The organism is Candidatus Thiodiazotropha sp. AKAK2, from assembly GCF_058244685.1.
Map to the genome: position 1 here is coordinate 57672 of NZ_JBSYOP010000033.1, position 57671 is coordinate 115342.

Annotated in this window: 55 protein-coding genes and 2 tRNA genes (1 of these 57 only partly in view); 32 read left to right on the forward strand and 25 right to left on the reverse strand. The window is 53.2% G+C overall.

Annotated elements, in window-relative coordinates; all coding sequences use genetic code 11:
• Positions 1-73 precede the first annotated feature (73 nt).
• On the reverse strand, positions 74-1111 hold the full coding sequence (locus tag AC4IE8_RS15530; RefSeq protein ID WP_490791412.1) for a thioredoxin family protein: 1038 nt from the start codon (positions 1109-1111) through the stop codon (positions 74-76).
• 311 nt (positions 1112-1422) lie between these two features.
• Between AC4IE8_RS15530 and AC4IE8_RS15535 the strand changes: the two genes are divergently transcribed.
• A complete protein-coding gene (locus AC4IE8_RS15535) occupies positions 1423-2352 on the forward strand; it encodes a GGDEF domain-containing protein (RefSeq protein ID WP_490791413.1) in 930 nt (309 codons plus the stop codon).
• 17 nt (positions 2353-2369) lie between these two features.
• Here the strand turns inward: AC4IE8_RS15535 and AC4IE8_RS15540 are convergent, their stop codons facing one another.
• The 8 genes from AC4IE8_RS15540 to AC4IE8_RS15575 are packed head-to-tail and all read right to left on the reverse strand — an operon-like array spanning position 2370 to position 9205.
• Positions 2370-3014 (reverse strand): endonuclease III domain-containing protein, encoded by a 645-nt coding sequence (locus AC4IE8_RS15540; RefSeq protein ID WP_068995267.1) that lies wholly within the window; start codon positions 3012-3014, stop codon positions 2370-2372.
• Complete coding sequence (gene rluB, locus AC4IE8_RS15545; protein WP_490791510.1) at positions 3011-3922, reverse strand: 23S rRNA pseudouridine(2605) synthase RluB; 912 nt, start codon at positions 3920-3922, stop codon at positions 3011-3013. Before rluB ends, AC4IE8_RS15540 begins: the two co-directional genes overlap by 4 nt.
• Positions 3923-3935: 13 nt before the next feature.
• The gene (gene scpB, locus AC4IE8_RS15550) at positions 3936-4916 is read right to left on the reverse strand and encodes an SMC-Scp complex subunit ScpB (RefSeq protein ID WP_083226278.1); all 981 of its coding nucleotides are present in this window, start codon (positions 4914-4916) and stop codon (positions 3936-3938) included.
• A gap of 1 nt (position 4917) precedes the next feature.
• Complete coding sequence (locus tag AC4IE8_RS15555) at positions 4918-5736, reverse strand: segregation and condensation protein A (RefSeq protein WP_490791414.1); 819 nt, start codon at positions 5734-5736, stop codon at positions 4918-4920.
• A gap of 43 nt (positions 5737-5779) precedes the next feature.
• Complete coding sequence (locus AC4IE8_RS15560; RefSeq protein ID WP_071892873.1) at positions 5780-6997, reverse strand: tryptophan--tRNA ligase; 1218 nt, start codon at positions 6995-6997, stop codon at positions 5780-5782.
• 2 nt (positions 6998-6999) lie between these two features.
• Positions 7000-7692, reverse strand: coding sequence for a site-2 protease family protein (locus AC4IE8_RS15565; protein ID WP_068995264.1), 693 nt, complete (start codon positions 7690-7692; stop codon positions 7000-7002).
• Positions 7693-7699: 7 nt separating this feature from the next.
• Positions 7700-8323, reverse strand: coding sequence for an L-threonylcarbamoyladenylate synthase (locus AC4IE8_RS15570; RefSeq protein WP_068995263.1), 624 nt, complete (start codon positions 8321-8323; stop codon positions 7700-7702).
• A 12-nt stretch (positions 8324-8335) separates the two neighbouring features.
• Positions 8336-9205, reverse strand: a complete 870-nt coding sequence (locus tag AC4IE8_RS15575; protein WP_490791415.1) for a PHP domain-containing protein — start codon at positions 9203-9205, stop codon at positions 8336-8338.
• Between the two features lie 148 nt (positions 9206-9353).
• Between AC4IE8_RS15575 and AC4IE8_RS15580 the strand changes: the two genes are divergently transcribed.
• Genes AC4IE8_RS15580 through AC4IE8_RS15595 form a run of 4 tightly spaced genes read left to right on the forward strand, consistent with a single transcriptional unit; the run spans position 9354 to position 12197 of the window.
• Complete coding sequence (locus AC4IE8_RS15580; protein WP_490791416.1) at positions 9354-10106, forward strand: hypothetical protein; 753 nt, start codon at positions 9354-9356, stop codon at positions 10104-10106.
• Between the two features lie 58 nt (positions 10107-10164).
• Entirely contained in the window at positions 10165-10830 is a 666-nt protein-coding gene (locus AC4IE8_RS15585; protein WP_490791417.1) for a septation protein A, read from the forward strand.
• The gene (locus tag AC4IE8_RS15590) at positions 10831-11133 is read left to right on the forward strand and encodes a YciI family protein (protein ID WP_068995260.1); all 303 of its coding nucleotides are present in this window, start codon (positions 10831-10833) and stop codon (positions 11131-11133) included.
• A 47-nt stretch (positions 11134-11180) separates the two neighbouring features.
• Positions 11181-12197 carry a peptidylprolyl isomerase gene (locus AC4IE8_RS15595; RefSeq protein WP_068995259.1) on the forward strand — a complete coding sequence of 339 codons (1017 nt, stop codon included), beginning with the start codon at positions 11181-11183 and terminating at the stop codon, positions 12195-12197.
• Between the two features lie 58 nt (positions 12198-12255).
• Here the strand turns inward: AC4IE8_RS15595 and AC4IE8_RS15600 are convergent, their stop codons facing one another.
• From AC4IE8_RS15600 to smc, 4 genes are all read right to left on the reverse strand, one after another.
• Positions 12256-12552 (reverse strand): segregation and condensation protein A, encoded by a 297-nt coding sequence (locus tag AC4IE8_RS15600; protein WP_490791418.1) that lies wholly within the window; start codon positions 12550-12552, stop codon positions 12256-12258.
• Positions 12553-12752: 200 nt separating this feature from the next.
• Positions 12753-14780: an NAD-dependent DNA ligase LigA gene (ligA, locus tag AC4IE8_RS15605; RefSeq protein WP_068995257.1), complete on the reverse strand. Its 2028-nt coding sequence runs from the start codon at positions 14778-14780 to the stop codon at positions 12753-12755.
• Positions 14777-15622, reverse strand: coding sequence for a cell division protein ZipA (zipA, locus tag AC4IE8_RS15610; protein WP_068995256.1), 846 nt, complete (start codon positions 15620-15622; stop codon positions 14777-14779). The genes ligA and zipA overlap by 4 nt, the downstream gene beginning before the upstream one ends.
• A gap of 4 nt (positions 15623-15626) precedes the next feature.
• The gene (smc, locus tag AC4IE8_RS15615; RefSeq protein ID WP_490791419.1) at positions 15627-19130 is read right to left on the reverse strand and encodes a chromosome segregation protein SMC; all 3504 of its coding nucleotides are present in this window, start codon (positions 19128-19130) and stop codon (positions 15627-15629) included.
• Positions 19131-19304: 174 nt separating this feature from the next.
• Between smc and queF the strand changes: the two genes are divergently transcribed.
• A complete protein-coding gene (queF, locus tag AC4IE8_RS15620; RefSeq protein WP_068995254.1) occupies positions 19305-19694 on the forward strand; it encodes a preQ(1) synthase in 390 nt (129 codons plus the stop codon).
• Between the two features lie 28 nt (positions 19695-19722).
• Positions 19723-20994, forward strand: coding sequence for an FGGY-family carbohydrate kinase (locus AC4IE8_RS15625; protein ID WP_490791420.1), 1272 nt, complete (start codon positions 19723-19725; stop codon positions 20992-20994).
• A gap of 394 nt (positions 20995-21388) precedes the next feature.
• On the opposite strand, the gene AC4IE8_RS15630 is transcribed toward AC4IE8_RS15625, so the two are convergent.
• From AC4IE8_RS15630 to AC4IE8_RS15645, 4 genes are all read right to left on the reverse strand, one after another.
• The gene (locus AC4IE8_RS15630) at positions 21389-24079 is read right to left on the reverse strand and encodes an MGH1-like glycoside hydrolase domain-containing protein (protein ID WP_490791421.1); all 2691 of its coding nucleotides are present in this window, start codon (positions 24077-24079) and stop codon (positions 21389-21391) included.
• Positions 24080-24114: 35 nt separating this feature from the next.
• Positions 24115-26103, reverse strand: coding sequence for an amylo-alpha-1,6-glucosidase (locus tag AC4IE8_RS15635; protein WP_490791422.1), 1989 nt, complete (start codon positions 26101-26103; stop codon positions 24115-24117).
• A gap of 1 nt (position 26104) precedes the next feature.
• Positions 26105-26920 carry an SDR family oxidoreductase gene (locus tag AC4IE8_RS15640; RefSeq protein WP_490791423.1) on the reverse strand — a complete coding sequence of 272 codons (816 nt, stop codon included), beginning with the start codon at positions 26918-26920 and terminating at the stop codon, positions 26105-26107.
• A 334-nt stretch (positions 26921-27254) separates the two neighbouring features.
• On the reverse strand, positions 27255-27590 hold the full coding sequence (locus tag AC4IE8_RS15645; protein WP_068995240.1) for a nitrous oxide-stimulated promoter family protein: 336 nt from the start codon (positions 27588-27590) through the stop codon (positions 27255-27257).
• Positions 27591-28518: 928 nt separating this feature from the next.
• On the opposite strand from AC4IE8_RS15645, the gene AC4IE8_RS15650 reads away from it, so the two are divergent.
• Positions 28519-30576, forward strand: coding sequence for a S8 family serine peptidase (locus AC4IE8_RS15650; protein ID WP_490791424.1), 2058 nt, complete (start codon positions 28519-28521; stop codon positions 30574-30576).
• An 86-nt stretch (positions 30577-30662) separates the two neighbouring features.
• Here the strand turns inward: AC4IE8_RS15650 and AC4IE8_RS15655 are convergent, their stop codons facing one another.
• From AC4IE8_RS15655 to uvrB, 4 genes are all read right to left on the reverse strand, one after another.
• The gene (locus AC4IE8_RS15655) at positions 30663-31304 is read right to left on the reverse strand and encodes a PEP-CTERM sorting domain-containing protein (RefSeq protein ID WP_068995234.1); all 642 of its coding nucleotides are present in this window, start codon (positions 31302-31304) and stop codon (positions 30663-30665) included.
• Between the two features lie 435 nt (positions 31305-31739).
• Positions 31740-31816: transfer RNA gene (locus AC4IE8_RS15660), tRNA-Val, on the reverse strand.
• 72 nt (positions 31817-31888) lie between these two features.
• Positions 31889-32542, reverse strand: coding sequence for a protein-L-isoaspartate(D-aspartate) O-methyltransferase (locus tag AC4IE8_RS15665; RefSeq protein ID WP_068995232.1), 654 nt, complete (start codon positions 32540-32542; stop codon positions 31889-31891).
• A 251-nt stretch (positions 32543-32793) separates the two neighbouring features.
• Positions 32794-34800 carry an excinuclease ABC subunit UvrB gene (uvrB, locus tag AC4IE8_RS15670; protein WP_068995230.1) on the reverse strand — a complete coding sequence of 669 codons (2007 nt, stop codon included), beginning with the start codon at positions 34798-34800 and terminating at the stop codon, positions 32794-32796.
• Between the two features lie 163 nt (positions 34801-34963).
• Between uvrB and AC4IE8_RS15675 the strand changes: the two genes are divergently transcribed.
• From AC4IE8_RS15675 to AC4IE8_RS15690, 4 genes are all read left to right on the forward strand, one after another.
• A complete protein-coding gene (locus AC4IE8_RS15675) occupies positions 34964-36151 on the forward strand; it encodes a pyridoxal phosphate-dependent aminotransferase (RefSeq protein ID WP_068995467.1) in 1188 nt (395 codons plus the stop codon).
• An 88-nt stretch (positions 36152-36239) separates the two neighbouring features.
• Positions 36240-36803 carry a GspH/FimT family pseudopilin gene (locus AC4IE8_RS15680; RefSeq protein WP_490791425.1) on the forward strand — a complete coding sequence of 188 codons (564 nt, stop codon included), beginning with the start codon at positions 36240-36242 and terminating at the stop codon, positions 36801-36803.
• 70 nt (positions 36804-36873) lie between these two features.
• A tRNA-Asn gene (locus AC4IE8_RS15685) sits at positions 36874-36949 on the forward strand.
• 621 nt (positions 36950-37570) lie between these two features.
• On the forward strand, positions 37571-38263 hold the full coding sequence (locus AC4IE8_RS15690; protein WP_490791426.1) for a hypothetical protein: 693 nt from the start codon (positions 37571-37573) through the stop codon (positions 38261-38263).
• A gap of 144 nt (positions 38264-38407) precedes the next feature.
• On the opposite strand, the gene AC4IE8_RS15695 is transcribed toward AC4IE8_RS15690, so the two are convergent.
• Entirely contained in the window at positions 38408-38749 is a 342-nt protein-coding gene (locus tag AC4IE8_RS15695) for a PilZ domain-containing protein (RefSeq protein ID WP_490791511.1), read from the reverse strand.
• Positions 38750-39069: 320 nt separating this feature from the next.
• Here AC4IE8_RS15695 and AC4IE8_RS15700 point away from each other — a divergent pair, with 320 nt between their 5' ends.
• From AC4IE8_RS15700 to AC4IE8_RS15710, 3 genes are all read left to right on the forward strand, one after another.
• The gene (locus AC4IE8_RS15700; RefSeq protein WP_490791427.1) at positions 39070-39417 is read left to right on the forward strand and encodes a hypothetical protein; all 348 of its coding nucleotides are present in this window, start codon (positions 39070-39072) and stop codon (positions 39415-39417) included.
• A 718-nt stretch (positions 39418-40135) separates the two neighbouring features.
• Positions 40136-40945 carry an alpha/beta hydrolase gene (locus AC4IE8_RS15705; RefSeq protein WP_068995193.1) on the forward strand — a complete coding sequence of 270 codons (810 nt, stop codon included), beginning with the start codon at positions 40136-40138 and terminating at the stop codon, positions 40943-40945.
• Between the two features lie 391 nt (positions 40946-41336).
• Positions 41337-41585 carry a hypothetical protein gene (locus AC4IE8_RS15710; RefSeq protein ID WP_490791428.1) on the forward strand — a complete coding sequence of 83 codons (249 nt, stop codon included), beginning with the start codon at positions 41337-41339 and terminating at the stop codon, positions 41583-41585.
• A gap of 74 nt (positions 41586-41659) precedes the next feature.
• Here AC4IE8_RS15710 and AC4IE8_RS15715 read toward each other — a convergent pair whose 3' ends face one another.
• Entirely contained in the window at positions 41660-41839 is a 180-nt protein-coding gene (locus tag AC4IE8_RS15715; protein WP_490791429.1) for a hypothetical protein, read from the reverse strand.
• A gap of 19 nt (positions 41840-41858) precedes the next feature.
• Here AC4IE8_RS15715 and AC4IE8_RS15720 point away from each other — a divergent pair, with 19 nt between their 5' ends.
• From AC4IE8_RS15720 to AC4IE8_RS15790, 15 genes are all read left to right on the forward strand, one after another.
• Positions 41859-41981, forward strand: coding sequence for a hypothetical protein (locus AC4IE8_RS15720; protein ID WP_490791430.1), 123 nt, complete (start codon positions 41859-41861; stop codon positions 41979-41981).
• A gap of 112 nt (positions 41982-42093) precedes the next feature.
• Positions 42094-42621, forward strand: coding sequence for a Na+/H+ antiporter subunit E (locus tag AC4IE8_RS15725; RefSeq protein ID WP_490791431.1), 528 nt, complete (start codon positions 42094-42096; stop codon positions 42619-42621).
• Complete coding sequence (locus AC4IE8_RS15730; protein WP_068995179.1) at positions 42618-42881, forward strand: monovalent cation/H+ antiporter complex subunit F; 264 nt, start codon at positions 42618-42620, stop codon at positions 42879-42881. Before AC4IE8_RS15725 ends, AC4IE8_RS15730 begins: the two co-directional genes overlap by 4 nt.
• Positions 42881-43198 (forward strand): monovalent cation/H(+) antiporter subunit G, encoded by a 318-nt coding sequence (gene mnhG, locus AC4IE8_RS15735; protein ID WP_490791432.1) that lies wholly within the window; start codon positions 42881-42883, stop codon positions 43196-43198. Before AC4IE8_RS15730 ends, mnhG begins: the two co-directional genes overlap by 1 nt.
• Positions 43195-43506, forward strand: coding sequence for a Na(+)/H(+) antiporter subunit B (locus AC4IE8_RS15740; protein WP_068995174.1), 312 nt, complete (start codon positions 43195-43197; stop codon positions 43504-43506). Before mnhG ends, AC4IE8_RS15740 begins: the two co-directional genes overlap by 4 nt.
• Positions 43499-44185, forward strand: coding sequence for an MnhB domain-containing protein (locus AC4IE8_RS15745; protein ID WP_490791433.1), 687 nt, complete (start codon positions 43499-43501; stop codon positions 44183-44185). Before AC4IE8_RS15740 ends, AC4IE8_RS15745 begins: the two co-directional genes overlap by 8 nt.
• Positions 44182-44661 (forward strand): sodium:proton antiporter, encoded by a 480-nt coding sequence (locus AC4IE8_RS15750; RefSeq protein WP_068995170.1) that lies wholly within the window; start codon positions 44182-44184, stop codon positions 44659-44661. Before AC4IE8_RS15745 ends, AC4IE8_RS15750 begins: the two co-directional genes overlap by 4 nt.
• A complete protein-coding gene (locus tag AC4IE8_RS15755; protein WP_068995168.1) occupies positions 44658-46130 on the forward strand; it encodes a complex I subunit 5 family protein in 1473 nt (490 codons plus the stop codon). The genes AC4IE8_RS15750 and AC4IE8_RS15755 overlap by 4 nt, the downstream gene beginning before the upstream one ends.
• Complete coding sequence (locus AC4IE8_RS15760; RefSeq protein WP_490791434.1) at positions 46127-48004, forward strand: proton-conducting transporter transmembrane domain-containing protein; 1878 nt, start codon at positions 46127-46129, stop codon at positions 48002-48004. The genes AC4IE8_RS15755 and AC4IE8_RS15760 overlap by 4 nt, the downstream gene beginning before the upstream one ends.
• Positions 48004-48900, forward strand: a complete 897-nt coding sequence (locus tag AC4IE8_RS15765) for a respiratory chain complex I subunit 1 family protein (protein WP_068995164.1) — start codon at positions 48004-48006, stop codon at positions 48898-48900. Before AC4IE8_RS15760 ends, AC4IE8_RS15765 begins: the two co-directional genes overlap by 1 nt.
• Positions 48901-49045: 145 nt before the next feature.
• Complete coding sequence (locus tag AC4IE8_RS15770; protein WP_068995162.1) at positions 49046-49759, forward strand: NADH-quinone oxidoreductase subunit B; 714 nt, start codon at positions 49046-49048, stop codon at positions 49757-49759.
• On the forward strand, positions 49756-50325 hold the full coding sequence (locus AC4IE8_RS15775) for an NADH-quinone oxidoreductase subunit C (protein ID WP_490791435.1): 570 nt from the start codon (positions 49756-49758) through the stop codon (positions 50323-50325). Before AC4IE8_RS15770 ends, AC4IE8_RS15775 begins: the two co-directional genes overlap by 4 nt.
• A gap of 191 nt (positions 50326-50516) precedes the next feature.
• Positions 50517-51659 (forward strand): NADH-quinone oxidoreductase subunit D, encoded by a 1143-nt coding sequence (locus tag AC4IE8_RS15780; protein WP_068995157.1) that lies wholly within the window; start codon positions 50517-50519, stop codon positions 51657-51659.
• Between the two features lie 19 nt (positions 51660-51678).
• Complete coding sequence (locus AC4IE8_RS15785; RefSeq protein ID WP_490791436.1) at positions 51679-53535, forward strand: FAD-dependent oxidoreductase; 1857 nt, start codon at positions 51679-51681, stop codon at positions 53533-53535.
• A 19-nt stretch (positions 53536-53554) separates the two neighbouring features.
• The gene (locus AC4IE8_RS15790; RefSeq protein ID WP_068995153.1) at positions 53555-54058 is read left to right on the forward strand and encodes a ferritin family protein; all 504 of its coding nucleotides are present in this window, start codon (positions 53555-53557) and stop codon (positions 54056-54058) included.
• 8 nt (positions 54059-54066) lie between these two features.
• On the opposite strand, the gene AC4IE8_RS15795 is transcribed toward AC4IE8_RS15790, so the two are convergent.
• Together AC4IE8_RS15795 and AC4IE8_RS15800 are read right to left on the reverse strand one after the other, a co-directional pair.
• Positions 54067-54189: a hypothetical protein gene (locus AC4IE8_RS15795; RefSeq protein WP_490791437.1), complete on the reverse strand. Its 123-nt coding sequence runs from the start codon at positions 54187-54189 to the stop codon at positions 54067-54069.
• A gap of 50 nt (positions 54190-54239) precedes the next feature.
• Positions 54240-54428, reverse strand: a complete 189-nt coding sequence (locus AC4IE8_RS15800) for a hypothetical protein (RefSeq protein ID WP_490791438.1) — start codon at positions 54426-54428, stop codon at positions 54240-54242.
• Positions 54429-55041: 613 nt separating this feature from the next.
• On the opposite strand from AC4IE8_RS15800, the gene AC4IE8_RS15805 reads away from it, so the two are divergent.
• A complete protein-coding gene (locus tag AC4IE8_RS15805; protein WP_490791439.1) occupies positions 55042-57207 on the forward strand; it encodes a TonB-dependent receptor in 2166 nt (721 codons plus the stop codon).
• Positions 57208-57219: 12 nt separating this feature from the next.
• Positions 57220-57671, forward strand: the 5' portion of a protein-coding gene (locus AC4IE8_RS15810) for a hypothetical protein (RefSeq protein WP_068995631.1). 346 nt of this gene lie beyond the right edge of the window; 452 of the gene's 798 nt are visible here — the first part of the coding sequence; its start codon is at positions 57220-57222; the stop codon falls past the right edge of the window.

A 57671-nucleotide genomic window follows, 5' to 3' on the forward strand; every position in this document is an offset into this window, starting at 1 on the left:
CGCAATACTACCCTAGAAACCGCTCCGAGTGAAGCCCCATTTTAAAACAATTTCAGCTTTATTGCTGTGTGCCCTATTCCATCAAATCCACAGAATCTCCGCGAGCCCTCATATCAGCGGCTCTGGCCTGCACATAGCGTTGAAAATTGGCCTGCTTCAGATAGCTGCCACTCAAAATATAATCCAGTATGGCATGGGTGTGGAAAGACCTCAGATAGCCCTCTGATCGGAAGATCTCCTCACCCTTCGCATCGAACAGCACCATACTGGGAGTATATTGAATCCCCAGTTGCTCTGCCCACTTGGTGGATTCCAGTGTTTTCCCTCCAGGTGTAATCAGTTGTTCGGATGACCAGACATCCACGACAGCGACATCAAAGTCCTGTAGGGTTTTACTCAACTCCGGTCTTTTCAGGATATCCTGATGAAGTTCGTCACAGGGCGGACACTGCTTCATCTCCATCAACACCAATAGGGGCTTATTCCCACTGCGAGCCGATGCCCTCAGATCAAATGGCGGTTGCAGATAGTCCGCCTGCCGGTGTAATTTGCCGCTGGCGGCCACCGGCTGATGCTCTTTCAGATAGTCTCTGTAGGACTGCCTCTTCTCCTCATGCTTGGCCACATAGTCGAGGGCCTGCTCAAATTTGTGGGGAGGATAGTAGCCATTGAGTCTCAATACCCGCCTACCCTGCTCATCGAGGAACAGAAGGGTTGGGGTGTATTTCACTTTCAGGGATTCAGCCAAAGCCTTTTCAGTCGTCTCACTGCCATCGATTCCAGTGACGCTGCGATCACCCCAAATATTGATTCCAATCAGTTGAAAACCGGCCGTGGTCTTGTCCACGATCTTTTTGATGGTGAAGTTCTCATTCAGCAGCTTGGCGCAGTAGGGGCATCCATCCTGGTGAAAATAGAGAATGATCCGCTTTCCCTCTTCGCTAGCCTCCTCAATATCCTCACCCAGATCGAGGAATGAGTTTTTGAACCAGGCCGGCTTCTCATGAAACCCTGGATTGACCATACCCGCTTCCAATCCGGCCCGATTGTCTGCTGCCTGGGATGGGCTGAGCGAAAACAGCAGCATTGTGATAACGATTGTTCTTAACATGGAGATCCACTCAATCAGTTGTTTATTATCCTATTCAGATTCAGACAATCCCGAACTGAAATCCTCCCATCAATTCAGCCACACCAAGTTTATTTTACCTCGCGATATTTGAGGCGATATTGCACGCTGGGATAGAGCTTTTGTGGTGACATTTTTTTGTCTCTTCTCAAATTCAAGCGAAATTCCGGGCGATCGAAATGTGTCGCCATTTTGACGCCACCCCTAATTAACAATCTTATCTTATTGTTTTCTTTACTTTTTTATATTTTGGCACGTTATTCGCAAAATAAAACTCGAATTTCAGAAGTTTTGTGAGCAATACAATGACCGGTATCCACAGCATACATCATGACCGCTTCACTCCCACCAACGGCCCTATCCTCGGTCGTTTAGCCGACGTCGTCAATGATGACGGTACCCTCGGCCTGATCATGGAGCTGAGTGGTAAACTGCAGACCACCCTCGAAGTGGATACCCTGATCGAACTGTTCGCACAGGTGATGGGAAACCAGGCACTCTACGACAGCCTCGACTACTGCGCCCCAACCAATGGACTGGAGTTGCACTTTGGCCAGGATGAGCAGAGAAACAAGCTCGGCTACAACCTGAAGGTACTGGATACCGATCTCGGTCAGGTCGTCGTGAGTCGTAACAAGCGCTATAACAAATCTGAAATTGCCCAGGTAGAGAATTTTCTCGCTGCCCTGCTCTATCCCCTGCGTAATGCACTGCTCTATCAGGCTGCCATCGAGAGTGCGTTTCTCGACTCCCTGACAGGCATTAAAAACCGCACCGCATTCGATTCCAACTTCAGTCGGGAAATCGAGCTCAATCGACGCAAAAACAGCGAACTCTCCGTGATCGTCATGGATATCGATTTCTTCAAGCGGATTAACGATCAATTTGGTCATGCCGTGGGTGATCTGGTATTGAAACAGGTTGCGAAGGCAGCAGAACAAACCATTCGCAGCAGTGACGCACTCTATCGCTACGGTGGTGAAGAGTTTGTGGTGGTGCTTAACGGTACCGATCAGACCGGCGCCAGACTGTTGGCTGAAAGAATCCGGGAAAACATCGAAAACCTGCGTGTTGAATCCTTGAAGGATCTGCAGGTTACCCTGAGTCTGGGCGTCAGCATGATGAATGAAGGTGACACCACTGAATCACTCTTCAAGCGTGCCGACGAGGCGCTCTATGTCGCCAAGAACCAGGGTCGCAATCGGGTCGTGATGAGCGAATAAGAGCGCTAGGGCCTCTGTTAACACGAATAGTTACAGAGTCCGCTCAGATGACAAACGTTGCAACGGGGCTGTTTACAACAGACCGATTTGGCATGAATCACGATCAGGGCGTGAAACTCGTTATAGTAGGCCGCTTCTCCAACCAGGGCCTTCTCAATAGTCTGGCGTAACGCCTCATAAGAGACACTACCATCTACCCAGCCAATCCGCCCAAGCAGTCTGCGGGTATAAGCATCGATGACAAAAACCGGCCGATGAAAGGCATAGAGCAAGATGTCATCCGCCGTCTCCGGACCAATCCCGGTTACACCCAGCAGCTGCTCACGTAGCTGTGGATCCTCCAGTCTGTGTAACGCCGGATTGTCCACCAGCAATCCACAGAGATTCTGCAAACGCTCCGCCTTCAGATTGTAATAGCCGGATGGCCGGATGGCCTGGGCAAGCGACTCGCGGGGCATAGCAAGTAACGCTTGCGGGTTGAGTTCACTTAGGTTTTTTAAATTATGGATCGCCTTTTCGACATTGGTCCAGGCCGTATTCTGAGTCAGTACCGCACCCAGCATAACTTCAAACGGGCTGTCTGCCGGCCACCAGTTCTGTGCACCGTAGTGTGCAGAGAGTTGCTCAAACAGCTCTTCCAGTCGAGCCTTGAGTGATCTCAACGAGAGCGTCCACCAGAGGATTTTTTACCCTTCCATGGACTGTTCTTGGGGACAGATTTTGTCTGTTGGGAAGCTTGACGAGTATTACTTCGTTTACTGTTTTGGCGAGGTTTTGAACCTTTTGGCGGGTAGCCTTTGGCTTTGGCTTTCGGTCTGCTTTTCGGTCGTTCGGTTTTCACACCGGATACATTGGCCAGCTCTTCGATCTCTTTCTCTTTGAGGAAGCGCCAGCGTCCGATCTTAAGTGCGCTTTCGAGTATCACACTGCCATAGCGCACCCGCTTGAGTCGACTGACCTGACAGCCAACCGCTTCCCACATGCGCCGAACCTCCCGTTGCCTTCCCTCCATGATGACTACGTGAAACCAGCGGTTGAATCCCTCGCCACCGGACTCAACAATCTCTTCAAAACGGGCTGGACCATCATCCAGCTCGACCCCATGAGTCAGTTGGTGAAGTTGCTCCTCGGTAACTTCCCCCATCACCCGCACGGCATACTCCCGCTCCACCTGCTGACTTGGGTGCATCAATTGATTGGCCAGCTCACCATCCGTCGTCAATAGCAGCAGGCCCGAAGTGTTGATATCGAGCCGACCTACCGGAATCCATCGCCCACGCTCCAGCCTGGGCAAGCGTTGAAAAACCGTACGACGGTTCTCCGGATCATTGCGGGTGACCAGCTCCCCTTCCGGCTTGTTGTAGACCAGCACTTGCCGTTCCGGCGCTTCGAGCTTGCGCTTGGAAACCGGTCGGCCATCCACCCGGATGCTGTCTTCCGGCAGGACCCGGAGACCCAGTTCAGCCAGCTTACCGTTGACTTCCACCCGGCCCGCAGCGATCCAGCCTTCGATTTCGCGCCGTGAACCCAGACCCGCGTTGGCCAGCACTTTCTGCAGGCGATCTCCGATAGGCTGTTTGTCCCTACTCATCGATCTTGGTCTTCAATGGAGTTTGCTCCTCATCGGACAGGGCCACCACAGGCGGTTCTGTTTCTGGTTGTTCAACGTCGTCCATTGGCTCCGTATCAACATCAATCTGCTGATCTGAGCCATCATCCCCGGTAGTCGTCTCAGCGCTATCCAGAACATCAAAAGAATCTGCTTCATCGGATGCTTCAGTGAAAACCTCTGTCTCAGCTTCAGCATCCACCTCAACTTCTGCCTCCGAGCCAACTTCTGGTTCACCGACAGACTCCGCCTCTGATTCCTGCACGGCAGATTCCGTTTCAATCTCATCGGTTAGGGTTGCGTCATCACCATCCTGTTGTGACTCCGGATCTTCCTCACTAACCTCTGACGCCTTCGCTTCACCTTCGGCATGCTCATCAGTCACCTTGTCCGGATCCTGCAACTCCAGTTCTCGATTAATCGAATCGAGATCGCGGATCTCCGCCAGAGTTGGCAGCTCATTGAGACTCTTCAGGTTGAAATAGTCGAGAAACTCTTTGGTGGTGGCATAGAGGGCCGGCTTGCCCGGTACATCCCGATGCCCCACCACCCGGACCCACTCTCTTTCGGTCAGGGTCTTGATGATGTTGGTGCTCACGGAGACACCACGGATATCTTCAATCTCTCCACGGGTGATCGGTTGACGGTAGGCAATCAGCGCCAGGGTTTCCAACAGGGCTCTGGAGTATTTTGGCGGACGCTCGGCCCACAGCTTGGAGACCCAAGGTGAAAACTCTGCACGCACCTGGATACGAAATCCGCTGCCAATCTCGGTAACCTCGATGCCGCGCCCTTGGTAGTCTTCAGCAAGCTCGGCCAGAACCTCTCTGAGGCTCTTTTTCTCCGGCTGCTCAGACTCAGCAAAGAGCCCGATCAGCTCATCCAGGCTCAAAGGTTTGCCAGCAGCCAGCAGTGCTGCCTCTACGATCTGTTTCAGTCTGTTCTGTTCAGTCATCTTATGAAATCTTCGCTTTGACATGAATCGGGGCAAAGGCTTCCGCCTGCACCAACTCGATCAGCGATCCTTTGATCAATTCCAACACCGCCAGAAAAGTCACCACCACGCCCAATCGGCCCTCGGTGATATCAAACAGTTCGGTGAAGCTGACAAACTGCTGACCATCAATACTCTGCAGTACGTGAGACATCTTCTCACGCACTGACAACGGCTCTTTCTCCACCCGGTGGCTGGTGAACATATCGGCGCGATGCATGACATCGGCAAGCGCCAGCATAATCTCGCGCAACGCCACATCGGGCTCAGTGACCTCAACATGACGTTCAACCAGCTCTGCATGCCCCTGGAAGGTATCCCGGGTCATGTGCTCCAGACCATCCAGATCCTCAGCGGCCTGCTTGTAGCGCTCATACTCCTGCAAACGGCGGATCAGCTCGGCTCTGGGATCATCCACATCCTCATCCTCGCTGACCGGTCGCGGCAGTAACATGCGGGATTTGATCTCCGCCAGCATGGCAGCCATGACCAGATACTCAGCCGCCAGCTCAAGCCGCATCTCACTCATCATATCGATGTAGCTGACATACTGGTCGGTGATTTCAGAAATCGGGATATCGAGGATATCCAGATTCTGACGTCTGATCAGATAGAGCAGCAGATCCAACGGCCCCTCGAAGGCGTCCAGAAACACCTCCAGAGCATCCGGCGGAATATAGAGATCGGTGGGCGGGGTGGCCAGAGGCTCGCCCATCACCATGGCAAATGGCATCTCCTCCTGCTCCGGATGGTGGTGGGGATGGTTTTCGGTCGGTTCCATGGCTGACGATTATCTTCTGTTGATTGATTGGATTCCGGGTGGATTATCCCAGAATCTGCAATGACATGGCTTCACGGACTTCCCGCATGGTCTCCCGGGCCACCGCCCTGGCCTTCTCGGAGCCCATTTCGATGATACTCCTAACCCGCTCCGGTTGCGCCTCCAATTCGGCCGCCCTGGCCTGTATCGGCTTGAGCTCATCCAGAACCGCTTCTATTACCGGGGCTTTGCACTCGAGACAACCGATTCCGGCACTTGTACAGCCTGCCTGAACCCACTCCCGGGTCTTCACGTCCGAGTAGACCTCATGAAACTGCCAAACAGGACACTTGCGAGGATCGCCCGGATCGGTTCTGCGCACCCGATTGGTGTCAGTGGGCATGCGTTTCAGCTTATGCTCCACCTGGTCAGGGGTCTCCCGCAGAGAGATGGTATTTGCGTAGGACTTGGACATCTTCTGCCCGTCGAGACCCGGCATTTTCGAGGCCTTGGTCAGCAGCGGTTGAGGCTCAGCCAAAATCACCCGACCGCTCCCCTCCAGATAGCCCAGCAGTCGCTCCCGCTCTTCCATATTGATATTCTGTTGCGCGCCCAGCAGTTCCTGCCCTCGCAACAGAGCTTCCGCATCACCCTGTTCCTGGTAAGCCTTTCTCAATTGGGCATACTGCTTGGCCGCCTTTTTACCCATCTTCTTGCGGGCGGCCTCTGCCTCCGATTCGTAGTTGGCGCCACGCCCATAGATGTGGTTGAAACGGCGCGCCACTTCACGGGTCAGCTCCACATGGGCAACCTGATCCTCTCCCACCGGCACCTGGGCGGCCCGATAGATCAGAATATCCGCCGATTGCAGCAATGGGTAACCGAGAAATCCGTAGGTCGCCAGATCCTTCTCTTTCAGCTTCTCCTGCTGGTCCTTGTAACTGGGCACCCGTTCGAGCCAACCCAGAGGGGTAATCATGGAGAGCAGCAGATGCAGCTCGGCATGTTCTGGCACCAGAGACTGCACAAACAGGGTTGCAGAGTCACTGTCCACACCGGCCGCAAGCCAGTCGATCACCATATCCCAGATGCTCTCCGGAATCACACTCGGATCATCGTAATGGGTTGTCAGCGCATGCCAATCAGCCACAAAAAAGTAGCAGTCGTACTCCTCTTGCAGGGTAACCCAGTTCTTTAACACCCCATGATAGTGACCAAGATGCAGCTGCCCTGTGGGACGCATGCCGGAGAGCACCCGGTTTGCACTTAATGGCTGATTCAAATCTAACTCCTTGCGGGACTGAGAATGACAGGAATAAGTTGTGTAACCAGATCGGTTGCCGGCAGGATCTTGATCGTCAGGCCAACCAGTGGCCAGAGCAGAAAACCCAGAATACCGGTAACCAGGAGTATCAATACGATGAACAGGCCATAGGCCTCAAGCCGGGAGTAGATCTGAGCCTGTTTGGGGGGCAACAGGGAGTAGACAACGCGGCCCCCATCCAGCGGGGGTATCGGCATCAGATTCAGCGCCATCAGTACGGCGTTAATCAACACGCCTGCCACACCCATGAGCATCAACGGCAGACCCAGCCAATCAAAATGCTCAAGTGAGAGGGCCCCGACGTAGACCATCACGGCCCAGATCAGCGCCATCAATAGATTGGCGCCCGGACCGGCCAATGCCACCAGCCCCATATCCCGTTTCGGGTGACGCAGATTGTTCCAGTTGACCGGCACCGGCTTTGCCCAACCGAACATGAAGCCGGTCAGCAGATAGGCGCCCAGTGGAACCAGGATAGTACCCACCGGATCGATATGCTTGATGGGATTGAGGGTTACCCGCCCCAGCATCTCCGCGGTCTTGTCACCCAGCCGCTTGGCCATCCAGCCGTGCGCCGCTTCGTGCACCGTGATGGCGAATATCATCGGCAACACAAAGATTGCCAGTTTTTGAATCAGACTAAGACCTTCCATTGGAAAATTATACCTCGAACAGGGATGTGTCGCCTTTCCCGGCGCGCACAACCTCAGGCTGATGATCGGTCATCACCACCACTGTGGTGGCTTCGTAGCCGCAATACCCACCATCGATGATCAGATCCACCTGGTGATCCAACAGATCGCGCATCTCATAGGGATCGGTCAGCGGCATCTCCTCTCCGGGCAGGATCAGGGTGGTGCTCATGATCGGTTCACCCAGCTCCTGCAGCAGCGACCGCACAATCTCGTTGTCCGGCACCCGAATACCGATGGTTTTACGCTTTGGGTGCATCAGCCGCCGGGGAACCTGTTTGGTTGCCTTGTGGATGAAGGTATAAGGGCCAGGGGTCAGGTTTTTCAGTAACCGGTAGTCCTGATTGTCGATCTTCGCGTAGTTCGATATCTCGGTCAGATCCCGGCAGACCAGGGTGAAGTTGTGGGCGTCATCCACCTTACGGATTCGGCGGATCCGCTCCATCGCCCCCTTGTCGCCGATATGACATCCCAATGCATAGCTGGAATCGGTGGGATAGATCACCAGGCCACCAGCCTGAATGATGCTGACCGCCTGCCGGATCAGTCGGACCTGGGGGTTTTCCGGGTGGATCTGAAAAAACTGCGCCATGATAGTTCCCGATCAGCCCAGCTGGCTCCGTAGTTCGGTCTGCGCAGACAGATTCCAATTCTGCCACACTGGCTTGCAACCCTCCGGCAAGCCGGGCAATCGACCCAGCTCGATCCAGGGATTCTGCGGGCAGTGAAAATCGGATCCGGCAGAGGCCATCAGATCAAAATCCTTGGCATGCTTTGCCATATTGATGTAGTCATCGCGGCTATGACTGCCGGATACCACTTCCAGGCCATCGCCATGCAAAGCGACAAATGTCTTCAACAACTGGCGCAATTTGCTGCGGGTCATCTTGTAGCGGGCCGGATGGGCGATTACAGCCTGCCCGCCAGCAGCATGAATCCAACCTACCGCCTCTTCCAGACTGGCCCACGCTCCCGGCACATGACCCGGCTTGCCGCTGACCAGAAAACGCTTGAAGACCTTGCGCTCATCTTCAACGATACCGGATCGGACCAGAAACCTTGCAAAATGGGTGCGACTCACCAGCCCCCCTTCCGCCAGGGACCGCGCTCCCTCATAGGCACCGGAAATCCCTGCTTTATCGAGCCTTCTGCCGATCTCTTCGGCACGCCACTCTCGGAAATCCCGCAGCCGCTGCAGTCCACCATTCAGGTTGGGATCGTGGGGATCGACATTCAGTCCGACCAGGTGCACGGTCTGCCGGTTCCAGCTGACCGACACCTCAACCCCGGGAATCAGAACCAAACCACAGCTCTGTGCGGCTTCGCTGGCCTCATCGATACCCGCTGTGGTGTCGTGATCGGTCAGGGCCAGCACTTCGACCCCTGCCTCAGCGGCACGCTGTACCAAAGCACGGGGGGAGAGGGTCCCATCGGAGGCGGTTGAGTGGCTGTGTAGGTCGTATACGCTAAACATGGGGGCGGATTGTACCCATTGTCCTGCGTTACGGATACAAAAATCGCCAGTTCAGGAATTTCCATCAATTTGCCTCGACCCGGCGTTGAAAAAACATCCAGCAGAGTTCAGCCACATCTCACAGACGATACTCCGGCAGCCTGATACAATGACCGCCATGTTATTTGATAACCTGAACATCAACACGATCAGCAGCCGCTTTGATGAACTCGCCAATGAGCTCATCAAATCGGAGCGTATGCGGGCATCGGCCGATCCTGAGCGCTCTCCCACCGCACTGCGTGAAACCATGTTACGTCTGATCGATATCCTGCAACTGGTTGACCAGCAGACAGAGAACGAACCGGACAATACCCTGTCTGAAGATGAATTGAATGAACTGGGCGACTACGGAATCAACCTGTTGATGGATTTTTCCGCACTGGCGACGGAGCTGCAGCTCAACGAAGAGAGCCGAGAGTTTGAAGATCTTGCCCTGCCTCTTGCGCTGTGGCTGGGCAGACACCTGGGGCATATCAAAACCCTGGAGCCGATCGTCAATGCACTGGCCAGGCTTGCCAACACCTATCAGGATAACGCCGAATTGGAACAACTTTATGAGGTGGCCCAGGAGTTGCTGAATACGGTTGCACCTGAACTGAAAACCAGAAAAAAACAGGAATCAACTTCAGAACCATGGCGTATCCTACTGATTAACCAAGCTATTATTGCAACCAGAAGTCACCGACCAGGACTTATCGAACGGGCCTTTGAGATACTCGTTGAGTACATACCGGAAGAGGCCCCGGCATTTTTCAAAGAGGGCATGAGCCAGATGGACGCCCTGAATTATCCACAACAGGTACGCGAAGTCGTTGAAAAGTATTACAATCTCTGGAGTTCACCCAGAACCTTACATTAAATCGTTATACAATCCCTGACAAAACCTTTGCGATCCTGAATTTACCCACTGATTCCATATGAAACTGCTTGCCGATTTTTTTCCAGTCATTCTGTTTTTTGTCGCCTATAAACTCTACGGCATCTATATCGCTACCGGTGTTGCGATTGCCGCCTCTGTGATTCAGGTCGGCTACGGCTGGCTGCGCAAAGGGCATGTGGAGCGGATGCATCTGATCACCCTGGCGATCTTGGTGGTGTTCGGCGGGTTGACCATCCTGCTGCAGGACCGGACCTTCATCATGTGGAAACCGACTGTGATCAACTGGCTATTCGGCCTGGTGTTTCTCGGCAGCATGTTTATCGGTAACAAACCCCTGGTACAGCGCATGATGGAGAGTGCCATCGATGTACCTGACCCCATCTGGAATAAGCTCAACCTGGCGTGGGGGGTGTTCTTCATCCTATTGGGTTTTCTGAACCTCTATGTGGCGAACGATTTTTTTGTCGTTGAACGTCAACTGATGGAACTGAGTGGCTTGCAACAAATCGATTTCGATAACTGTCACACACAGTTTCAAGGCATTGAATTACAGATGTGTCATGATGCCCATTCCCTGGAAGAGAGCTGGGTAAACTTCAAACTGTTTGGCATGATGGGGCTGACACTGGGCTTTGTGATTCTGCAAGCCTTCTATCTGGCACGCCATATGCGCGAACCTGAACCTGAAACCGAGGAGAATTGAGTGCTCTACGCGATCATCGCTGAAGACAGGGAAGACAGTCTGGAACAGCGTCTGAAAATCCGTCCGGATCATGTACAACGACTGCAACAGTTACAGAACGAGGGAAGACTCATACTGGCAGGCCCCCACCCTTCGGTGGATGCGGAAGACCCAGGCCCGGCCGGATTTACCGGCAGCCTGATCGTAGCTGAATTCGACAGCCTGGAGAGCGCCAAGTCCTGGGCGGATGATGACCCCTATATAAAATCAGGTGTCTATGCCCGGGTAACCGTTAAACCCTTTAAGAAAGTGTTGCCTAACTAGACTCAACCAACACACCAAAAAGTACTAATCACCATAAGGTAAGATCAATGATGAACAAACAGATCATTCTGGCTGCACTGTGCAGCGCTGGACTTATTAGCGGCTGTAATCAGTCTACGGAACAGACAACCGCAGTTGTTGCCAACGACAACCAACGTTCAGCCACCTTGCCGGCGAAGCCAGAAACCGATGCTGCGGATATGGACGTCAACACCCTGTTGACAGTGAATGGCAGACCGGTAACCCGGGCCATGTACAGCCTCTACTTCCAGGATCGCATGCGTGGTGTGCCCGATGCCAAGACCTCGGCGGAAATGCAGATGGGCGTACTCAACGAGCTGGCCAATATTCTGATCGTCTCTCAGGCAGCGGAAGAGGCCGGCCTGGCTGAACGCGAGGATGTTTCAGCTTCTCTTGAATTGCTGAAAGCCAAATTGCTGACCCAGGTAGCAATCCAGGAGCACGCCACCAAACATCAGCCCTCCGACGAAGAGATTCAGCAGATCTACGACGCCGAGTATGCCAGTCAGTCGAATACCGAGTATAAGGCGAGACACATCCTGGTGAAGGAGGAAGAGGAAGCCAAGAAGCTGATCACCGAGTTGGATGGTGGCAGTGATTTCGCCGAACTGGCCAAGCAACACTCAACCGGACCGACCGGTAAAGATGGCGGCGACCTGGGCTGGTTCGATGCCGCACAGATGGTGGAGCCTTTTGCCAAAGCTCTGACCGGGATGGAGAAGGGTAAATACTCCGCCGCACCGGTACAGACCCAGTTCGGCTGGCATGTGATCCTGCTGGAGGACAGCCGCCAGAGCCCGGCGCCCACCCTGGAAAGCGTCAAGGGTAAAATCCAAACCGCCCTGCAGCAGAAGGCCCTCACCGATTATATGCAGGGATTGCGTGATTCCGCTAGTTTGATCTTCAATGAGAAGAACGCCAAGCAAGCACCGGATGCCCAACAGGATGCCTCAATGGCGTCATCACAGCAGTCTGAGAGTGCCACTGAGGCTACCGCTGAAAAAGAGAGCGGAGACACCACTGCACCAGCAGAACAGAAGTAGATCTTTCTGAACCATCATCCCCGGCCATCAGGCTGGGGATGAGATCTCCCTCCACAGACTACTCCTCCTCAGGCTCCTTGCCGGCTTTACCGATGTTGGCAATCGGTACAACCTTGGTCTGTGGGGGTTCATCAACAAAATAGGGGCGCTCCTGGGCGGTACGGCCACCTTCATCGGCAAGCTCCTTCTCCCGTGCGGTGATCAACCCGAGACAATAGCGAATATCCTGGATCGTCTTCTCGGACAACGGGTGTTTGAGGCTCTTCGACTCCGGGGTGACTTCACGCACAATGGTGGTGAGCAGTTTCCGCATCACCATCATGATCTCCCGTTCCTGATTCGATTGTTCATTCATAAGACATACCACTAAAACTTTTGATACTTAAGCATCCCCTGATTGATTATCTTTTGTCACCCCGGGGATTGCCGGGGTCCAGGAAAATCAAACCGATGGATTACTCACTTCGCCCACCCTTTAGGTCGGCACTCGCCGGATAGACGGAGTATTGCAAACTAACACGTGGGAGCATCCAATAAAACGCTCGGCCAGAGACGTTATTCAGCCTGTTTCAACAGAGCTTCCAAGGCCGCTTCATCGAGTACAGTGACTCCCAGCTTTTCTGCCTTGGTCAGTTTGGAGCCCGCCGCTTCACCGGCCAACAGATAATCGGTCTTGCTCGAGACACTGCCGGTGACTTTCGCCCCGTGGGCCTGCAGGGTCTGTTTGAACTCATCCCTGGGCCGGCTCAGGGTACCGGTGATAACGACTGTTTTGCCCGCCAGGGATGAAGCCGCTGTCTCGACCCGGGCAACCACCGGCCACTCGATACCCGCCTGCAACAGCTCATCGATGACGACCCGGTTATGGGATTGACGAAAGAAGGAGACGATGTGGGCAGCCACGATCGGCCCTACATCGGATGTCTCCTGCAGTGACGCCTCATCGGCCTCCTCGATCGCCTTGAGGGTAAGAAACTGCTGCGCCAGGGCCTGTGCCGTCGCCTCCCCCACTTCTCTGATACCCAATCCATAGAGAAACCGGTTGAGGGTAGTCTGCTTGCTTTTGCTCAGAGCGTCGAGCAGATTTTGCGCCGATTTCTCCGCCATCCGCTCAAGCCCACTGAGCTGTTCAAGGGAAAGCGAGTAGAGATCCGCCGGGGTAGCGACCATCTCCAGCTCCACCAGCTGCTCCACCAGTTTATCGCCCAGCCCTTCGATATCCATCGCCTTGCGTGAGGCAAAGTGTTTGATCGCCTCCTTGCGCTGTGCCGGGCAGAAGAGACCGCCGGAACAGCGGGCCACCGTTTCACCTTCTGCGATAAGCACCTCTGAATCGCATACCGGACAACGATCCGGCAGGTCCACGGATTGACTGGAGGCCGGACGCTTTTCAAGGATCACACTGACCACTTCAGGGATTACGTCACCGGCCCTTCGCACCACCACCGTATCCCCTACCCTCACATCCTTGCGCCGCACCTCATCCATATTATGCAGGGTGGCATTGCTTACCGTGACACCGCCGACAAACACAGGCTGCAGCCGGGCCACCGGTGTGACGGCACCGGTTCTGCCCACTTGAAACTCAATCGCTTCGACCTGGGTCAGTTCTTCCTGGGCCGGAAACTTGTAAGCCACGGCCCAACGGGGGGCACGGGAGACAAAACCCAACTCTGCTTGGAGCTCTAAATCATCGACTTTGAACACTACCCCATCGATGTCATAAGGGAGATCATCACGCTCTGTTTCAAGTTGTCGGTAATAATCGATACAACCCTGGATGCCTTCTGTCACCGCCATCAACGGAGAGGTTGGAATGCCAAGGGATCTCAGTGCGTTGATCCGATCACTGAGATTCAGTTCGGCGTGCTCCGGTGAGACTTCACCAAAGCCGTAGGCGAGAAAGGTCAGCGGCCTCTGAGCCGTCATTCGGGGATCCAGTTGCCGCAGCGATCCGGCGGCGGCATTGCGTGGATTCACGAAGGTCTTCTCGTCGGCTTTACGGGCACGCTCGTTGAGTCTTTCAAAACCGGCTTTCGGCATGAATACCTCGCCCCGCACCTCAAGCACATCGGGCCACTGCTCGCCCTGAAGCTTCAGTGGAATTGCCTGGATGGTGCGCACGTTACTGGTCACATCCTCACCCTGGCTGCCATCGCCACGGGTAGCTCCCAGAACCAGGCTTCCCTGTTCATAGCGCAGACTCACAGCCAGACCATCGAGCTTGGGTTCGGCCAGATAGTTGATCGTTTCTGACTCAGCCAGCTTCAGACGATCTTTAATGCGGCGTTCAAAATCCCTCATCTCGTCATCGTCAAACGCATTGTCGAGGGAGAGCATTGGCACTTGATGGACCACCTCATCGAAACCGGACAAGGGCTTGTCACCAACTCGCTGGGTTGGTGAATCCGGACTGATCAGCTCTGGGTACTCCGACTCAAGAGACTGCAGTTCCCGCATCAGCCGGTCATACTCCGCATCGGGAATCAGTGGGTCGTCAAAGACGTAGTAGCGTCGGTTGTGATCGTTGATCTGCTGACGCAACACCTCGATCCGGGAGAGGATCTCCTGGCTGGGATTCAACCTTTACTCCGGGCCAGTTGAACCTGTCGACGATGCTCCACGATCTGACCGCGCAGGTGCTCAATGGTCTGCTTGGACAGGACACTGTGGGTCTCATCCTGCAGCTCTCCATCCAGAAGGGCCGCCAAGCGCTCGGCGGTAAACAGCAGGTCGGAGAAGACCGCCATACTATCGCCCGGCACCGGTAGCTGGGTAAACAGGGTCAGACCTGGAGTACTGAACTGCTCCACATCCTCGGTAGGAAAAGTACCGGGCTCAACCATGCTCGCCAGATTGAACTGGGGGGTCTGCCGGCTGTCACCACTGAGCCGGTGATAGATCGAGAGACTGCCCAACACCAGACCGGTCTCGCTCATCGCTTTCTGGATATCGAGACCGTTGAAGGGGGCATTCCTGGCCTTCAGATTGATCTGGATGATCAGCTTCGGCACGTCCACCGGCGACTCTTCCTGAGCACTGAATCCGAACAACTCGTGCTGCTCCGGGGTTTCAAAGCTGTCGTCGGTGCGCATCTCCAGATCCGAGGTAATCTCATCATCGGCACGCATGGGTTCAGAATCGGGAAACTCATCGTTGAGCTGTTCCGTATCCTCTTCCTCCCACTGAGCCCAGGTATCCTCCTCCTGGTGGTGGAGATTCTCCGAGTGGTCCATCGTCACCTCATCAGCGACGGGATCCTCTTCTGTGGGTGGTGCGATTTCAGGCTCTTTGAACTCCGGCACAACCCGACGCCGCGCTTGGGACGATTCGCGTTTGCGACGGTTGGTTTCATAGAAGTAGATGGCGGCCAGAAATACCAGACCAAGCAGTAACAGAACGATACGCAGGGTTGTGGCATCCATGAGTTTACAGAGCGGCCAGCTGAGCCGCCTCCTCTACATCGACAGTTACCAAACGCGACACACCCGGTTCATGCATGGTGACACCAGAGAGTTGGTTAGCGATTTCCATGGTGATCTTATTGTGGGTAATAAAAATGAATTGTACCTGATCGGACATCGATTTCACCATCTCGCAAAAGCGTCCCACATTGGCATCGTCCAATGGCGCATCCACCTCATCGAGCATACAGAAAGGCGCCGGATTCAACTGGAATATGGAGAAAACCAACGCCACCGCCGTCAGTGCCTTCTCACCACCGGAGAGCAGGTGGATGCTGGCGTTGCGTTTGCCCGGTGGGCGCGCCATCACGGTGACACCGGTATCCAGCAGATCTTCACCGGTCAACTCCAGATAAGCGTGACCGCCACCAAATAGCCGGGGGAACAGATCCTTGATACCGGAGTTGACCTTATCGAAGGTCTCTTTGAACCGGGTACGGGTCTCCCGATCGATCTTGCGAATGGCGTTTTCCAGGGTTTCCAGGGAGCTGGTGATATCCGCATGCTGCTCTTCAAGATATTTCAGGCGTTCGGACTGCTCCTGAAACTCGTCGATGGCCGCCAGATTGATCGGTCCGAGTCGCTGGATCCGGTTGGCCAGTGTCTCCACCTTCTGTTGCCAGAGGGATTCGCCGGCATCTTCAGGCATGGTCTTGAACAGCTCTTCCACAACCAATCCACCTTCGTCCAGCTGCTCCTGCAGTGTGTTGCGGCGTACTGAGACTTCCTGACTTTGCAATTGAGCCTGGTTCAGCTTGTCCCGGCGCTGTTGCACCCGCTGCTCGGCCTGATGCCGCTGCTGCTCTTTCTCACGCAGCTGGCCATCCACATCCTCCAGTCCCTGGCGGACCTGGTTCAGCTCCTGCTCGACAGCGCTGCGGGCTTCCAGTTTGACATTCAGATCCTGCAGCTGTTGCTGCATCGGTTCCTCGGCACTCTCCAGGTTCAGCTTCAACTCACCCCGGCGCTGGGACAACTGCTCCAGCTGACTGCGGGCCCGTTGCAGGTTCTGGGTCAGCGAGGTGTGCACCGTGCGCATCGATTCGACCTGCAGTTCCCTCTGGTGGGTGGCCGTACGCTGTTGATTAAGCTTCTCTCGGGCCTCAGCGACCTGGGTTCTCAACTCATCACGATGTTGTACCAGAGACTCCCGTCGGCTGCCCAGGGTCTCGATCGCTTCCAGGGCCAAATGCAGGCGCTGACGGGTCTCTTCCATCAGCAGATGATCGTTCTCGATCTGCTCGGCGATCTCCTGCTGCTCCTGCTGCAACTGCTCGCGGCGCTGGCGCAGATGATCGGCCCGGGTCCGCTTGCTGCTCAGATTGGAACGCACCTCGGACAGGGCCCGGTTGAGCTGGTTGTAGCTGGACTGAGACTGCTCCCGCTCCTGCTCCAGATGATTCAGTCGTTCACGCCCCTGCTCCAGCTGTTCAGTCAGTTCGTCCACCTGCCGCTGTTGCTCTTCCAGGGTCTGTTTCAGGATGCGCAGCTCTTCTTCCCGACCCAGCACACCGGCCCGCTCATCCGCCTCGCGGGTGATTCTCAGCCAGTTGCGGCCAAGCCAGATCCCCTCGGGGGTGATCAGCGACTCGCCCGGATTGAGACTGTGGCGACGATGCAGCGCGGTCGGCAGATCATCCACCATGCGCACTCCGTCCAGCAGATTCTGCAGACTCCAGGGAGCCTCGATCTGGGTAGCGAGATCATCCGCCTGGGGTGCGGCTGTGCTGGCAGCGCGGCCTTCCCACAGGGTCAGCGTGCCTTTCTGCAATTGAGGTAATGCATCATTCAGTTGATCGAGATTCTCGATGCAGACCGCCTGCAGATGAAAACCGAGCACCACCTCAACCGCCTGTTGCCAGCGTGGGGTGACTTTGATCTGTTGTGCCAGACGCTGGGCCGACTGTAACTGGGTACGCTCCAGCCACTCGGCGATATCACTTTCCGCCTCACCAAGAGCAGCCTGTTGCAGCGCCTCCAAGGAGGCCTGACGGCCTTTGTTCGATTGCAGTTCCGCCCGAGCCTGGTCGAGATGATTCGCCTGCTGGTTGTTGAGTTCCCGCTGTTGATTGATCTGTTCGACCATCTCACTCAACTGATTGTGCAGGATATCCACCGACTCTTTCTGGCCCGACTCCTCCGCTTCCAGCTCGCCGATCTCACCCAGCAGACGGCTGTCATCCAGGCGCGACAGCTCTTCATCGAATCGCTGCAGACGGCGCTCCAGATTGCCCCCCTGCTGCTCAAGATGGTTGATCCGGGTACGCTCCACCTGAGCGGTCTGGGCCGGTTCCGCGGCCTGCTGATTGAACTGTTCCCACTCCGCCTGCCAGCTCTGCATGGCCTGCTCGGACTGGTTCAGCGCTTCGGAGAGTTTATGTTCATCCTCACGGGCCTCCATCAGCAGTGGCTCTTCGGTCTGCAGGTTTTGATTCAGCTCATTCAGCCTGGTCTCATCCTGCGCCCGATGGGCCTCCGACTCCTGAAAGGCCTGTTCGACCTGCTCCAGATCCTGTTGCTGCTGTTTCTGGGTATCCCGGGCAAACTGGATCGCCTGCTCCAGACCGCTGATCTCAGCACCCAGACTGTAAAACCGCCCCTGAACCTCGTTGAACAGATCGTTGGCTTCGGTGTGCTTCTCCCGATCCTCCTCGATCACCGACTCCAGCTTGCGCTGCTCCGCCAGAGCCGCTTCCAGATGGTTCTGCAGCTCGGCGATGTTGCGCTCGCGCTGTTGCAGATTCTCGTCCAGGGTGCGCCAGCGCAGTGCCAGCAACTCCGCCTTGGTCTGGCGCTCTTCCTGTTTCAGGGTTTGATACTTTTCTGCAGTTGCCGCCTGGCGCTGCAGATGTTGCAGCTGTTTCGCCACTTCGTCCCGCAGATCGGTGAGACGTTCCAGATTCTCCCGGGTATGACGGATGCGGTTCTCGGTCTCCCGACGACGCTCCTTATATTTGGAGATACCGGCCGCCTCTTCGAGGAAGGTACGCAGATCTTCCGGTCGCGCTTCGATCAGGCGGGAGATCATGCCCTGTTCAATGATCGAGTAGCTGCGTGGCCCCAGACCGGTGCCTAAGAAGAGATCGGTAATATCACGACGACGGCAACGCACGCCGTTTAAATAGTAGAGGGATTGACCGTCACGGGAGACCTGACGTTTGACCGATATCTGGTTGTACTGGGCATACTGACCACCGGCCCGCCCTTCCGCATTGTCGAAAAGCAGTTCGATGGTGGCCGTACCGACTGGCTTGCGGGCTGACGAGCCATTGAATATGACATCCGCCATCGATTCGCCGCGCAGCATTTTGGCTGAGCTTTCACCCATCACCCAGCGGACCGCATCGATAACATTGGATTTGCCGCAACCATTCGGCCCAACGACGCCGACCAGATTACTGGGAATCGGCACAGTGGTTGGATCGACGAATGATTTAAACCCGGCGAGCTTGATTTTCTCCAGACGCATGGGCCGCTAAGATACACCAAAGAGGGGCAATGTTACAGGGGACAAAAGCAAAAATTTGTACCTGAACTCTTTTTTATAACTCACTGTTTTTACAAGCTTATAAATGAAATGTTTCAGACTGGGCACTGGCTCACGTATAATTCATCGCCATTTTACTGACGAGACTGTGAAACCATGCCCAGCCAACCAAGCAAAGATCTGGAAACTTTCGAAAATCCTCAACCGGAAAGGGACTATACGATCCGCATCAACATCCCTGAATTCACCTGCCTCTGCCCGAAAACCGGCCAGCCCGATTTTGCTGAAATGACTCTGGAGTATGTTCCCGAGAAGCTTTGCGTCGAACTCAAAGCCCTGAAGATGTACATCTGGTCATTCCGCGATCAGGGGGCTTTCCACGAAGCGGTGACCAATGAGATTCTGGCGGATCTGGTGGCCGCCACCCAACCCCGTTATATGCGGCTGACCGCCGAATTTAACGTTCGCGGTGGCATTTATACCACTGTGGTGGCAGACCACAGAGCAGAAGACTGGCAGCCACCGGCACCGGTCACCCTGCCCTGATTGCAACCATCAACACCGGGACAGGATCATGGGACTCTGCATAGGCATCGATCTGGGCACCTCAGGTTGCCGTGTGATCGCAATCGATGAGCGTGCCGATGTGGTCTCTACCCTGACCCGGCCTTTGCCGGATTCAGTTTCGTCAGCAAAAGGCGAGCAGCAACAAAACCCACAGGACTGGTGGCAAGCGGTCACCGGGCTGTTGCAGGAAACCGTAGCAAAAATCGGTAGCAAACCGGTGGATGCGATTGCCGTGGATGGCACCTCCTCAACCCTGCTACTGACCGACCACCAGGGCACGCCGCTCACCCCGGCACTGATGTACAACGACAGTCGCAGCCGTGACAGTCTGGAACTGTTGAAACAAATAGCACCTGAAGGTAGCCCGGTATTGAGCGCCAGTTCAAGTCTGGCAAAGCTGCTGCATCTCAGCCGCAAACTGCAGACAGAACACTACTACGCCCTACACCAAGCGGATTGGATTGTGGGGCGCCTGACTGGAAACTACCGGATCAGTGATGAGAATAATGCACTGAAGATGGGATACGACCCGATCAGTCGTCAATGGCCGGAGTGGGTCAACAGTCATGATATCGATACCAACTGCCTGCCCCAGGTTCACCCCTGCAGTACATCGGTTGCGAAATTGAGCAAGGAAGCGGCCCAAGCTACCAGCTTGAAAAGTGGAATCACTGTAGTGGCTGGCACTACTGACAGCAACGCAGCCTGCCTGGCAACCGGAGCTAATGAGATCGGTGATGCGGTTACATCTCTTGGCAGCACCCTGGTATTGAAGATTCTCTCGGATAAACCGATTTTCGACTCACGATATGGTATTTACAGCCATCGCCTTGGCGACCGGTGGTTGGTGGGTGGCGCATCGAACAGTGGTGGCGCTGTATTGCGTCACTACTTCAGACCTAATGAACTCCCCGGATTGACCGCTGCGATGCAACTCGATCGACTCACTGGCCTGAACTACTACCCACTCGTGTCAGCCGGGGAGCGGTTTCCAATTAACGATCCAGACCTGGCACCCAGATTAAGCCCCAGACCAGAAAGTGACAGCATTTTCTTCCAGGCAATCCTCGAAGGTATCGCCAAGATCGAGCAACAGGGTTATCAGCGATTGCAGGAGCTTGATGCGCCTAGTCCCAAAAGGGTTTTCTCGATTGGTGGTGGCGCTGTTAATGAGCCATGGCGGCAAATGAGGGAACAGCGATTAGAGGTACCGGTACTCAGCGCTGTTCAACAAGAAGCGGCTTATGGAGCAGCTCTGCTTGCCTTGAATAGAGTTTAAGCTGAATTCGTGTTAACAGGCCCTACTACTATTATTCGATAACAAACCATGTCGACTCAAGTTTAAGTAGCAATCTAAATCTGCAGTTTTCAATTAAGTTTTGTTGATTAAGAGTTTTGAAATCTATTCAGCGCACTCAATATTTGATGGATTAGAAAAAGAACGAAAGAAAATACGAAATCATTTTCTCGCCGTGAGTTGCATGAAGTGAGATTTTAAACTGACCATTGAACACTGGATTGATAGGTTTTTCTGTTCTATGTAGGCATAGTATCGCTGAGCTCATTTCTGTATCTGCCAGCAATCATTCCATCGGGTTTACATAGGAAGAAGAACAAACCAAGAGACAATAAAAATAAGCAAATTAATTAGCCCCAGCTACAGATGAAATTCTCTACCCCACTGACTCATCCTCACCTAAAAACACGGGGATATCCTTGCGATAACGACGCATCACTAAGTTCGCCAACAATCCTGTCCAACCGGTCTGGTGGGCAGCACCGAGTCCCTGCCCTGTCTCGGCATGAAAATATTCATAAAACAAGCTGAGATCACGCCAGGCCTCTTCGGTTTGGAATGGGCTGTCACGTCTTAATGCAGGCACGCGTTCATCCCCATCACGCCGGTAGAGATTGACCAGACGTTCGGAGATCAGCGTGGCGATGTCGCGTAGAGTCAGGGGTTCATCCGAGAGTGCAGGAACTTCATATTTGAAACCATCACCAAGAAACCGGTGAAACTTCTCAATTGCTTGTATCAATGCATAATTGGTCGGTATCCAGACCGGACCGCGCCAGTTGGAGTTGCCGCCAAACAGATGGCTCTCCGATTCACCAGGTGCATAGTGGATGCCGATGTGGCCAATCCCCGGCAATTCGCCCAGATCCCGATAGTGTTGATGCAGTTTACTCAGGCTGCGCACACCATAGGATGAGAGAAATTCATCCTCATTCAACAGTCGATTGAGAATACGCGGCAGCATCGAGTGGTCGACCAGTGCCAGCAGATGTTCACCCTGGTCATTTTCCCAATCCGGGCAGGCACAGACATAGCTGCCCTGAAACAGCCCCTTTTTATGCACCTTCAACATCTCTCTGAATCTGGGGACATTCTCCAGTAAGCGTTTATCCACCACTTCCGTGGCGAACATGGGAATCAGTCCAACCCAGGAATAGACATCGATCCGGTGGTAGGTGCCGTAGGGAGTGATCAGCAGATCCTTGAAGAAACCCGCTTCCATATCCCATAACGAGGGGCCGTGCTCATCACTGCCACTGATCGCCTTGGCAATCGCAAGAAACTGTTCGTAGCACTGGATTGCGATATTCTCATAGTCAGGGTCATCGATGGCCAGCTCCAATGCCATCACCGTCATGTTCAGGGCAAACATGGCCATCCAGCCGGTGGCATCCGCCTGTTTTAGGGTATAACCGGGTGGCAATGGCCTGGAACGGTCATAGACGGAGATGTTATCGAGCCCCAGAAAGCCCCCTTCGAACAGATTCTGACCATGCTTATCTTTGCGATTGATCCACCAGGCGTAGTTGAGCAGCAGTTTATGGAAAACCCGCTGCAGATAGTTTTTATCTCCTTTACCCTGTTGGATCCGCTCCGCCCGGTAGACCTTCAGCGCTCCCCAGGCGTGGACCGGTGGATTGACATCACTGAAGGACCACTCATAGGCCGGTATCTGGCCATTGGGGTGCAGATAGCTCTCTCCCAATAACACCTCGATCTGCTGTTTGGCAAACTCCACATCCACCAATGCCAATGCCACACAGTGAAAGGCCAGATCCCAGGCGGCGAACCAGGGGTACTCCCAGGTGTCGGGCATGGAGAGAATATCTGCGGCCCTTAAATGCCGCCATTGATGGTTACGCCCAAGCTTGCGCGAATCGGGTGGCTGGTGGTGATCCCCATGCAGCCAGCGATAGACATCGAAATGGAAAAACTGTTTACCCCAGATCATTCCCGCCAATGCCTGCCGCATGATGCGGTGGTCCTCGGGTCCTCCCTCCGGCAGCAGCTCATCATAGAACACATCCGCCTCACCGCGACGCGTGGCGATGATGCGCTCCATATCGGCAAAGGGCTCTGTTAGCGGTTGTCGGCTCAAGACCAGATCGATGTTTCTTGACTCTCCTGCGGGGACTTCCAGCCGATACAAGGCAGCGAATTTTGTCCCCTGTTGCTGTGGATTGACCGCAGCCTGTTCTCCATCAACGATCAATCGGTGAAAGGCGTCTTTCACATAGGGTGTCTGCGGTGCAACACCCCAGAGCTTCTGTGAATTGGTTTCGTTTTCGGTGAACAGAAGTTCCGCCTGCTGTTCACCATAAAGATGGTAATCCCCCAGCTCCTGGTGCGATGCCTGAACACACCAGTTGGCTGTCGGACCGGTGTCGTGCTTCTCTATTGAAGGCTTGTTGGTCTCTTCCCCCCAGGACCAGTCGTTGCGAAACCAGAGCTGGGGAAGCAGGTGTAGCTGAGCGCCCTGTTCAGCATGATTCTGAATCGTAATCCGGATATGAATCTGATCAGCTTCGGCCTTGGCGTAGATGACCGAGACATCCCAATAGCGGTTTTCGTCAAAGGCTCCGCTGTCGAGCAGATTGAAAGGGGGGGCGAGTCTGTCCCGATGGCGGTTCTCCTCCACCAGTCTTGAGTAGGGATATTCGGCCTGGGGGTATTTATAGAGATATCTTAACCAGCTATGACTGGGGGTCGCATCGGTGTAGAAGTAGTACTCTTTAACATCTTCACCCCGGTTGCCCTGATTGCCGGTGAGGCCGAAGGCACGCTCTTTCAGAATCGGATCCACCCCATTCCATATTCCCAAGGCAAAGCAGAGACGCTGCTTCTCATCACTGAGACCACCGAGGCCATCCTCGTTCCAGCGATAGGCCCTGGACCTGGCCTGATCATGATCGAAATACTCCCAGGCGGTGCCTCCAGGGCTGTAGTCCTCACGGACGGTTCCCCAGGCCCGTTCGGAGAGATAGGGACCCCACAGATTCCACTCTTCTTCTCCATTGCGCTGTTGTTGCAGGCGCAGTTGCTCTTCATTGAGTTGCCGGTCGTTCATCCCCACTCCTGCCATTCATGTTCAGGTTAAGCCGATCACTGCCCATTGATGATCTGCTGCAATCGTTGCCATGCCACCAGGACGGTTGCCACGGACCAGGCCTGTGCCGGTGCCCCTCTGGGCCGATGGGGTGGATCCGCATCGAATATCTCACTGACATGGCCAAGCCCCGCATCCTTCAGATGATCCCCCAGAGGTTCCAGTCGCTGTTGCGCCGCCTGCGCATCACCACTCACCAGATACTCTGCCCAGGCATAGTGGCCCAGCAGCCACGCCCACACCGTACCCTGATGGTAGGCCCCATCTCGATCCGCAACACCACCCTTGTAGTGGTGGGCATAATCTTTGTGGCGTGGGCTCAGGGAACGCAACCCGTGTGAGGTGAGTAACTCGCGGGAACAGATCTCCACCACCTGTTTCTGTTGTTCGGAATCCAATGGTGAGTGGATCAGACTCACGGCCAGAATCTGGTTAGGACGTATACTGGAATCGTCCCCATTCGGTCCATCCAATAGATCGAACAGGCCCTCCCTATCGGGAGTGGTAAAGCGCTTGAAGCTGACTTTTACCACTTCTGCCAATTGAGCATAGTCTGTTGCCGGCTCACCCAGGCGTTCAGCGAATCCCGCCATGATCATCAATGCGTTGTACCAAAGCGCATTGATCTCCACGGCTTTGCCGGTACGCGGTGTCACCACCCAGTTGCCAACCTTGGCATCCATCCAGGTCAACTGAATCCCAGCCTCCCCAGCTCGCAGCAGATGGTCATTGGGATCCATGCCGATGCCGTATCGGGTGCCATTGATGTGCCACTCGATAATGTTCTGCAGTACCGGATAGACCTGCTGCAGACTAGCCGTATCATCACTGGCTTCGAGATAGGCGTGCCAGGCATCGAAGTACCAGAGTGCCGCATCCACCGTATTGTATTCCGCGGTTTCACCCCGATCGGTGAAGCGGTTGGGCAGCTGTCCCTGATCCACCAGCTTGGCATAACTCATCAGTATCGAGCGGGCACTCTCCAGACGACCGACTGCCAGAGTCAGTCCGGCGAGGGAGATCATGGTGTCTCTGCCCCAATCTCCAAACCAGGGATAACCAGCGACAATCGAATCTCCCAGTTCCCCGGAGGGCAGTACTCGTTTGATCAGGAAACTGTCAGCGGAGAGACGCATCTGCGCTATCCAATCGGGTTCGCTGAAGCCTTCGGATGGCGGCTGACTCAAACTCTCATCCCGATCCATAAAACTCTGCATCGCTGCGGGGAGATCGAATTGCAGCTGGTCATTCAGAGTGACAGCAAAACCGACCCACTCACCCTCCTGCAAGGTAAAGATCAGCTGTCCCAGGGAGAGATTGTTGTCGATAGCGGCAAGCCCACGTTCCGCCTCCCGCTTCAATTGAAAGCCTTCGTGCCAATCCTGTCTGGGTTCCATATCCGCTGGTGTGGAGTGCAGGTAGAGTCGCCCCCCTTGAGGCCATTCGATCTCAAGACGGTTGTCTCTCTGGTTGAGCGCGGCGGTGGTGCCTCTGACCGGCATGTTGCCATGGTGGTCACGATGGTTAACCAGCAGCTTCAGCCTGAGTCTGGCCAGATCATCGCCACCGCCACGGCAACGATAGGCGACATAGGTGGTATGTTCACCGTCCACCATCCAGATCCGCATCTCCACAATGCGATCGGCACAGGCGAAGCGCCAGACAGGCATCCGCCCCTGCAGACGGAACTGCTCGATATTCCGGTAACCCGCTGGCTCCACCACATCCCCATACCAGCGATTGGTGAACAGGGGCCACTCTCTGCCAGCCAGATCCAGGGTGGCATCCGCCTTGGCCATCAGTAGCTGCCGGTCCATCGCCCCATGTATCGGCGCAATCAACAGGCCGTGATAGCGTCTGGTCAGGGTGCCGGCGATGGTGCCTCCGGCATAGCCGCCAAGACCATTGGTTAGCCACCACTCACGACGCTCCGCCTGAGCCAGATCCCCGCAGATATCACGCCCGAAACGAACCAGATCGGACATATCAACCGCCCTCTCGGAATCCCGGGTAGAGAGTCATACCGCCATCGACGAACAGGGTTGTGCCGGTCACATAGTCGGACTGATCCGAAGCGAGCCAGACAGCTGCCTTGGCGATATCCTCCGGATCACCGATACGCTCATAGGGAATCAGCTCCAACAGCGAGGCGGCTGCCTCCGGCCTCTCCCAGGCAGAACGATTGATCGGTGTTTTAATCGCTCCCGGAGCGATCCCATTGACCCGGATCTTCTGATGGGCCAGCTCCTGCGCCACACTCTGCATGAACATCATCACCCCACCCTTGGAGGCCGCGTAGTTGACATGACCGGCCCAGGGAATCACCTCATGGACCGACGACATGCAGATCACCTTACCGGCCGCACAGGAGAGGCTCTGATCCACACCGCGACGCAGGAACTCCCGGGCGGCGGCACGGGTACAGAGAAACTGGCCGGTCAGATTGACATCCATGACCTTGTTCCATTGATCGAGGTGCATATCGACAAAGGCCGCATCCCGCTGGATGCCTGCATTGTTGACCAGAATATCCACACTCTGCCAGGCCTCGATGACCTGCTCGAACATCCTCTCAACATCCGCTTCGTTACTCACATCGGCGTAGACCGCCATCGCCTCACCGCCGTGCTCTTCGATCTCCTTGACCACCCGCCGGGCTTCCGCCTCGTTGACCACATAGTTGACCGCCACCTTCGCACCGGCCCCGGCCAAACCCTTGGCTACCGCTTCCCCGATACCGGAATTGGCTCCGGTGACGATGGCCCGCTGTCCGCTCAGCAGATCTGCCTGTTGCCCACTCATGCCACGCTCCTCTTTTATTATTGATCGATTCTCTGATTGTTGGCTCTTCCCATGGATCCCGTTTTGTTATCCCGGCGAACACCGGACCCAGGAAAACCAGTACCTGAGTCACTCTATGCTCTGCGAGAACCAGCAATCTTACAAAACCTTATCCCGTTAACTCATCCTAGCCGGTTTAAAACCCATTCTAGCCCGGTAATTGTTACGGAAACATGATCGAGGGGAAATTGTAGTATGCAGAGTGCAGCCGATTCATGAAATTTTGTGTCGGATTCAGCAGAACTTGAGAGACTCACCGACGGACGGGGCGAGTCGAATCCGAGAAGAATCGGGGCTATTTCTTAGCCTTGGGCAGTTGAGGGACTTTGCGAAATTTATCCAGCAGATGGTAGAGACTCAACAGTGGGTGGCGCAGCAGCATCCTGGGGCCGGCATAGCGCATCACATCCTGGACTTGGGTACGCATCTGCTTCGAATAACAGTGGACAGTACAGTGATTGCAGGCCGGTTTCTGATCTTCGAATGGGCAGGACTCCAACCGCCGTTCCGCATAATCCAGGAGTTTTTCACACGCCTCGCAGAGCGAGCCATCCGAACCGTGTGTATCCCGGCAGTAGATCACCATCATTGCACCGATGGTTTGTTGTTCACGCTTGATTCGACGACTCATTGATTCAGTTGATCTCTGCCTGATACGCAAGGGGTTGAAGTTACGAAATACCGATCCAACTGGAAACTGACTTATACCTGAGACCGTTGACAAATGGCTTAACCGAAATCAAGGCGACAGGACCTATTTTCTGAACAGCATTAGTGAAATTGTGGATCGCTGAAAGTAAACATAATTCAAAACCTGTCGTCCAAGCAATAAGCAGTGATAACAATCTCTACTATGGAAAAAATAATTACCGATCAGTGCCTGGGAAATACCAGCACACAACACATACAGAGTATGAAGCGTGTTCCGTGGATTCCGTCATTCGCCGGATTGACGAGCGCTTATTAAGCAATGTCCTGTTGTTGATCTCCTTGTCTATAGTCATAGTCAATTGAATCGTGTCAGTAAAAGTAATCCGTTAACACCCTACTGACTTAAGTTAATGGGCGAGCTTTGACCGGTAAACTGAAAATAGAGACATACTGATCAATCATAAACCATGATCATTTAATAACCTGATTAACTGATTTCCAAAAAACCAATATTCCGATCACACATTTACTACCTCTCTAAAAGAGAGTTCAGTATACTGTAACCGCTTTCTCACTATTCAGTTGAACCAATCCAAATAAAACAGTTTGCAATTGGATACAGGAAAGGTGTTCGTTAACTTTTTACGACGATCTATCCATTATCAAGGAAGCGCTGAACAAGTCATGGATGCTTGGTTTACCAATCGAAGTAGTTTCACACCGTTGCCCTAATCCGCGATTGAGGGTCTGCATCACAGTGGTGTCCAAACTATCGTTTTCTGTTAGCAACCTGCCCCCCATCACTTCTCCGTGCTTCATTAAACTATCGAGAACTGTCGCTTGTTTTCAGCCAAAGCGAAATCGTGGTATTTGAATAACATTATGGAACCAGAAAACATGGAGTATTTATGAAAAGAAGAAGATTGATTATCTTGATCCGTCAAGTCAGTCTACTGGCATTAATTCTGTTTGCCTCCTCCCAATCACAGTCAGGACAACTCTTTAATCCCGCACTTGACCCATCAACAAATAATCCAACCTCCAACAACACTACCGACAGACTGATCATCAAATTCAAATCGACAGCCGGAAAGGATGGCGATCCAGAGTATCTAACCACTCTGATAGAGGCCTTTACCGGTGCTTCATCAAGCGTTGTCAGAGAGACATTCAGCGGCGCCCATGTTATCCAACTCAATCGACAGATTACGCTTGAAGCTATGTGGACATTGACTGACGACATAGCCCGGCAACCGCATATCGAATATGCCGAAGCGGATCTGATCATGACCCCGCAACTCACCCCGAATGATCCGAGATACGGTGAACAATGGCACTACTTCCAACAGGCTGGTGGAATCAATCTACCGCTTGCCTGGGATTTAGCCCAGGGTGAAACCACCGTGGTGGCGGTAATCGACAGTGGTTACCAGCCTCACTCCGATCTGAATGCCAATCTGTTGGCCGGCTATGACATGGTGAGCGATGGGTTTGCTGCCAACGATGGTGACGGCCGTGATGGGGATGCCACCGATCCCGGCACCTATGCCCCAAGTTGCAATGAGTACATCAGTGACTGGCACGGTACCCATGTTGCCGGGACGGTCAGCGCGGTCACCAATAATGCGCTTGGGGTTGCCGGCGTCGCCTATCGGGCCGAGGTCGTCCCAGTGAGAGTACTGGGTCGCTGTGGTGGTTATCTGTCGGACATCACCGATGGGATTGTCTGGGCAGCGGGGGCGGAGGTGGCTGGTGCGCCGGTCAATGCCAATCCGGCGCAAGTCATCAACCTGAGTCTGGGTGGGCGATCGGACAGCTGCCCGGAAACCGCGTTGGCAGCCATCGACATTGCACGACATAGGGGAGCCACCATCGTCGTTGCGGCAGGGAACAATGGTGAAGAGAGTTCTGGATTCGCCCCGGCCAACTGTCCTGGGGTGATTACTGTAGCCGCAACCAACGATGCCGGTGAGCTCGCCAGCTTTTCCAATTTTGGCGCTTCAGTCGACTTGGCTGCGCCAGGCACCCGTATTCTGTCGACCCATAACGATGGCGTCATCGGTCCTGGCAGCGAAAGCTATCGATTGATGAGTGGCACAAGCATGTCCACCCCGCATGTGAGCGGCGTGGCTGCCCTGCTCTACGGCATTGATCCCGGGATAACACCGGATAAAGTGGCTAACATCCTGATCCGCAGTACTCGCCCATTTCCAAGTGCGTGCACAGGTTGCGGAAGCGGTATTCTTGATGCCCATGCCGCTGTGGAGATGCTGACCAGCACCGAACCCGGGGTAACAATACTTCATGATGGTGTGGCGGAAACCGGGCTGAATGGTGAGCTGATGAGCCAACAGTTTTTCGCCATTGATGTACCGCCCGACGCCATCAGTCTGAGTGTACGTAGTTTTGCCGGCAGCGGCGATGCTGACCTCTATGTACGGAGTGCAGACAAACCCGATCTGGATTTGTTCGACTGCCGTCCATATCTGTATGGCAATGACGAGGAGTGCATCATCCGACCCGTCCCGGCAGGCAGATACTATGTGATGCTCCACGGTTATAGTGCCTTCTCAGACCTCACTCTTGTTGCCGACTATCTTATGGATGAGCCTCAGCCTGGTGGTAGCGAGAAGTTTGAAAACAGTGAGGATTATGAGATCCCGCAATCGAGTCTGAGCGGTGCTCTGAGTCCGATCCAAGTGGATCGGGTCGGTACTTCGGGAAGAGTCCAGGTCGAAATCGGAATCATCCATCAATCGATCCGGGAGGTCTCAGTCACTCTGATCGATCCAAGCGGCGTAAAACACAACCTGAAGGGATTCGGTGGCGTTGGGGTGGATCTGTTTGAAACCTATCATCTTGAGCTGGCTAAACAGCCTTCTGAAGGGGAATGGACTCTGCAGGTCAAGGATCTGGGCAACCGAGGGAGAGGTTATATCGATTTCTGGAGAATCAGCTTTCCCTGAGATTTCGCGGCAAACATTCGGCTGAAAATGAAAAAAGCACTCAGGATGATCCTGAGTGCTTTTTCAGCATGGGTTGCTCAGATGTTTTAGCTTTTGGCTTTACGTCTGCGCATGATACCGAAACCGATCAGCCCAGTGCTCAGCAACAACAGTGCTGAAGGCTCTGGCACACTGGATACCGGTTCATGAGCTCTGACCAGGAAGCTGCCGAAATCATCGTCCACTTCGTTCGGATTGTAGAACATGTCACTGATATAGGCACTATCGTTTACGCTGCCGTCAACGACCAGCAGACCGGCGAGGGAATAACCACCCTCTTCATCATCAACAAAGCCTAAGCTACCACGAAAGTTGGTAGTACCAGCAACTTGATCATAGGTGATACCGAAGAGAAAGAAGAACGGGTTGTTATACCAGCTGGAGCCGGTGGCGGTGAAAATCTCGGTATTACCGTTTGTGGAGACAGCATCAGCGGTTTCACCGAACAGTACGTCATCGCCGGCAGTATCGAACTCAGTCCACATGGACCAGAACTCACTTACTGTGGCGAGTGTGTAGTCAGGATTTTCCAGCAGCGCCTGCTCAACCGTCCGGTTCTCAGTGAAGGTAAGATCCAACCAGTCCAGATCGTTGACGGTGGTGTATGAACCATTGTCAATAATGAGTGCACTGGCATTTGTCGAAATGCCGAGACATGCAGCTAAAAACAAACCAAACATCTTCTTCATGATAGCTCCCAAGCTTTATAACTAATGAAGGGTAATAACCCTGTTGCACAACTACATGCACTTCCTGTGCCAACACTAAGAATCAACGACTTACGTCACACTAATTGAAACCTGTGTAAAATAAATCGACATTCAGTAGGGTTTTAATTTCTAAATAAGTAATCAAATGACTACAAAGACATACGAAGTGGTTTAGCCGACGTATCGAGGCAGGCAGCCTGGAAAAGCGATAAGATGACACACATCAGCCCAAAGCAGTATGGTGTACATTAGAAAGAAGCAGAGCCTCCACAACCAGGCCCAGCGAAAAGGTTTATTTGAATTAGCCTTGGAAAAGAATGGGTAAGGAGGCCGGTTGTTGACTCCATCAATGATGGTCTCAGGCTCCAAAGAAAAAAGGCGCCCAGAACTGAATCTGGGCGCCTTTTTAAGATTTGGTAGGCGCGATTGGAGTCGAACCAACGACCTCTACCATGTCAAGGTAGCGCTCTAACCAACTGAGCTACGCGCCTGAAAGAGGCGAATCATACAGGCAGCCATATGGAGATTGCAAGCCTCAACACAACAACTCAATCGAGACCTGACTAACGCTCGCCGGTCAAGGGTACAAAAGAGACCGGAAGCAGGTTTGAAGTATGGACCTCCCCTGAATGATCTTTTTGCAGTAGCATCAGATCCTGGGTGTAGTGGCGCTTGCCGACCGGCAATACCAGGCGGCCGCCCGGAGCCAGCTGATCAATCAGTGGCTGGGGAATCTCTTCCGCGGCCGCTGTCACCATAATGGCATCGAAAGGCGCCTCTTCCGGCCAACCGAAATAGCCGTTGCCAACTCGATAATCGATATTGTTGTATCCCTGCTTCTCCAACAGTCGCTGGGATCGCTCAGCCAGCTTTGGAATAATCTCGATGGTATAGAGTCGATCGACCATCTCGGCCAGTACGGCGGTCTGGTAACCGGAACCGGTGCCCACTTCCAATACCTTGTCATCCCTTTTGGGGGAAACCAGATCGGTCATCAGGGCAACGATAAAGGGTTGGGAGATTGTCTGCCCCTTGCCGATCGGCAAAGGACTGTTGTCATAGGCATGAGGGCGGAAGTTCTTTCGGACGAAACGCTGCCGGGGCACCCGGCTCATCGCATCGAGAACATGATCGTTGAGGGTACTACGGCCAGTCATGCGACATGCGTAGTTCGCCTCCGCCTCTATATCGTGGAGCATTGCCTCAATATCTGCCATTGTCGACCTTGGGTTACGCCAGTGCTAAATCTAGTTTAGATTCATTCTATTCTAGAATAACACCTGAATTTTTAAAGGCTTTCGCAAACTATCTACAAAAAATATATCAATTGTAAGTATTATTTTTTTCGACATCCTGTATAGGCGTACCACACCAATTACCCTTGAGAAATGCATTTTCACCTCAGTCATCGATGCATTAGGGTATCGGCTGAACAGCCATCAGAGGTCCACACCCGGAGCGCTAGTTATCAGGCAATCAGCCCTTTTTGCTGAAGATTCTTGATCTGATCCCGGATTCTGGCCGCCTCTTCAAACTCAAGATCCTGGGCATGCCGGTACATCTGTTCCTCCAGCTGCTGCACCCGTTTCGCCATCTGTTTAGGGCTCAGCTGGGCATACTCCGCCTCCTGATCCGCCACTTTCGCATAGCCTTTGGCGTTCATCTGTGCGCCGGGATAGGCACCCTCCATGATATCGGCAATGGATTTAAGGATGGTCTGCGGGGTAATGCCGTTGGCCTCGTTATACTGCTGCTGTTTGGCACGGCGCCGCTCCGTCTCATCGATTGCCCGACGCATGGAACCTGTCACCTGGTCGGCATAGAGAATCGCTTTGCCATTGGCATTACGGGCCGCCCTGCCGATGGTCTGGATCAGAGAACCTTCGGAGCGTAAAAAGCCCTCCTTGTCCGCATCCAGTATCGCCACCAGCGAGACCTCCGGCATATCCAGCCCCTCCCGCAGCAGGTTGATGCCCACCAGCACATCGAACTCACCCAAACGCAGATCACGAATGATCTCCACCCGTTCCACGGTGTCGATGTCGGAGTGCAGATAGCGCACCCGTACATCATGATCCCCCAGGTAGTCGGTCAGATCCTCCGCCATGCGCTTGGTCAGTGTGGTCACCAGCACCCGCTCCTTTTGCGCAACCCGCAGCCGTATCTCGGACAACAGATCATCCACCTGACTGCTGGCCGGACGCACCTCGACTTCCGGATCGACCAGCCCTGTCGGTCTGACCACCTGTTCGATGATGGCGCCGGAGCGGTTGATCTCATATTCCCTGGGTGTGGCGCTGACATAGATGGTCTGCGGCGCGCGGTGCTCGAACTCCTCGAACTTCAAGGGGCGATTGTCCAAGGCGGACGGCAGCCGAAAGCCGTACTCCACCAGGGTCTCCTTGCGCGAGCGGTCGCCACGGAACATCCCACCGAGTTGCGGGATGGTGACATGACTCTCATCCACCACCAGCAGTGAGTTATCGGGCAGGTAGTCGAACAGGGTTGGTGGTGGCTCACCGGCCGACCGGCCGGACAGATAACGGGAGTAGTTTTCGATCCCCGAGCAGTAACCAAGCTCGGTGATCATTTCAATATCGAATCGGGTACGCTGTCCCAGGCGCTGGGCTTCCACCAGTTTGTGCGCCGACTCAAGCTGGGTCAGCCGCTCTTTCAGTTCAACCTTGATCTGATCCACCGCCTCCAACAAGGTCTCCCTGGGGGTGACATAGTGGCTCTTGGGAAAGATCGAATAGCGTGGCACCTTGCGCAACACCTCACCGGTCAGGGGGTCGAATACCGAGATCTGCTCGATCTCGTCATCGAACAACTCAACCCGAACCGCTTCGGCATCAGATTCCGCCGGGTAAATATCGATCACCTCCCCTCTGACCCGGAAGGTTGCCCGATGCAGTTCCACATCATTGCGCTTGTACTGCAGTTCGGCCAGGCGCCGCAGAATGGCCCGCTGATCAATCAGCTCACCACGACTCAGATGCAGCATCATACCCAGATAGGAGCGAGGGTCACCAAGACCATAGATTGATGAGACCGTGGCGACGATGATGGTGTCCTCCCGCTCCAGCAGCGCCTTGGTTGCCGATAATCGCATCTGCTCGATATGGTCGTTGATCGAGGCATCCTTCTCGATGAAGGTATCGGAGGCCGGGACATAGGCCTCCGGCTGATAGTAGTCGTAGTAGGAGACAAAATACTCCACCGAGTTATCGGGAAAGAACTCCTTGAACTCGCCATACAGCTGGGCCGCCAGTGTCTTGTTGGGTGCCAATACCAGGGTCGGTCGCTGCACCTGCTGAATCACATTGGCAACGCTGAAGGTCTTCCCCGAGCCGGTCACACCCAGCAGGGTCATCGCGGCTTCACCGTCTCCCAGCCCCTCCACCAACTGTTCGATCGCCGCAGGCTGGTCCCCTGAGGGCGAGAATTTTGAGCTTAATTTAAACGCTTTACTCATTTAGGGATTCTTCATCGTCAATTAATTGGCTATTATGGCATCCGGACATCGAAATCATATTACCTTGATCGACCGGGTTGAGGGCATAATGGATGTCCTTCATTAACAAATCCAATGGTCACCCATTGGGTTGATGTTTGAGCAGCTGGGATCAATAACCGCCATGAATTCACAACTTTCAAGCCGCGTAAAAGCCGTTAAACCCTCACCGACTCTAGCAGTCACCGCCCGTGCAGCGGAGATGCGCGCCGCCGGCAAGGATGTCATTGGACTGGGCGCAGGTGAACCTGATTTCGACACCCCCGACCATATCAAGAAGGCCGCCGTTGAGGCGATCAACGATGGCTTCACCAAATATACCGCCGTGGACGGCACGCCAGGCCTGAAACAGGCGATCATCGACAAATTCCAGCGGGACAACGGCTTTGAGTACGCCATGGATCAGATTCTGGTCTCCTGCGGCGGCAAGCAGAGCTTTTACAACCTGGCCCAGGCGATTCTAGATCCGGGTGATGAGGTGATCATCCCGGCCCCTTACTGGGTATCCTATCCTGACATGTCGATCCTGGCCGGTGGTGTTCCGGTACTGGTCTCGGCCGGTGCGGCGCAGAATTTCAAGATCACCGCCCAGCAGTTGGCCGCGGCCATCACCGACAAGACCAAGCTGTTTGTGATCAACAGCCCCTCCAACCCTACTGGCATGGCCTACACCAAAGAGGAGCTGGCCGCCCTGGGTGAGGTACTCAAGGAGCATCCACGCATCATCATCGCCACCGATGATATGTATGAGCATATCCTCTGGCCCGGCAACAGCTTCGTCAACATTCTGAATGCCTGCCCGGAGCTGAAGGATCGCACCCTGGTACTCAACGGCGTATCCAAAGCCTACTCCATGACCGGCTGGCGTATCGGTTATGCGGGTGGACCGGCTGAGATCATCAAGGCGATGAAAAAGATTCAGTCCCAAAGCACCTCCAACCCCACTTCTATTTCGCAGGTGGCGGCTCAGGCGGCGCTGGAGGGCCCTCAGGCCTGCATCGCCGAGATGCTGACCGCTTTCAAGGAGCGTCACGACTATGTGGTAGAACGGCTCAACAGCATGGCTGGCATCGACTGCCTGCCCAGTGACGGCACCTTCTACTGTTTTCCTAAAGTCGAAGAGGCCCTGGCCGGCATCGATGGGGTAAGCAATGACCTAGAACTCTCCGAGTACCTGATTTCAGAGGCTGGGGTCGCCCTGGTGCCCGGAACCGCCTTCGGTCTTGCCGGCCATGTGCGTATCTCCATCGCCACCAGCAAGGATAAGCTGGAACAGGCGCTGGATCGCATCGAAGGCGTGCTTAAAGGCTAATCGGCTTGCATACCGGCCGGATCATCGATTCGGCCTGAAACACAACGGCGCAGGAAGCGCCCTACAGCTACTCCAAGGAGGGAGTCCCATGACATCTTCGTCTCTTGCCTGTCCGTATCGAAATTGCGGCTTAACCCTGGTTGAAATGATGGTAGCCCTGCTGGTGCTCACCATACTCATCGCACTCGGCGTCCCATCCCTGGCAACCCTCTCCATAAGGAACGAGCAATCATCCAGCCTCAACGGGTTTCTGAGTCACTTCTACCTGGCCAGAAGCCTGGCCATACAGCAGGAACAGCATATCATCATCTGCCCGACCTCAAGTGGGGAGCGCTGCAGGGAGGAAGCGATCTGGAGTGATGGACTGATCATCTTCGAAGACAGCAGACGGGACGGGGTTCTGGGATCTGACGAGCCGATCCTGGCGAAATACCTACTACCTGAACATTCAGAGCTGACGATCCAATCAAGCGAGCACCGTAAACGGGTGGTCTACCATGGGGATGGTCGCCCAAGCGGCTACAACCTGACTCTCTCCTTTTGTGACCCAAAGGAGCGAATCGAGCCTAAGGCATTGATTGTCAATAACGTGGGGCGTATCCGCATATCCAAGCGGGGTGCTGGGGATGCCCCCCTCAAATGTGGCCACTGATTGTACTTTTTATCGATAAACTATTGACGCTAGGGCTCAGTCTCATTATTATGCGCCCCTCTTGAACAATTCCCCGGTAGCTCAGTCGGTAGAGCGGGTGACTGTTAATCACTAGGTCGGCAGTTCGAGCCTGTCCCGGGGAGCCAATTAAAACAAGCACTTAGGTTTAAACCTAAGTGCTTTTTTTATTTCAGGAGCAACCATCTTTTTGCTTTTAAGCAGGGCTCACAGCCAGAAACCCGGCTTGATCGCTTCCTGGTCTCCAGGCCACCATTTTGCCGAGTAACAGATGCACGATTCCACCCAGTGCAGTTCAGAGCAAGCTACTTGGCGTTCAGCCAAAATGATGTATCAGCTTCATGCGGCCAGGGATTTCTTGGTAGACAGTTGCAGCGGGAATATCGTGTCTGCTGTCGAGTTGACCAACAAATTAGTAGACTGAAAAACAACTAAATCTCGCCATACAACACCAGTATCTTTAAGCAATCTCTCAACTTCTGTAGAGAGCCAATTGATAGACAACGAAGCAGACACCCTGTGACAGTCAGCTCAGTCCAATAGAATCCTAAACCACTGATTGTCGCCAGTTAACATCCCAAATCGTGCTTATACTAAAGCATAAGAACATCAAATCCTGATTTCAGATTTAGTTTTGTGAATGCCGATAACATCAAAAACCAAGGTAAATAAACGATAAAAACTTTCATTCATAAAGCCAATTAAGTTCAGCTATGAAGTCACTATCTACCAATCCAAAGGAGATACAAGTGAGAAGGTTCTTTTCATTCTTACCTTTATTAATTGTTTCCTCCATCACACCGGCAGATTGGAAGGTCGACAAAAACAGCACCGGCCCATCAAAAACCTCAGACAATACAGCTATGGTAAAAAACGGGCGGGGTGACAGCTTCTCCTTGTATCGCATCTCAAGAAGCGGTGAAGTTTGGGCCAAATTCAAACCATCTGAGGATTTTTCCGATCCTGTAGATTGGAATACCCCACCCACACTGCGCATTGACAACAAGAAACCGATAAACCTGAGCAGACAGAAAGATCTGCAGATTATGGGTGTCGGTGTAGATGCCTATAAATGGCAACAGCAACAGGTTGAATTTTTAATCTGGCATGGAAAGGAAAACGAGGGGCTCTCAGAAACCTTGGTACAGATAATGGATGGTAACAAACTTGTGGTTAGATATTATCTGAGCAGTGGCCGTAATAAAGAGAGCTCATTTCCACTGACAGATGCGCAAACCACTATTTCAAGAGCTCTTAAGATCAGCAGAAAAACAAGCCCGCCCACTCAACAAAAAACGACAACATTCAAAGAATTCGTTCTCCAAGAGATAAAGCAATGTTTACAACAGACAGAATCGTCCAATGCCTGCCTGAAACGCATAAAAGATTGCAGAAACAAAGCGGATAAAGAGATCCATAAGTTTAATAGTTGTTATCGATAGCATTCAGAGGATATTAGGGCCGGACAAGAATCCGTCTGATGCCAAACCGGTTACAGACAGAATCTGACTATCAGGATGTCAGATGAGTCATAGATGGGCAAACAACCAATTGGGCAGGAACTCTGTTCATAACAGATAAGCCTTTCAATTAGCGACTAGTTTATCGAGTGCCATTCTGAGTGGTATATCCATATCCCTCAGAAAATTGAAATAGGCGCGTGTTGCCTCTCTGCTCATACCGATGAGCATGACACCACTCTGACGACTATCCGTATAGACAACAAATCCCTGTAGTGTTTGTAACGCCCCATGCATCCATACTTTTATTAGAACGATATCGTTCGGAACAAGGGTTAGTTTGTCTAGCTGCAGAGAGAGCCCACCAAGACTTAAATCTTTTGTCACAGCGCTACCGATAGATTGCCCCCTTCGGATCAGGTCCACGTTCATGGATAGTCGAATACGCGGATAGTAGCGGTTCTCCACTGTCAACTCCTGTCACATCAGACGATCAATCTCATGTATTTCGTGCAAATACTTGATATCTACACAAATAGTTGAGTGTTAATGACCTATTCCCAGACTGAACTGCTAATTACATGGAAGAGAGCCAGATAGTTACCCTTTTCCATTTGCCGATTGTTTCATCAAAACAGAGTGAATCAAACAATCTCTATTAGTATATTATGAATGATTTACACCTTATACCGAGCTCGATATCAGACATTCTATGACATAGATCAACAAGTCAGCCAAATTCACACAAATTATTACAATCTACATTTGAGAATCGCTTTTCGTGAATAATGATCAAGAATAAAAACCAATCAGAAGCACTCCAGTGGATCGTATCCCTTTTGAATCAGCATCAGATTCCATTTTTGATATGTGGCGGCTTGGCGGCAATTGGGTATGGATCAAAACGAGAGCTGAATGATATCGATCTGTTTGTTCCTGGCAAACTGTTTAAAAAGGTTGTTTTGCTTGGAAATGAACAGATCAGAAAGCCTCCACAGCGCTATTGCGAGGTCAGCGAAGGATGGGGACTGGAATATATCCAATTCATCTATTGTGGCATTAAAATTGAAGTCGGCAATCCAAATGGAGCAAAAATATTCGATAAAAAAATGAAAAACGGACCTCTTTGGAATTAGACTTTCTCGCCACTGAATCGAAATCTCTATTGGGTACTGAGATCCCGCTGATGAATCGGATAGCGCTTATCGAGTACAAGACAAAATTGAGACGACCAGTGGATCTACTCGGTCTGGCAGCCATAAAATAATATAATCATCAACTGTTTTGTTTAACAGGCCCAAAGATACAGAGCTGTTATGAGTGTTCTGCTGATGCGAATGAACCGCCGGTTATTGAGGCAGGAATCGATCAGATTGTGACCGCATTCAACACCCAGTATGGGTATACGTGTAGCGGTATTATGCTGTCAGCAACGGCTAGCGATGATGGCTTACCCGAACCTCTGGGTATAGGGTGGCGCAGACGCGAAGTCATACTATTCTTAAATGGCACTTGGTTATTAAATGTAAGCTATTTCAAATCGTGACGCATTGACAACATCTGTATCGAGTAATGTTGAATCTGTTGCAAATAGAACCTATCCCATACCTGATTCAGTCACACAAACAAAAGGTTTTGCTGCATCAGATGGCTGGCATACAGTACTTGATACGCTCAACATCACATGCAAAGACCGACTCAATAGTCATCAGCAGCTAAGCTCATATTGAGTTATCCTAGTGTACTTAGTGATAAAGCCCTGTTTATTTTTAGGCAGGGCTTTTTTTGACGAATCACTTATTTTTCAAATTGCGACTACACTTACAGAAATCTGTCTGGCACCACTCTTTCAAAATGCTTTTTTCTCTCTTAAAAAAATCCTATTTCACAATTCTTTCGATTTTCCTTGGCTATGCCATTTTGTGTCTCTATTACTACCTCAATCAGGTTAACATCATTTTTCCCGCAAGCCGGATCGATACCGACACCGAGTTTACCTTCACCATCGATCACCAGGAACTTTTTATCGATACCCCTGATGGCGCCAGGTTACATGGAGTACTCTTCAGGGCAATAAAACCAAAAGGGGTAATTCTCCATTTTCATGGTAATGCGGAAAATATGTTGTCGATGCAATACGCAGCCGAACCCTTTGTCGATCGAAACTACAGTTTCCTGGCGATGGACTACCGCAGCTATGGTAAGAGCAGTGGCGAGTTGAGTGAGGAGAATCTGTTTGCCGATGCCGCACTGTTTCTTGAATATCTGAAAAAAGCGGGCTGGGAGAGCTCTAAAATCATACTTTATGGACGTTCGATCGGTACGGGTGTTGCCATCCAACTGGCTTCAAAAGCCGATCTCGGAGGCATGATTCTGTATGCTCCCTTTTACAGTTTAACTGATTTGGCAGATTACCACTTCCCTCTGTTACCCTCGGATCTGCTGCTTAAGTTCCCAATGGACTCCGCCAGCTATCTGAATGGGGTTAAGGCCCCAGTTCTGATCCTACACGGCTCTGACGATCGGATCATACCTCTGGATCAAGCAGAAGGATTAGCCAGGATCAAAGGTAAACTGGTCGTGTTGATAAATGGCCGACATAATGACCTGTATGGCCACGAGAAATTCTGGTTTGAGATCGATACTTTTTTAGCCGGCATTTGAATTTCACTACTTTCGGAAGAACTTTCTCTCCCGACCCAGGGTGTTCCAAAAAACAAGTACAAACCGAATGGGAATTAAACGCCTAGGGCATTTTACCCAGAAATACTCACTGAAATCTGGTTGCAACTCCTGCTTCCATAAGGTTTTTTTTAATCTGTATCAATTCGTTGTTGATTTGATCATATTCTATTCCTCAAGATTGTTAACATCTAAAAAAACATTGACTTGAGCCACTTGATTAACTATTAATTTGTATCTAATTAAACGCGCTTGCAGTTAATTGCGCTATCATTTTTAAGTAGGGAACATCAAGGATACTTCAGCTTGCGCAGCAACCACCGATAAATGAAGTAACTGATTGAGTAATAATAATTTCCAGGGGAATGATGTTATGTCATCAGATAAACGGGTAGGAATGGGGCCAGTCCCAACTTCACCTCAGATGTATATCAACGAGAAACAAGTCGAGGGAATGTCGATCCTGAAGAAATTTGGCTGGAAACTGGTCTGCATCAGAAGACCGGGCTTGGGCCACGCCCTTACCGTGCTGAAAAACAGTCAGGAAAAGTCAATTGGCGTTCTAGGTGAGGATGGAATACTCAGACTCACTACTGAACTCAAAATCCGACAGGCCAGTTAGCGGGAATCACCCAGGTTTAGATTCAATGCCATGGCGAGCTGACTGGACAGGCTTGCACCACCCAGAGATATCCCTTAGTCAATATTATCAATGGCAGTGAGGTTTCCGATCTGATTGAGTTCCAGTGCTGCCTGGTACTCCGTGCTCTCCCGTTCAAATCCCGGCAGATTGCTGAATGACTGGATCAAACCATTGGTCCAGGCTTGTTGCCGCTCCTTCAGATACTCTCCCAGCTCTTCAAATCTACAAATCAATACCCACCTGACTGAGATCTTGACCAGTAAATTGAACAACAATGTACTGCGTGAGTTTACCGATTTACAGATCGATTTTGGCACCCTGCATGAAGCGATTTCAAAAGCCTATTTCCCGCCTGCGCTGATGTCAGCCGCATGATTGACAAATGGAATATTGAGTGGCGTCATCGGGTTGTAACATAAAGATGATTTGATAACGAAATAACGCGTACAATAGTACCCACAACCACAACAAAAAGGTGACTCCGAGTATGACGACGAAGTCCATACAACAACCTGAACCCGGTTTTGTCCACGGACTGTTTCTCTTCCTGCTTGTATTTGCACTCTGGATGCTGTTGGTCGGCAATCTGGACACAACGGAGATGGCTGCCGGTGTGGTGGTCGCTCTGATTGTCACCCTGGCAAGCCGACCTCACCTCAGCATCCTCACCGGGCTGATCATCTCACCGACCGCCCTGCTTCCATTGCTGCGCTACCTTGGCACCTTCACTGTAGCGCTGGTCCAAGCCAACCTCGATATGGCCCGACGGGTCCTGAGTCCTTCACTGCCTTTGCAACCGGCTGTGGTAGAGGTGGAGACCAATCTCAAATCACCGCTAGGCCGCCTGATTCTGGCCAACAGCATTACCCTGACCCCCGGCACCCTGACTGTCGATGTGCAGGATCAGGTGCTGTTGGTGCATTGGGTCGACTGTCCCCCGGGGAGTGATCTGGCATCCACCACCCAGGCCATCACCAATAAATTTGAACAACATCTGAAAGGCTTCGTGTTATGACATTAACCCTATTGGAGATCGTGGCACTGGGCTTGTTGGGTGCTGCGGTACTACTCAGTCTGTTGCGCCTCATCCTGGGTCCCACAGCCCCGGACCGGGTGGTAGCTGCCGATACCCTGGCGGTGATCACGACATCGGGATTGGTGATCCTCGCCGCCCTGCTGGGCAGCCCGCTCTATCTGGATGTAGCTCTGATCTATGGCACATTGGCATTTGTCGGTGTTGTCGCCATTGCCCGTACGATTGAGGGGAACGGCTGATGAGACTGATTGCCGATCTGTTTCTTATTATCGGTGCCGCCTTCACCCTGTTCGGTGCCATTGGACTGATCCGAATGCCCGATGTCTATAACCGCATCCAGGCAGGTACCAAGGCGGTTACCCTTGGCTCGCTCTGCCTATTGATCGGCATCGCTCTGCTCTACCCTGCCTGGTGGTCGAAGCTGTTGGTGATCGGCGTGCTGATTCTGATTACCAATCCACTCGGCTCTTCGACTATTGCCCGGGCACTGCTGAAGGCCGGAGTAAAACCCTGGAGCAAGGCTACCGTCAGCCATACTGGAGAGGCCGACCGATGAGTGAAGTAGAACTTTGGATCGCCCTGATCCTGGGGATCATGATGTTAAGCAGTGCGGTGTTGGCACTGGTGGTCAAAAACCATCTCGCTGCGGTAGCCGCCGCATCCGTGGTGTCGCTCGGTTTGGCTCTACTGTTTGCCTTGATGCGAGCACCGGATGTGGCAATGACCGAAGCCGCTGTCGGCGCCGGTCTGAGCAGTCTGATCCTGGCTTTGGCGCTGCGACGCCTGGGCTTGTGGCAGATCGACAGTGGAAGTGACAACAGCAATCTGCTGAGTGCTTCAACCAGGGGGAAAGAAGATGCGTAAACTCACCGGCCTGTTGTTTGCCGGCGGCCTGGGTTTCATGCTGCTGGCGATCGCCAGCGGCCTCGATTTCGGCAGTCCGCCAATGCGCATCGGCGAAGCCATTCAGTCCGCCTCTCCCCAGGAGGTCGGCGCAGCCAATATTGTCACCTCAGTGGTGTTGGGCTACCGGGGTATCGATACGCTCGGGGAGCTTGCCATCCTGTTTGCCGCCGCCTCGGCCGCCGGGCTGGTGCTGGGTCGTCGACATACCACCACAGGCACTCAGCGCAAAGGCGGATTTGTGCTCTTTCATGGCGGCGCCTTGATCTTTCCGTTTCTGCTGACGATCGGCTTTTACATCATCTTTCATGGCCATCTGACACCGGGTGGCGGATTCCAGGGCGGTGTGATTCTTGCCGCAGCCTTTTTCCTGCCTCTGTTGGCTCGACCCGGGGCGCGCCTGCACCACTCTATCCTGAGTGTCATCGAAGCCTTTGCCGGTGCCAGCTTTATTCTCATCGGACTTGCCGCCCTGGCGGAGGGCCAGGCATTTCTGCAACCGATGCTCAATCAGGATACCCTTGGTGCACTGATATCCGCCGGCACCCTGCCGCTGCTCTATATCGCTGTGGGTTTGAAGGTCGGCGCCGAGTTGGCAAGCCTGCTCTCCAACCTTGCACAAACGGAGTCTGAACAATGATCCCGGGTGTGACGCTTGAACTGATACTCTATGTCACGGCCCTGGGGCTGGTGATTATCGGCCTGGCCGGTGTGGTGCTCAGCAGCCACCTGTTCCGCATGGTGCTTGCGCTGGTGATTGCCGAAGCGGGAGCCAACCTGATGCTGGTGCTCTCCGGCTATCGCTGGGATGCGGTGGCGCCGATTCTGATGCAACGAACCGACCAACCGGCGATGGTCGATCCGGTTCCCCAGGCGATGGTGCTGACCGCGATTGTGATTGGCGTCGGCATCCAGGCACTGGCTGTCAGCATATTGATTCGTATCCGCCAGCGCTATGGCAACCTGAAGCGTCGTGAAGTGGCGGAAAAAATGGATGCTGAAATAGCCGCCAGTGCGGGAATCCGCAGGGACATCAGTCAGGATGCACCACTCGGTGAGCGGCCCCTGTCACCGCTTCCGGCGCATACCGCTGAATCCCGAGGAGGCGATGCATGAACAACCTGGTGCTGACCATCGCCCTGCCTCTGCTTGGCGCCTTCTTACTGCCTGTGGTGATGCGTCTCTCCCAGGCTCTTGGCTTATGGCTCGGACCGATCATTCTGGGTTATGGTTGTTGGTTGTTGGGCAATCTCTGGTTTAGCGACATCAGCCTGCCATTGTCGGTTGCGATTGGTGGATTTGATGCCCCATATGGTATCAATCTCTACCTGGACTCACTGGCCCTGTTGTTTGCCTTTGCGGTACAGCTGCTGGGATTGATCTGCTGGCCCTATGGTTTGAATCAGGATACGGCCAGACGACAGGCCCTGATGCTGCTACTGGTTGCCGCCTCGACCGGACTGGCGCTCTCCGGCGATCTGTTCAATCTGTATGTCTTTTATGAACTGGCTGCCGTGGCCACCTTCGGGCTGGTGGTTGCTTCCAGCACCTCAGCCGCTTACGCCGCAACTTTTCGATATCTGATCTTGAGCGGTATCGGTTCCGTGTTGACGCTGCTCGGTATCGCACTGATCTACAGCCAGACCGGCACCCTCAACCTGGCCCATCTGGCACAACTGGCGCCGGAACTGCTAAACAATCGACTGGGATTGACCGCCTACCTGCTGATCCTGATCGGTATCGGTGTCAAAGCGGAACTGTTTCCGGTCAACGCCTGGGTGCCGGAGATCTATGCCACCGCCTCCAGTCGGCTCTCCGGCTTCCTTGCCGGATTGCTGTCGAAACTGGCACTGCTGATCATACTGCGGCTGCTGGTGCTGATATTTGATCAGCCGGAAGCGGTACAGATTGTTCTCATACTCGGCATACTGGGGGTTATCAGTGGTGAATTCGCGGCCTGGCGGGCGAAGGATATGCGACGTATGCTCGGCTTCTCCTCGATCGGTCAACTGGGCATCATCTTTATCGCCCTCTCCTTACCGGATGAGCGGGGGCTGTTGGCCCTGCTGGCCCTGTCGCTTCACCATCTGGTGATCAAAACGGGACTCTTCATGCTGGCCGATGGCTGGGGCGGATCGCTCGAGCGGTTGACCGGAGCGGCCAAAAGGTCACCGGTTGGTGCGGCACTGTTCACCCTGTTCGCCCTCTCCCTGGTTGGGGTTCCCCCCCTACCCGGCTTCTGGGCCAAATTCACCCTGATCACCGAGCTGGCCGCCCAGAGCGAGCCACTCTATCTGATCGGTCTGCTGGTATTTCTTTTGGCCACGGTAATCGAGACAAGTTATCTATTTCGCATCGTGGTGAAACTCTACAGCTCAGCCGAGACCACATCCGAACAGCCTGAGCATCAACAATTGCCCGGTCTCTCCCTGGCTACGGCTTCACTGTTCGGCATCGCCCTGCTGACGGCCACAGTTCTGATCGCCCCGATCGGTGATGGACTGCAAGCCGTCGCGGCCGAGGCAAAAAATACCGAGCTCTACATACAAACCGTGATACCGGCAACGCCCGGAGGCCAATTGTGATTTTCAGCCTATTGGATGAGCTTTTGATCTTTTCGGCTGCCACTGTGCTGGTTGCCCTGATACTGGGCCGCGGTCTGGCGGTGGGCTGGATGGTCACCATACTCTATGCAGGACAACTGCTGGTCCTGATCAAGATGGCCGCACTGGGTTATGGCGGGGATCCCATCGCCTCCGAGTTGAGCCTCTCGGTGATGGGACAGGATCTCTCCTGGCGTTTCGATGCCCTGAGCTGGTTCTTTGCACTGATCACCCTGGTAGCGGCACTGCTCACCAGTTGGTTCTCCTGTGGTGAGTGGGAACGAAAATTCAAACAGCAGGGAGGCAATGTCTGGCTGTTTCATCTGGCGATGGCGTTGAATGTTTTTACCATGCTGATCCTGCTCGCCAGCGGCGATCTGCTCTCCCTCTTCATCGGCTGGGAACTGGTCAGTTGGGCGGGCTTCCTGCTGATGGCCGTTGCCGGAGGTGTTGCCACCAAGGCAGCCATGCGTTACATCACCTATGCGGTTGTCGGCGGGATGTCGATCTTCGGTGGTATTGCACTGGTTTATGCGGCGGCCGGTTCACTGCAGTATGAAGCCATATTGATTGCGGTTGAAAAAATGAGCACCGGCCAGCTCTGGATGCTGGTACTACTCTTCGGTAGTGGTTTCGGCATCAAGATGGGTTTGCTGCCCTTTCATCTCTGGCAAGCGGCCGCCTATGCGGAGACCCCAGGACCCGGCAGCGCCTTCCTCGGCGCCATCTCATCCCGTATGGGTCTGTTTGCCATACTGCTGGTATTGGTGAAGCTGTTCGGCATCGTCAACATCGACAGCCTTAAGATCCCCTTCACGCTCATCGATGCCCGGGACCTGCTGGCCTGGATTGCGGTGTTTACCATTATCTTTCCCACCTATACTGCCCTGAAACAGAATGACGCCCGCTATCTGCTGGCCTGGCATGGCATCGGTCAGGGTGGCTACATGTTACTCGGCCTGGTCACCGCCAACTCCCTAGGGGCTGCCGGTGGTCTGCTTCATGTTCTGAACTATGCAGCCTGTCAGGCGGCGCTGTTGATGGCGGTGTTTGCTGTCATGCATCGCACAGGTACCGCTGATCTGAACAAACTGGGTGGCCTGGTCACGCGAATGCCACTCTCCTTTCTGGTACTGCTGACCGGTATCATCGGCCTGGCAGGCCTGCCCCCGATGAACGGTTTCGTCTCCAAATGGCTGGTCTATCGCTCACTGCTGGAAGACGGTATGCCACTGCTTTTCCTCGGCACCATCATCGGTACGCTCGGCACCATCCTGTCGGTCTACAAGCTGATTCACAATATGTTTCTCGGCCAACTGAGAGTGGAGCACGAACCAGTTCGCGAAGCCCCCTGGAGCATGATGATACCGATGCTGATACTGGCCGGCACGATCTTCGTCACCGGACTGCTGCCCGGTATCCCACTCACTTGGGTAACCGCCGCACTGCAGACGATTGGCCTCACTGGTCCCGAGATCACCCTAGGTGGCATCGAATCCTCCAGCGGCAGCCTCGATATGATCTGGGTGATCGGCGTGCTGTTCGCCGGCTTTGGTATCGGCGCTGTGATCTTCTACTCCGCCGGACCCAGTAAGCGGGTTCACCAGCTCGACAACTATGCCGGTGGTCACTTTCTCACTGCCGATGTGCGCTACCAATACAGTGACAATTTCTACTCCGGCCTGATGCATCTGATCAAGGGTTGGTATCGGGGTAGCTTTCAGTGGCTGGAAAACAGCATTACCTCGCTGGTTGAATTTCTCTCCCTTGGCATGCAGGGTATCTACCGACGTGCCAACTCTGAATTCTATCTGTTAAGCACGGCACTCTTCATCATTGCCTGGGTGGTATTCTGATGGCACCGATCGAACTTCTCATAGAACTGACCCTGATGCCACTAATTGCCTTTATCGTCGGCATGATGATGGTGCTGATGATGCGGCGTATCGCGGCAAAGATTCAACGACGTATCGGACCACCTTTCTTTCAGCCGCTCTACGACATCGTCAAGCTTCACGGTAAACGCACTCAGGTCTCACACGGCCTGATTCATGACATCGGAATAGTCATGGCGATGGGCGGCTACATTGCCGCAGAGACCCTGCTACCGGTACCCGGTATGGACGGCATTGCGGAGAAGGGGGGACTGATCACCCTGCTCTATCTGATGATGATTCCGTCCCTCGGCCTGGCGTTGGGTGTCGGTCAGTGCGCCAATCCCAATGGCTCGATCGGCATTGCCCGCGCACTGACTGCCATGCTGGCCTACGATATTCCCTTGGTCATCGTCATCTTTGGCGTCGCCTATGCCGCCGGCACCACCAATCTGGTAGAGATCATCGCTACACAGCAGGCTGGTGGTTTTGCAACCTGGGGTGTGATTGAGATGCCACTGCTGGCCATCGCCGGCCTGATCGCCATGCACGCCTCACTGGGTAAACAGCCTTTCGAGATCTATATCGCCCCGGCTGAGATTGCCACCGGGCCGATGGTTGAGATGAGTGGTAAGTATCTGGGTGGCCTGTTTGTGATGCAGTGTTTCCAGCTCTACACCACCTCGGTACTCTATGTGAGTCTGTTCCTTGGTGGCGGCACCACCTGGTTCGATTTTCTGATCAAGAGTTTTCTGGTGCTGGCCATTCCGGTGAGTATTGCCTACTTGTTTCCCCGCTATCGCACCGAGGATCTGTTGCGTCTGATGTGGAAATGGCCGGTGATGCTGGGACTGATCGGCTTGGCATTCGTGATGTGAATTTACGCCAACCGGGAGAGTGTGTGGCGAGTCCTTGTAAAACAGTGATTGACTCTCAAGGCAATTGAATACCGGCAATGCCGGACTGACATGCCAGTAGCGAAAACACTACCGGCAAGTTAACCCAACGACTTTGGTGATGGTTATGAGCAGAATACAAAAGATACCGGTAGTCGAAGAGAAAAAGGGTAACCCCCTGGCCCGGGTGTTCGATGACTTGGTGCGCTTCTGCCGCTCGCGCTCCCTGTTCATTCTCCATTATTGTACCGGCTGTGGGGCAATCGAACTGCCGCCGGCGATGACTTCCCGTTTCGATATGGAGCGCCTTGGCATTCAACCCATGGTCTCTCCCAGACAGGCCGATATTCTGTTGATAACCGGCTATGTCTCGATCAAAACCCTGAAGCGGGTGATCCTCACCTATGAACAGATGGGTTCACCCAAATATGTGGTGGGTATCTGCTCCTGCACCGTCAATGGCGGCATGTACTGGCAAAGCTATGCCACCGCTAAAAAACTCGATGAATATATGCCGGTCGATCTCTATATCGCTGGTTGCATGCCGAGACCCGAGGCGGTGATCAGCGGCCTGCAGAAGTTGATGGACCGCATCAAGAGTGGTGAAGCCGACAGTTGGCAGGATTACTACCAAAACTATGACTACTACCTGGGTAATCAACAGAAACTGTTCGGTGAAGATTGGCAGACCCCCACCGACATCATCACCGAAGCGAAACACTATGAGCTGATGGGTGAAGGCACCCTGGGTGAACACACCCGCCTGCTGGAGCAGCATCAGAATCCCCTGGAGGCCCTTGAGATGCGCCTCGGTCACAATATCAAGGAGCCAATTGAATGACTCAGGAAGTCACCCATTGGCTGGACAATCTCCTGAAGGAGATCGAAGGCATCGAAGTTCGTCGTAAAAGCAGTCGCCGGGTTCGGGTCGATGTGCCGGCGGATGCCCTGCCCGCCCTGCTGGAGCTGCTGCAGGGACGAGCCGGCTATATTCACCTATCCGCCATCAGTTGTGTCGACTGGATCGATGATGACGAATTTGAACTGGTCTATCACGTCTGGTCCTACGAGAATCACTCATTGGTTTCAGCCCATATTCGTATCGCCCGTGAACCCGGTGTCTATCTCTCGGTATACGACCTCTATCAACCCGCCGGCTTTTTCGAGCGGGATATCCATGAGATGTACGGCATACATTTCGAAGGCAGTCCCAATATGGAGAAGTTCATCCTCACCGAATGGGACGGTCCACCGCCGATGCGCAAAGAGTTTGACAGCGAAGCCTATATCAACGAACACCTGAGCTGGCAGGAGTACAACCCGGAGTGGTTACAGGAACTGGTTGCCGAAGGTGGTGGTGTGATCATCCCGCCGGAAGAGCAACGCTTCAGTCAAAAGAAGAAATGAAGAGTTTTATCTGTCCGCGAATGAATGCTGATAAACACAAATATTATTGATGGTTATTGGATTGCGACATTTTCACCGAGTGCATCAGTTGTTCTTAGCTGAAGATAACGATGCCTGCTTTGTCAAAAGCAAGCTTCTTAGAACATTCGCATTCATCCGCGGACCCCAAATTAAAAAACAAGCGAAACGATATGAGACCTGAGAATTACGAAGCCCAGCGCCAGCCGCCGAGTAATGAGTATGAACTCAATTTCGGTCCGAACCATCCGGGTATCGAAGGCAACTATGCACTTAAGGTAAAACTGCATGGCGATATCGTGCTGGAGGCCAAGGCGGATGGTGGTTATCTGCACCGGGGTTTTGAAAAACTGATGGAGCAGCGGCTGTGGATTCAGAACATCGCCCTGGTGCCTCGTATCTGTGTGCCTGACCCTTCACCGATGGAGCTTTGTTACTCGATGGCGGTTGAAGAGTTGTGCGGACTGAAGGTGCCGCAACGGGCTCAGTGGTTACGGGTGATGCAGCTGGAACTGTCGCGCATCGCGGCCCATCTGTTCACCTTCGGCGGTCATGCGGCGACCACCGGCATGTACAGTACCATGTACTGGGGGGTGGCCGACCGGGATCTGTTGCTCGATCTGTTCGAGGAGTTCACTGGCGGTCGGGTCTACAGCATCTACAACATTCCCGGTGGAGTGCGCCGGGAACTGCCTGACGGTTTCCTGCAACGCTTGACAGAAACTCTCGACTACATCGAGTCACGACTGCCCGACTACGACAACCTCTTCTTCAAGAACCAAGTGTTCGTCAAGCGGGCCAAAGGCACCGGAGTGATGTCCCGTGAACAGGCGCTCGAGTGGGGTGTCACCGGACCCAATCTACGGGCCACCGGACTGGCCTTCGATGTACGTCGGGATGACCCCTATCTGGTCTACGATCAACTGGAGTTCGATATCCCGGTTGAAGAGAGCGGTGATGCCTGGGCACGCACCCTGGTTCGCCGTAAAGAGTTGATGGAGAGTATTCGCATCCTTCGCCAGGTAGTGGAGATTCTGCCCGACATCCATGGTCCGATTCGGGCGCCGATCCCCAATCCTCTGGCCTGGAATGTCCCTGCTGGAGAGACCTACACCCGGGTTGAATCATCCAAAGGTGAACTCTGCTACTACGTGGTCTCCAACGGTGGCCCCAAGCCCTATCGGGTGCATGTGCGGGGGCCATCATCCATGCATGCGGTACAGGTATTGGAGAAGATGTCCGTTGGATCACGTATCGAGGACATTGCCCAGACCATGTTCTCTCTGGATGCCTGTCCACCGGAAGTTGACCGTTGAGATCTATGGGTAATCGCTGATGTCCAAACCGATTGATAATGCAAAACAGAGTAAACAGAATGTGACTATCGAGCATGAGGAGGCCGGCTCTATCCTCAGCCCGCTCAAGGCGCTGCAGTTTTTCATGCGCAAACCAGTCACAGTTCCGCTGGAACCCCGCCCGGCAGCAGACAACTACCGGGGCTTTCACCTCAACGATCATGAAAAGTGCATCGGCTGCAGTTCCTGCCAGAAAGTCTGTGACAACGCCGCCATCACCATGGTTAAGGTTCCCCATCTGCCGGAGGATCCGGTCAACGGTATCCGCAACCTGCGCCCGGCTATCGACTATGGGCGCTGCTGCTGGTGCGCCTTGTGTGTCGACATCTGCCCGACCAGCGCGATCTCCCTCTCCCGTGAATACGTGCACACCTGCACCCAGGAAGAGATTGACAGCTACTTCATTCTGCCGAACGAAACCGGTATCCATGGCGAGTATTACGGTGAGGGTTGGCAGAAGACCAGTGACTCCGACCTGCTCGACCTGAACCGTCAGCCGATGGCCGAGCTGGAAGCCGAGGAGCGAATCGATAACTTCAATGAGATCGTTGCCGGCTACACCGATCAGCAGGCGGTGATTGAAGCCTCACGCTGCGTTCAGTGCGGCATGTGCCACGATGCCTGCCCCACCCATATGGACGCTCCCGAGTACATCCGCTCGATCTGGCAGGGCAACCTGGAAGAGGCGGTACGCTGGATCTATCAAAGCAATCCCTTCTCCCATGTCTGTGGCCGGGTCTGCACCCATCGTTGCGAGGACGCCTGTTCGATCGGCCGACGGGGTGAACCGGTCTCCATCCGCTGGCTGAAACGCTACGCTATGGATTCGGTGGATCATGAACGGATCAAACAGATTGCTGCGGAAGGTAAAGCGGACTATCTGAGTGGCAAACAGATCGCCATCATCGGTGCCGGGCCGGCTGGTCTCACTGCCGCCTATGACCTGATACGCAAAGGTCATCAGGTGACGGTATTCGAAGCCCGTAAGGAAGCGGGTGGTATGCCCCGTTACGGCATTCCTGAATACCGCCTGCCCTACGATATGCTTGACCGGGACATCGATGTGATCACCTCCATGGGGGTGAAGATCCAGACCGGTATTCAGGTCGGCAAGGATATCACTATGACCCAGCTGGAAGCGGATTTTGATGCGGTGGTGTTAGCCATCGGTCTGCATCTTGGCCGCTCCACCCGGGTTCCCGGCGCCGACCACAAACAGGTCCGTAAAGCGATCGATCTACTGCGTAGAACCACCGATGATGAAGATTATGAGATTCCACATAGGGCTGTGGTCATTGGTGGTGGTAACGTGGCGATGGACATTGCCAGAACCCTCGCCCGGCAACAGCAACAGCAGCTTGGCAAAGTACAGGTCACGGTCACAGCGCTGGAAGATATGGCTCATTTTCTGGCTGACCCGGTGGAGATCAAAGAATGTCTGGAGGAAGGCATCGAGATCTATGATGCAAGAGGTCCCCAGGCGTGTATCATCAAAAATAACAAGCTGGTCGGACTGAAGACCTGGAAGGTCCGTTCCATATTCGATGAGCAAGGTCGCTTCGCACCGAAGTATGACGAACAGGATGAGCAGATTCATGCAGCAGACATGGTGATTGAAGCCATCGGTCAGATGTCGGACAACAACCTGCTCGGTGACGAACTGACAGAAATCCTGGATTGGCAACGGGGCCGCCTCAGTATCGATGAACAGGGTCGCACCTCGGCCGACTGGTTGTGGGCCGCCGGTGACTGTGTCAACGGACCGGACGTAGTTCATGCGGTAGCGGATGGTCATCGCGTGGCCGCCAGCATCGATGAGTGGTTGAATCAGCAATAACAGCAGGAGTGGCATCGCCATGTCTGAAGGTCATAGCAGCGGTTACGACAGACTGAAATCGAAAAAAAGCCTGGCGGAGATTCTTGAAGTCGCGATTGAGTTCGAACGTACTGCCCGGGATTTCTACACGGATCTGATTCCAAAAGTCAGTAAACAGATACGCTATCTGGTGGAGGAGCTAGCGGAAGAGGAGCAACGCCATTTTGATCTGTTCAGCGAACTGAAAAACCGTCCCGGCCTGGAGCAGCAGGTTCAAACCCTGGTGGAGATCCCGGCAAGTGATAAAAAGTTTTCCGATGCCATCCATCTTCCCGAACTGGGTGACAGACCCGACGACCAGTCGGTACTGCAATATGCATTAGGTCGTGAACATGCGGCCATGGAACAGTACCATGCCCTCGCCCAGAGCACCGAGGATGGTCCGATCAAGGAGCTTTTTCAATTCCTTGCCAATGAAGAGACGGAACATAAGAACCAACTGGAAAAGGTCTATTACGAAACCATTCACAGTGGTGGCGTTTGAATTGCATTCTAACCACCACCATCCTTTTTACTATGGTAACTTTTCACACGATCAATCGCTTCTGAAAGCCGATAAGTAGAGCCACCCATAATCGACTGTTCATCAGTGGTATCGAAAATTCCCATTGCCATATTATGTCTCTCGGTAAACCTGTAGCCTACCCGGCTTGATTATCGGATATTCAAGGTCCGTCAGGGTCATTCAGGTTATTATCAGTCTTGAATTCAGTTTTGTTTGCCAGCCTGTTTTCAGCTGCGAAGATCAAATTAACCATAATCACAGAAACACATCCAATAAACAAAGCAACCGCAAAATCACCCTCGCGCCATAGGCTGGCCAGTATCGGTACGCCAATATACATCATGGCCATACCGCATATCAGTATCAGAAAACTCAATGGATTGTTGAAGGCGATGTACTTCTTTCTCATTACAGATGCTATCTAGGGGCCGTTAACACTAATCCAATATACCCGGTTGTGCCTTGCTGGACACAACAACAGTCCCAGCAGGACCTATTGGATTAGTGTTAACAGGCACTAGTAGGTTAACGAACGCGTTAACTGCATCTTTGCACTCTATCAACAGTCGCGTCAATACTCATCTCTATAGTGCCAGGTCTCTTATCAACGACTATCGACGACAAAAACCATCCAAGCAGTTGTGCAAATCACTGACTTGTTAAAGCCAGCAAAAATCAGGTCATATCACCCGCTCTAGGTCTTATGACTTATATCTCAACTCAATTGAATTACATTTAATTTTTATATTTCAACAGCTTATTTCCTGGCCTTGAAATTGCTTTTCATCGAATGTCCACCATGGAAAAGCAGTCAGCCGGATTTCGATTCGGACTCGGGAACAGAGATAAAAGTTCGATAACTTTATAACTTTATTCTGTGACTACTTTGGAGCAACGATGTGATTGATCATCCGGATGATGATCATTACCAACCTTTTAACATGTACAGCAGAATCTAATTTATGAAGTCTTTACCTAAAAACAGTATCAACTTTGCACTCATATCTTGTCTGACCATTACCACCCAACCTCTCGCCTTCGCAGATGAAGCAGAAGACAGCACATCGGATGAGGAGTTTGACGTCATCAGTGTTACCGCCTCAAGGATCGAGCGAAAAACCAAAGAGGTTGCCGGATCGATCGATGTCATCGACTCGGAACGTATCGAAAGTGAAAAAATGTTCAATATCAAGGATGCGATTCAAGGGAGCCCCGGCGTTCTGATCAATTCCAAGAATTCTGCCTACGACAGCCGCCTGATTATTCGTGGCGCCGGACAGAAAGCCAACTACGGGGTGCGGGAGATCATGGTCATCCGGGATGGGGTGCCAATGACAGATCCCGACAGCTTTTCCCGATTTGATTTCATCGATACCCAGGATATCGAACGCATCGAGATAACAAAAGGGCCTGGCTCACTGTTTGGTGCTGGCTCTGCAGGCGGCACAATCCAGATCATCTCCAAATCAGTATTCGACACGGACAGTAACCGAGTCAAACTGGGCGCAGGTGAATTTGGACAACAAAATCTGCATGGCCGCCTGGCTGGTGATATCAATGACAATAACGCCGCATCGATCACTGCATCCTATCGTAAAACAGACAACGACTGGCGGGACTGGAACGAATTCGAATCCAAACAATTGGCTTTGAAACACGGCTATCTGTTGGACAACGGTGGCACCCTGGAGTCAGAACTGAGTTACCATGAAGCGGATCTGCAACTACCCGGCTCCATGGATGATGAAGAGTTTGAGCGCTACCTTGATACCGGCGAACAGAAAGATACCACCAGCAGCCCCTGGCAGCACAGTGGGCGCTATTCCACAATCTGGTTTTTCAATTCCCGCTATGAACAGGAGATGGACAATCTCACACTCAAGCCACGTGTCTACGCCAATCAGTGGGATCACTACCACCCGGTAACCGGCGCCATCAATGACAATCCGGGTACAACTGTTCTCGGCACCGATCTCGAGATCGCATACAAACATCAGCTTTGGGGAGAAAGCACTCTGGTCACCGGTGTGACAGCTCGCCGGGATAACACCGAAGGTGCGAAGAAATACACCTATGCCGATGTTGAGACAGCACCACCACCGGCCTGGAATCCAACCGGACCAGCAACCATTCTACACACCAATTCCGATCGAGCCGGCGAACTGCTTGAAGAGGAGGATGCCACCAATACCCTGTATGGCTTTTATATCCAGGAGACCATGCAACCGACTGAAAAAGTTAACCTCGAGTTCGGCTTTCGTTATGACCGCAACAACTTTGACATCGATAGTACCGCTTTTGGTGAATACAGCTATGGCAGTGGGACCTATACCTTCTTTGACACACCGGAACAGACAAAAACCGATAAAACCTTCAATCTTTTCTCACCCAAACTGGGTTTGACCTATGCGCTCGATCAGCGCGTCAATGTCTATGGCCTGGTTGCTCAATCCGGACAGGTGCCTTCCGAGTCAGAGATTCAGAGCAATCCGAAACTGGATGCGGCCACCGCACAAAACGTAGAAGTGGGCTTAAAAGGGCGTGAGCAGGCGTGGTCATTCGACCTGGCAATCTATCGCACCACAGTCAGTGACGAGATTGTTTCAACCCTCAATGAGGATCTCACCACAGAGTTTCAAAACGCCGGTGAAACCTTAAAGAAAGGTGTTGAACTCAGTGGACGTTACGATGTTGCGAACAACATCTGGTTAGAAGGCAGTTTTGCTTACAGTGATTATACCTTCACAGATTTTGATGAACTGGTACGCAATGGACGCAGCCAAACACCTGTCGATCGTTCGGGCAATCAGCTCCCCTATATTCCACGTCAGCAATATGGTCTGGGATTGGGTTACCACCATCCACTTGGCATAAAAGCGGTTATCCGCAGCAACAGCTGGGGCAGCTATTACGTCGATAATGCCAATACTGAAAAGTACGACGGCTACAACTTCCTGACCAATCTGATGCTCAGCTATCAGACGGGCTCCCATACGCTCGCGCTGAACGTGGAAAACCTGTTTGACAAACGTTACGCCACGGAAGTGAAGAAAAGTACCAGTGGCAATAAAACCTATTCGGCTGGCGCACCTCGAAATGCCATGCTCACTTATACCTATCTGTTCTGAGGATGAACATTCATGAAACCATCTAATTTGGCGATCATGCTGGCTGCTTTGATGTTACCCCCGAGCGGGGTAGTTGCAGCGGATGAGGAACAGAACCTCAAAAACAGCAAGCCTGCAGTCTCACATGGCCACCGGGGAGCCAAAACCTTTCATATTGATAATCTGGATGGCGCCACGATTACCTATATAAAACCCGATCTCTCAAGCCAATCCATAACTCCGGTAATGGGTAAGATCACCATGCCGGTGAGTGGTGTGGACAACTATCATGCTCTGGTTGTAGAGAAGGATTGGGGTGATCATAAAGAGGTGATTATCCGATATCAATATATGTTCGGTCGTCCCAGTAAGCAGAATCCTGTCCGCTTGACCGCTGCTGAAAAAAGCCAGTTTGAGATTGTCCCGCATCCATTGCCTAGAGAACATTACCGATACCACAGTCAACAAGCTTGGCAGTTTCTGGC

Excerpts from the sequence above, each read along its gene's own strand:
- AC4IE8_RS15530 (WP_490791412.1), bottom strand. The coding sequence starts at position 1,111 with ATGTTAAGAACAATCGTTATCACAATGCTGCTGTTTTCGCTCAGCCCA.
- scpB (WP_083226278.1), bottom strand. The coding sequence starts at position 4,916 with ATGACTGAACAGAACAGACTGAAACAGATCGTAGAGGCAGCACTGCTG.
- AC4IE8_RS15555 (WP_490791414.1), bottom strand. The coding sequence starts at position 5,736 with ATGGAACCGACCGAAAACCATCCCCACCACCATCCGGAGCAGGAGGAG.
- AC4IE8_RS15565 (WP_068995264.1), bottom strand. The coding sequence starts at position 7,692 with ATGGAAGGTCTTAGTCTGATTCAAAAACTGGCAATCTTTGTGTTGCCG.
- AC4IE8_RS15570 (WP_068995263.1), bottom strand. The coding sequence starts at position 8,323 with ATGGCGCAGTTTTTTCAGATCCACCCGGAAAACCCCCAGGTCCGACTG.
- AC4IE8_RS15575 (WP_490791415.1), bottom strand. The coding sequence starts at position 9,205 with ATGTTTAGCGTATACGACCTACACAGCCACTCAACCGCCTCCGATGGG.
- AC4IE8_RS15580 (WP_490791416.1), top strand. The coding sequence starts at position 9,354 with ATGACCGCCATGTTATTTGATAACCTGAACATCAACACGATCAGCAGC.
- AC4IE8_RS15585 (WP_490791417.1), top strand. The coding sequence starts at position 10,165 with ATGAAACTGCTTGCCGATTTTTTTCCAGTCATTCTGTTTTTTGTCGCC.
- AC4IE8_RS15595 (WP_068995259.1), top strand. The coding sequence starts at position 11,181 with ATGATGAACAAACAGATCATTCTGGCTGCACTGTGCAGCGCTGGACTT.
- AC4IE8_RS15600 (WP_490791418.1), bottom strand. The coding sequence starts at position 12,552 with ATGAATGAACAATCGAATCAGGAACGGGAGATCATGATGGTGATGCGG.
- zipA (WP_068995256.1), bottom strand. The coding sequence starts at position 15,622 with ATGGATGCCACAACCCTGCGTATCGTTCTGTTACTGCTTGGTCTGGTA.
- smc (WP_490791419.1), bottom strand. The coding sequence starts at position 19,130 with ATGCGTCTGGAGAAAATCAAGCTCGCCGGGTTTAAATCATTCGTCGAT.
- queF (WP_068995254.1), top strand. The coding sequence starts at position 19,305 with ATGCCCAGCCAACCAAGCAAAGATCTGGAAACTTTCGAAAATCCTCAA.
- AC4IE8_RS15625 (WP_490791420.1), top strand. The coding sequence starts at position 19,723 with ATGGGACTCTGCATAGGCATCGATCTGGGCACCTCAGGTTGCCGTGTG.
- AC4IE8_RS15630 (WP_490791421.1), bottom strand. The coding sequence starts at position 24,079 with ATGAACGACCGGCAACTCAATGAAGAGCAACTGCGCCTGCAACAACAG.
- AC4IE8_RS15635 (WP_490791422.1), bottom strand. The coding sequence starts at position 26,103 with ATGTCCGATCTGGTTCGTTTCGGGCGTGATATCTGCGGGGATCTGGCT.
- AC4IE8_RS15640 (WP_490791423.1), bottom strand. The coding sequence starts at position 26,920 with ATGAGTGGGCAACAGGCAGATCTGCTGAGCGGACAGCGGGCCATCGTC.
- AC4IE8_RS15645 (WP_068995240.1), bottom strand. The coding sequence starts at position 27,590 with ATGAGTCGTCGAATCAAGCGTGAACAACAAACCATCGGTGCAATGATG.
- AC4IE8_RS15650 (WP_490791424.1), top strand. The coding sequence starts at position 28,519 with ATGAAAAGAAGAAGATTGATTATCTTGATCCGTCAAGTCAGTCTACTG.
- AC4IE8_RS15655 (WP_068995234.1), bottom strand. The coding sequence starts at position 31,304 with ATGAAGAAGATGTTTGGTTTGTTTTTAGCTGCATGTCTCGGCATTTCG.
- AC4IE8_RS15665 (WP_068995232.1), bottom strand. The coding sequence starts at position 32,542 with ATGGCAGATATTGAGGCAATGCTCCACGATATAGAGGCGGAGGCGAAC.
- uvrB (WP_068995230.1), bottom strand. The coding sequence starts at position 34,800 with ATGAGTAAAGCGTTTAAATTAAGCTCAAAATTCTCGCCCTCAGGGGAC.
- AC4IE8_RS15675 (WP_068995467.1), top strand. The coding sequence starts at position 34,964 with ATGAATTCACAACTTTCAAGCCGCGTAAAAGCCGTTAAACCCTCACCG.
- AC4IE8_RS15680 (WP_490791425.1), top strand. The coding sequence starts at position 36,240 with ATGACATCTTCGTCTCTTGCCTGTCCGTATCGAAATTGCGGCTTAACC.
- AC4IE8_RS15700 (WP_490791427.1), top strand. The coding sequence starts at position 39,070 with ATGATCAAGAATAAAAACCAATCAGAAGCACTCCAGTGGATCGTATCC.
- AC4IE8_RS15705 (WP_068995193.1), top strand. The coding sequence starts at position 40,136 with ATGCTTTTTTCTCTCTTAAAAAAATCCTATTTCACAATTCTTTCGATT.
- AC4IE8_RS15710 (WP_490791428.1), top strand. The coding sequence starts at position 41,337 with ATGTCATCAGATAAACGGGTAGGAATGGGGCCAGTCCCAACTTCACCT.
- AC4IE8_RS15725 (WP_490791431.1), top strand. The coding sequence starts at position 42,094 with ATGACGACGAAGTCCATACAACAACCTGAACCCGGTTTTGTCCACGGA.
- AC4IE8_RS15730 (WP_068995179.1), top strand. The coding sequence starts at position 42,618 with ATGACATTAACCCTATTGGAGATCGTGGCACTGGGCTTGTTGGGTGCT.
- mnhG (WP_490791432.1), top strand. The coding sequence starts at position 42,881 with ATGAGACTGATTGCCGATCTGTTTCTTATTATCGGTGCCGCCTTCACC.
- AC4IE8_RS15740 (WP_068995174.1), top strand. The coding sequence starts at position 43,195 with ATGAGTGAAGTAGAACTTTGGATCGCCCTGATCCTGGGGATCATGATG.
- AC4IE8_RS15745 (WP_490791433.1), top strand. The coding sequence starts at position 43,499 with ATGCGTAAACTCACCGGCCTGTTGTTTGCCGGCGGCCTGGGTTTCATG.
- AC4IE8_RS15750 (WP_068995170.1), top strand. The coding sequence starts at position 44,182 with ATGATCCCGGGTGTGACGCTTGAACTGATACTCTATGTCACGGCCCTG.
- AC4IE8_RS15755 (WP_068995168.1), top strand. The coding sequence starts at position 44,658 with ATGAACAACCTGGTGCTGACCATCGCCCTGCCTCTGCTTGGCGCCTTC.
- AC4IE8_RS15765 (WP_068995164.1), top strand. The coding sequence starts at position 48,004 with ATGGCACCGATCGAACTTCTCATAGAACTGACCCTGATGCCACTAATT.
- AC4IE8_RS15770 (WP_068995162.1), top strand. The coding sequence starts at position 49,046 with ATGAGCAGAATACAAAAGATACCGGTAGTCGAAGAGAAAAAGGGTAAC.
- AC4IE8_RS15775 (WP_490791435.1), top strand. The coding sequence starts at position 49,756 with ATGACTCAGGAAGTCACCCATTGGCTGGACAATCTCCTGAAGGAGATC.
- AC4IE8_RS15780 (WP_068995157.1), top strand. The coding sequence starts at position 50,517 with ATGAGACCTGAGAATTACGAAGCCCAGCGCCAGCCGCCGAGTAATGAG.
- AC4IE8_RS15785 (WP_490791436.1), top strand. The coding sequence starts at position 51,679 with ATGTCCAAACCGATTGATAATGCAAAACAGAGTAAACAGAATGTGACT.
- AC4IE8_RS15790 (WP_068995153.1), top strand. The coding sequence starts at position 53,555 with ATGTCTGAAGGTCATAGCAGCGGTTACGACAGACTGAAATCGAAAAAA.
- AC4IE8_RS15795 (WP_490791437.1), bottom strand. The coding sequence starts at position 54,189 with ATGGCAATGGGAATTTTCGATACCACTGATGAACAGTCGATTATGGGT.
- AC4IE8_RS15800 (WP_490791438.1), bottom strand. The coding sequence starts at position 54,428 with ATGGCCATGATGTATATTGGCGTACCGATACTGGCCAGCCTATGGCGC.
- AC4IE8_RS15805 (WP_490791439.1), top strand. The coding sequence starts at position 55,042 with ATGAAGTCTTTACCTAAAAACAGTATCAACTTTGCACTCATATCTTGT.